General features: G+C 45.6%; 51 protein-coding genes and 3 tRNA genes (2 of these 54 cut by a window edge). 20 read left to right on the top strand and 34 right to left on the bottom strand.

From position 1 onward, the window contains the following. Nucleotides 1-129, bottom strand: partial view of an amino-acid racemase gene (locus HC752_RS06890; protein WP_190334394.1) — the start only. It extends 519 nt beyond the left edge of the window; the window shows 129 of its 648 coding nt (coding positions 1-129); it begins with the start codon at nucleotides 127-129; its stop codon lies beyond the left edge, outside the window. Nucleotides 130-329: 200 nt separating this feature from the next. On the opposite strand from HC752_RS06890, the gene HC752_RS06895 reads away from it, so the two are divergent. The 4 genes from HC752_RS06895 to HC752_RS06910 all read left to right on the top strand — a co-directional run bounded on the left by HC752_RS06895 (nucleotide 330) and on the right by HC752_RS06910 (nucleotide 2,676). Beyond that, complete coding sequence (locus tag HC752_RS06895) at nucleotides 330-782, top strand: methyltransferase family protein (protein WP_190334395.1); 453 nt, start codon at nucleotides 330-332, stop codon at nucleotides 780-782. Between the two features lie 19 nt (nucleotides 783-801). Continuing rightward, a complete protein-coding gene (locus HC752_RS06900) occupies nucleotides 802-1,194 on the top strand; it encodes a DUF6713 family protein (protein ID WP_342029455.1) in 393 nt (130 codons plus the stop codon). 66 nt (nucleotides 1,195-1,260) lie between these two features. Continuing rightward, entirely contained in the window at nucleotides 1,261-1,656 is a 396-nt protein-coding gene (locus HC752_RS06905; RefSeq protein WP_342029456.1) for a nuclear transport factor 2 family protein, read from the top strand. Between the two features lie 186 nt (nucleotides 1,657-1,842). Beyond that, entirely contained in the window at nucleotides 1,843-2,676 is an 834-nt protein-coding gene (locus tag HC752_RS06910) for an alpha/beta fold hydrolase (protein WP_342029457.1), read from the top strand. A 148-nt stretch (nucleotides 2,677-2,824) separates the two neighbouring features. Here HC752_RS06910 and HC752_RS06915 read toward each other — a convergent pair whose 3' ends face one another. The 7 genes from HC752_RS06915 to HC752_RS06945 all read right to left on the bottom strand — a co-directional run bounded on the left by HC752_RS06915 (nucleotide 2,825) and on the right by HC752_RS06945 (nucleotide 11,147). Beyond that, nucleotides 2,825-4,084, bottom strand: coding sequence for a dicarboxylate/amino acid:cation symporter (locus tag HC752_RS06915; RefSeq protein WP_190334398.1), 1,260 nt, complete (start codon nucleotides 4,082-4,084; stop codon nucleotides 2,825-2,827). A gap of 351 nt (nucleotides 4,085-4,435) precedes the next feature. Then, the gene (gene trpA, locus HC752_RS06920; protein ID WP_190334399.1) at nucleotides 4,436-5,242 is read right to left on the bottom strand and encodes a tryptophan synthase subunit alpha; all 807 of its coding nucleotides are present in this window, start codon (nucleotides 5,240-5,242) and stop codon (nucleotides 4,436-4,438) included. Next, the gene (gene trpB, locus HC752_RS06925) at nucleotides 5,242-6,432 is read right to left on the bottom strand and encodes a tryptophan synthase subunit beta (protein ID WP_190334400.1); all 1,191 of its coding nucleotides are present in this window, start codon (nucleotides 6,430-6,432) and stop codon (nucleotides 5,242-5,244) included. The genes trpA and trpB overlap by 1 nt, the downstream gene beginning before the upstream one ends. Nucleotides 6,433-6,470: 38 nt before the next feature. Then, nucleotides 6,471-7,868, bottom strand: a complete 1,398-nt coding sequence (trpCF, locus tag HC752_RS06930; protein ID WP_202987888.1) for a bifunctional indole-3-glycerol-phosphate synthase TrpC/phosphoribosylanthranilate isomerase TrpF — start codon at nucleotides 7,866-7,868, stop codon at nucleotides 6,471-6,473. Between the two features lie 5 nt (nucleotides 7,869-7,873). After that, nucleotides 7,874-8,872: an anthranilate phosphoribosyltransferase gene (gene trpD, locus HC752_RS06935; RefSeq protein WP_190334401.1), complete on the bottom strand. Its 999-nt coding sequence runs from the start codon at nucleotides 8,870-8,872 to the stop codon at nucleotides 7,874-7,876. A 125-nt stretch (nucleotides 8,873-8,997) separates the two neighbouring features. Continuing rightward, nucleotides 8,998-9,576 (bottom strand): aminodeoxychorismate/anthranilate synthase component II, encoded by a 579-nt coding sequence (locus HC752_RS06940; protein ID WP_190334402.1) that lies wholly within the window; start codon nucleotides 9,574-9,576, stop codon nucleotides 8,998-9,000. 5 nt (nucleotides 9,577-9,581) lie between these two features. Further along, entirely contained in the window at nucleotides 9,582-11,147 is a 1,566-nt protein-coding gene (locus HC752_RS06945; RefSeq protein ID WP_190334403.1) for an anthranilate synthase component 1, read from the bottom strand. A gap of 360 nt (nucleotides 11,148-11,507) precedes the next feature. On the opposite strand from HC752_RS06945, the gene rnm reads away from it, so the two are divergent. The 3 genes from rnm (at nucleotide 11,508) to rluB (ending at nucleotide 14,058) form a co-directional block, all read left to right on the top strand. After that, nucleotides 11,508-12,383, top strand: coding sequence for an RNase RNM (gene rnm, locus HC752_RS06950; protein WP_190334404.1), 876 nt, complete (start codon nucleotides 11,508-11,510; stop codon nucleotides 12,381-12,383). Next, entirely contained in the window at nucleotides 12,383-13,003 is a 621-nt protein-coding gene (locus HC752_RS06955) for an L-threonylcarbamoyladenylate synthase (RefSeq protein ID WP_190334405.1), read from the top strand. Before rnm ends, HC752_RS06955 begins: the two co-directional genes overlap by 1 nt. 128 nt (nucleotides 13,004-13,131) lie before the next feature. Further along, a complete protein-coding gene (rluB, locus tag HC752_RS06960; RefSeq protein WP_190334406.1) occupies nucleotides 13,132-14,058 on the top strand; it encodes a 23S rRNA pseudouridine(2605) synthase RluB in 927 nt (308 codons plus the stop codon). A gap of 88 nt (nucleotides 14,059-14,146) precedes the next feature. Here the strand turns inward: rluB and HC752_RS06965 are convergent, their stop codons facing one another. From HC752_RS06965 to HC752_RS07000, 8 genes are read right to left on the bottom strand one after another with little or no spacing between them, the layout of a single operon-like run. Beyond that, a complete protein-coding gene (locus HC752_RS06965; protein WP_190334407.1) occupies nucleotides 14,147-14,863 on the bottom strand; it encodes a FadR/GntR family transcriptional regulator in 717 nt (238 codons plus the stop codon). Nucleotides 14,864-14,875: 12 nt separating this feature from the next. Next, nucleotides 14,876-15,619 carry an SDR family NAD(P)-dependent oxidoreductase gene (locus HC752_RS06970; protein ID WP_190334408.1) on the bottom strand — a complete coding sequence of 248 codons (744 nt, stop codon included), beginning with the start codon at nucleotides 15,617-15,619 and terminating at the stop codon, nucleotides 14,876-14,878. Further along, on the bottom strand, nucleotides 15,616-17,226 hold the full coding sequence (locus tag HC752_RS25255) for a GMC family oxidoreductase N-terminal domain-containing protein (protein WP_202987889.1): 1,611 nt from the start codon (nucleotides 17,224-17,226) through the stop codon (nucleotides 15,616-15,618). The genes HC752_RS06970 and HC752_RS25255 overlap by 4 nt, the downstream gene beginning before the upstream one ends. Nucleotides 17,227-17,272: 46 nt before the next feature. Further along, nucleotides 17,273-18,985 carry an IlvD/Edd family dehydratase gene (locus HC752_RS06980; protein WP_190334409.1) on the bottom strand — a complete coding sequence of 571 codons (1,713 nt, stop codon included), beginning with the start codon at nucleotides 18,983-18,985 and terminating at the stop codon, nucleotides 17,273-17,275. Then, nucleotides 18,982-20,067 carry an ABC transporter ATP-binding protein gene (locus HC752_RS06985; protein WP_190334410.1) on the bottom strand — a complete coding sequence of 362 codons (1,086 nt, stop codon included), beginning with the start codon at nucleotides 20,065-20,067 and terminating at the stop codon, nucleotides 18,982-18,984. The genes HC752_RS06980 and HC752_RS06985 overlap by 4 nt, the downstream gene beginning before the upstream one ends. Before the next feature lie 17 nt (nucleotides 20,068-20,084). After that, nucleotides 20,085-20,939, bottom strand: a complete 855-nt coding sequence (locus HC752_RS06990) for a carbohydrate ABC transporter permease (RefSeq protein ID WP_190334411.1) — start codon at nucleotides 20,937-20,939, stop codon at nucleotides 20,085-20,087. Continuing rightward, entirely contained in the window at nucleotides 20,936-21,889 is a 954-nt protein-coding gene (locus HC752_RS06995) for a carbohydrate ABC transporter permease (RefSeq protein ID WP_238930437.1), read from the bottom strand. Before HC752_RS06995 ends, HC752_RS06990 begins: the two co-directional genes overlap by 4 nt. A gap of 56 nt (nucleotides 21,890-21,945) precedes the next feature. Continuing rightward, nucleotides 21,946-23,325, bottom strand: a complete 1,380-nt coding sequence (locus tag HC752_RS07000; protein WP_190334463.1) for an ABC transporter substrate-binding protein — start codon at nucleotides 23,323-23,325, stop codon at nucleotides 21,946-21,948. A gap of 884 nt (nucleotides 23,326-24,209) precedes the next feature. Between HC752_RS07000 and HC752_RS07005 the strand changes: the two genes are divergently transcribed. Next, nucleotides 24,210-26,519, top strand: a complete 2,310-nt coding sequence (locus HC752_RS07005; RefSeq protein WP_190334413.1) for an immune inhibitor A domain-containing protein — start codon at nucleotides 24,210-24,212, stop codon at nucleotides 26,517-26,519. 155 nt (nucleotides 26,520-26,674) lie between these two features. Here HC752_RS07005 and HC752_RS07010 read toward each other — a convergent pair whose 3' ends face one another. Continuing rightward, nucleotides 26,675-26,995: an HI1450 family dsDNA-mimic protein gene (locus tag HC752_RS07010; protein ID WP_190334414.1), complete on the bottom strand. Its 321-nt coding sequence runs from the start codon at nucleotides 26,993-26,995 to the stop codon at nucleotides 26,675-26,677. 4 nt (nucleotides 26,996-26,999) lie between these two features. Then, nucleotides 27,000-27,566: an elongation factor P-like protein EfpL gene (efpL, locus tag HC752_RS07015; protein ID WP_190334415.1), complete on the bottom strand. Its 567-nt coding sequence runs from the start codon at nucleotides 27,564-27,566 to the stop codon at nucleotides 27,000-27,002. Between the two features lie 195 nt (nucleotides 27,567-27,761). Here efpL and HC752_RS07020 point away from each other — a divergent pair, with 195 nt between their 5' ends. Further along, entirely contained in the window at nucleotides 27,762-28,559 is a 798-nt protein-coding gene (locus HC752_RS07020) for a nucleotidyltransferase domain-containing protein (RefSeq protein ID WP_190334464.1), read from the top strand. Nucleotides 28,560-28,699: 140 nt separating this feature from the next. Here the strand turns inward: HC752_RS07020 and HC752_RS07025 are convergent, their stop codons facing one another. The 4 genes from HC752_RS07025 to HC752_RS07040 all read right to left on the bottom strand — a co-directional run bounded on the left by HC752_RS07025 (nucleotide 28,700) and on the right by HC752_RS07040 (nucleotide 32,728). Further along, a complete protein-coding gene (locus tag HC752_RS07025; protein WP_190334416.1) occupies nucleotides 28,700-30,070 on the bottom strand; it encodes an L-serine ammonia-lyase in 1,371 nt (456 codons plus the stop codon). Between the two features lie 267 nt (nucleotides 30,071-30,337). Then, entirely contained in the window at nucleotides 30,338-31,396 is a 1,059-nt protein-coding gene (locus HC752_RS07030) for a succinylglutamate desuccinylase/aspartoacylase family protein (protein ID WP_342029458.1), read from the bottom strand. After that, nucleotides 31,383-32,288, bottom strand: a complete 906-nt coding sequence (rimK, locus tag HC752_RS07035) for a 30S ribosomal protein S6--L-glutamate ligase (RefSeq protein WP_190334418.1) — start codon at nucleotides 32,286-32,288, stop codon at nucleotides 31,383-31,385. The genes HC752_RS07030 and rimK overlap by 14 nt, the downstream gene beginning before the upstream one ends. Continuing rightward, nucleotides 32,288-32,728, bottom strand: coding sequence for an ATP-dependent zinc protease family protein (locus tag HC752_RS07040; RefSeq protein WP_190334419.1), 441 nt, complete (start codon nucleotides 32,726-32,728; stop codon nucleotides 32,288-32,290). Before HC752_RS07040 ends, rimK begins: the two co-directional genes overlap by 1 nt. Before the next feature lie 470 nt (nucleotides 32,729-33,198). On the opposite strand from HC752_RS07040, the gene HC752_RS07045 reads away from it, so the two are divergent. Beyond that, entirely contained in the window at nucleotides 33,199-35,796 is a 2,598-nt protein-coding gene (locus tag HC752_RS07045; protein WP_190334420.1) for a CHASE3 domain-containing protein, read from the top strand. 122 nt (nucleotides 35,797-35,918) lie between these two features. On the opposite strand, the gene HC752_RS07050 is transcribed toward HC752_RS07045, so the two are convergent. Then, nucleotides 35,919-38,282 carry a DNA polymerase II gene (locus tag HC752_RS07050; RefSeq protein ID WP_190334421.1) on the bottom strand — a complete coding sequence of 788 codons (2,364 nt, stop codon included), beginning with the start codon at nucleotides 38,280-38,282 and terminating at the stop codon, nucleotides 35,919-35,921. Between the two features lie 506 nt (nucleotides 38,283-38,788). Between HC752_RS07050 and uvrY the strand changes: the two genes are divergently transcribed. Genes uvrY through pgsA form a run of 3 tightly spaced genes read left to right on the top strand, consistent with a single transcriptional unit; the run spans nucleotide 38,789 to nucleotide 41,873 of the window. Further along, nucleotides 38,789-39,433, top strand: a complete 645-nt coding sequence (gene uvrY, locus HC752_RS07055) for a UvrY/SirA/GacA family response regulator transcription factor (protein WP_190334422.1) — start codon at nucleotides 38,789-38,791, stop codon at nucleotides 39,431-39,433. After that, nucleotides 39,433-41,265, top strand: a complete 1,833-nt coding sequence (gene uvrC / locus HC752_RS07060; RefSeq protein ID WP_190334423.1) for an excinuclease ABC subunit UvrC — start codon at nucleotides 39,433-39,435, stop codon at nucleotides 41,263-41,265. The genes uvrY and uvrC overlap by 1 nt, the downstream gene beginning before the upstream one ends. Nucleotides 41,266-41,315: 50 nt before the next feature. Further along, the gene (gene pgsA, locus HC752_RS07065; protein WP_104402545.1) at nucleotides 41,316-41,873 is read left to right on the top strand and encodes a CDP-diacylglycerol--glycerol-3-phosphate 3-phosphatidyltransferase; all 558 of its coding nucleotides are present in this window, start codon (nucleotides 41,316-41,318) and stop codon (nucleotides 41,871-41,873) included. 65 nt (nucleotides 41,874-41,938) lie between these two features. Here the strand turns inward: pgsA and HC752_RS07070 are convergent, their stop codons facing one another. Beyond that, on the bottom strand, nucleotides 41,939-44,002 hold the full coding sequence (locus HC752_RS07070; RefSeq protein WP_190334424.1) for a tetratricopeptide repeat-containing diguanylate cyclase: 2,064 nt from the start codon (nucleotides 44,000-44,002) through the stop codon (nucleotides 41,939-41,941). A gap of 499 nt (nucleotides 44,003-44,501) precedes the next feature. On the opposite strand from HC752_RS07070, the gene HC752_RS07075 reads away from it, so the two are divergent. The 3 genes from HC752_RS07075 (at nucleotide 44,502) to HC752_RS07085 (ending at nucleotide 44,806) form a co-directional block, all read left to right on the top strand. Continuing rightward, nucleotides 44,502-44,575: transfer RNA gene (locus tag HC752_RS07075), tRNA-Cys, on the top strand. 3 nt (nucleotides 44,576-44,578) lie between these two features. Continuing rightward, nucleotides 44,579-44,654: transfer RNA gene (locus tag HC752_RS07080), tRNA-Gly, on the top strand. A 65-nt stretch (nucleotides 44,655-44,719) separates the two neighbouring features. Continuing rightward, nucleotides 44,720-44,806, top strand: a tRNA-Leu gene (locus tag HC752_RS07085). Between the two features lie 324 nt (nucleotides 44,807-45,130). Here the strand turns inward: HC752_RS07085 and HC752_RS07090 are convergent. From HC752_RS07090 to HC752_RS07135, 10 genes are all read right to left on the bottom strand, one after another. Continuing rightward, nucleotides 45,131-45,979 carry a mechanosensitive ion channel family protein gene (locus tag HC752_RS07090; RefSeq protein WP_190334425.1) on the bottom strand — a complete coding sequence of 283 codons (849 nt, stop codon included), beginning with the start codon at nucleotides 45,977-45,979 and terminating at the stop codon, nucleotides 45,131-45,133. Between the two features lie 89 nt (nucleotides 45,980-46,068). Next, nucleotides 46,069-46,707: a YdcF family protein gene (locus HC752_RS07095; protein ID WP_190334426.1), complete on the bottom strand. Its 639-nt coding sequence runs from the start codon at nucleotides 46,705-46,707 to the stop codon at nucleotides 46,069-46,071. Nucleotides 46,708-46,715: 8 nt separating this feature from the next. Beyond that, on the bottom strand, nucleotides 46,716-47,555 hold the full coding sequence (locus tag HC752_RS07100; protein ID WP_190334427.1) for an NAD(P)H-binding protein: 840 nt from the start codon (nucleotides 47,553-47,555) through the stop codon (nucleotides 46,716-46,718). A 2-nt stretch (nucleotides 47,556-47,557) separates the two neighbouring features. Next, nucleotides 47,558-47,797, bottom strand: a complete 240-nt coding sequence (locus HC752_RS07105; protein ID WP_190334428.1) for a TIGR02647 family protein — start codon at nucleotides 47,795-47,797, stop codon at nucleotides 47,558-47,560. Nucleotides 47,798-48,116: 319 nt separating this feature from the next. Continuing rightward, nucleotides 48,117-48,335, bottom strand: coding sequence for a hypothetical protein (locus tag HC752_RS07110; RefSeq protein WP_190334429.1), 219 nt, complete (start codon nucleotides 48,333-48,335; stop codon nucleotides 48,117-48,119). Between the two features lie 657 nt (nucleotides 48,336-48,992). Then, complete coding sequence (locus HC752_RS07115; protein ID WP_190334430.1) at nucleotides 48,993-49,418, bottom strand: hypothetical protein; 426 nt, start codon at nucleotides 49,416-49,418, stop codon at nucleotides 48,993-48,995. Nucleotides 49,419-49,453: 35 nt separating this feature from the next. Further along, the gene (locus HC752_RS07120; RefSeq protein WP_190334431.1) at nucleotides 49,454-50,230 is read right to left on the bottom strand and encodes an ABC transporter permease; all 777 of its coding nucleotides are present in this window, start codon (nucleotides 50,228-50,230) and stop codon (nucleotides 49,454-49,456) included. Then, complete coding sequence (locus HC752_RS07125) at nucleotides 50,227-50,958, bottom strand: ATP-binding cassette domain-containing protein (RefSeq protein WP_190334432.1); 732 nt, start codon at nucleotides 50,956-50,958, stop codon at nucleotides 50,227-50,229. The genes HC752_RS07120 and HC752_RS07125 overlap by 4 nt, the downstream gene beginning before the upstream one ends. Beyond that, entirely contained in the window at nucleotides 50,955-51,941 is a 987-nt protein-coding gene (locus HC752_RS07130; RefSeq protein WP_190334433.1) for a YVTN family beta-propeller repeat protein, read from the bottom strand. Before HC752_RS07130 ends, HC752_RS07125 begins: the two co-directional genes overlap by 4 nt. Nucleotides 51,942-52,051: 110 nt before the next feature. Further along, the gene (locus tag HC752_RS07135; RefSeq protein WP_238930438.1) at nucleotides 52,052-53,308 is read right to left on the bottom strand and encodes an ABC transporter substrate-binding protein; all 1,257 of its coding nucleotides are present in this window, start codon (nucleotides 53,306-53,308) and stop codon (nucleotides 52,052-52,054) included. A gap of 244 nt (nucleotides 53,309-53,552) precedes the next feature. On the opposite strand from HC752_RS07135, the gene pedF reads away from it, so the two are divergent. From pedF to exaC, 4 genes are all read left to right on the top strand, one after another. Then, the gene (gene pedF / locus HC752_RS07140; RefSeq protein WP_190334434.1) at nucleotides 53,553-53,981 is read left to right on the top strand and encodes a cytochrome c-550 PedF; all 429 of its coding nucleotides are present in this window, start codon (nucleotides 53,553-53,555) and stop codon (nucleotides 53,979-53,981) included. Further along, nucleotides 53,956-54,885, top strand: coding sequence for a substrate-binding periplasmic protein (locus HC752_RS07145; RefSeq protein ID WP_238930439.1), 930 nt, complete (start codon nucleotides 53,956-53,958; stop codon nucleotides 54,883-54,885). The genes pedF and HC752_RS07145 overlap by 26 nt, the downstream gene beginning before the upstream one ends. A 337-nt stretch (nucleotides 54,886-55,222) precedes the next feature. Next, complete coding sequence (locus tag HC752_RS07150) at nucleotides 55,223-56,965, top strand: PQQ-dependent methanol/ethanol family dehydrogenase (protein ID WP_274602113.1); 1,743 nt, start codon at nucleotides 55,223-55,225, stop codon at nucleotides 56,963-56,965. Nucleotides 56,966-57,235: 270 nt separating this feature from the next. Beyond that, on the top strand, nucleotides 57,236-57,671 hold the beginning of the coding sequence (gene exaC / locus HC752_RS07155) for an acetaldehyde dehydrogenase ExaC (RefSeq protein ID WP_190334436.1). The gene runs 1,073 nt beyond the window's last position; the window shows 436 of its 1,509 coding nt (coding positions 1-436); it begins with the start codon at nucleotides 57,236-57,238; its stop codon lies off the right edge, out of view.

Consider the following 57,671-nt stretch of genomic DNA (forward strand, 5'->3'; position numbering starts at 1 on the left):
TTCTTTGAGAATATCTTGACGGACAGAGTGCGTGATTTTTAGATCGGGAGCGTGCGTCTTTATTAATGTGCTAAAGGTATCAATGTGGACGGAAGAGGTATGCAAGAAAGCGATATCAAAATTTTTCACATTGAAATCCATTAGTTGTTTAGATAGAACTGATTTAAATCGTACTTGTTACCGCTCTAATGCTTGTAACACAGTTTGTCCAAAATATCATAATGGGTATGCGAAATGCCAAAAAATCCATTAGGGCTATACCCAAGACTTTTCAGGATTCATTAGTCTTGGTGGGTTTACGATCATCTGAAAATAGGATAAGGAAGTCGATGAAGGCACTAGAACTGAAATTACCTCCTCCGTTCGTAGCCGCCATTTGTGGACTCGGTATGTGGGGCTTACCTACCGTTCCAATCAATGACTCGTTCCTTCTTGACCTATTGGCATTATTGCTGGCGATTTCAGGTGTCGCAACTGCCATTCTGGGGCTGATTTCATTTCGAATGGCTCACACAACTTTCCATCCAACGTTGACAGAGAAAACAACGACACTGGTGACTTCTGGCGTGTATAGATTGACGCGTAACCCAATGTATCTCGGTATGTTACAGGGACTGATAGGTTTTGGGTTCTACTTAAATAATGGGTTGGCTTTCCTATTTTGCATGGTGTTTGTCGGCTACATGACTCGTTTTCAAATTCAGCCTGAAGAAGCGTTCTTGGCTGAACGCTTTCCACAGACATACCCTGAATATAAAACTCAGGTACGTCGGTGGATTTAACGTGATAGCGAAATAAAGCATGAAGAATGCCTGCTTTTTTATCGGAATACTTTGTTTCGTGGCACATGAAATTGATGCCACGATGCATCATACTTGGTTGGTTTTACCCCTGACGGTGTGGATACCTTCGGAATATGCTCAGACTGTGTTTGCCTTTGCTCATGTCCCTCTCTTTCTCATTATGATGTTTATGCTGCCCACTTATTTTCTGAGTAAGATCGAAAAAATACAAACAGCCATAGTCACCTTCATCATTATTCATGGCATATTGCATTCCGCTTTCATGACTCACGAACATTACGAATTCGATTCGTTTTTGTCTAATTTATGGATATTTGGCAGCACGATTTGCAGTGCAGTCTTCCTTATTTTTCAGACGGGGCAAAAACAGGGAACGGTGGTACACAAATAACAACCTGTTGGCTTGTGAGTGATATGTGATGACGTATACCCTATAACGATGAAAAAGGACACCTACGTGAAAAGAACCTCGTACCTCAGACCTAAGCAGGTGGTCGCAAACTATTGGAAGGCCATGGCAGGTAACGATTTTCATGCCGTAGCGCAACAATGGTTAAGTAAAGACTTTGAATGCACTTGGCCGCAATCCAATGAGTTGATTGCTGGTCGTGAGAATTTCGCATTAATCAACTCTGAATACCCATCTGATGGAGACTGGTCGTTTACGGTTAACACCCTAGTTGAGGATGGAACGCAAGTGGTGAGTGATGTGACGGTGACGGATGGAAAAGTCGTGGCGAAAGCCGTAACGTTTCACACGGTTTTTAATGGCAAAATCACGAAGCAAACTGAATATTGGCCAGAAGATTACGACGCGCCAGAATGGCGGAAAAAATGGGTGAAAAAGCGTTAGCCTTCGTTCAACTTTCGCGTTCATATTTCATGCTCCAGTTGCTTTACGAAGAACGAGCTCACGTAAAATGAAATAAACGGACGTGAATAGCGTTCTTCTATCCAGTTGCACGAAAAAACAAGTAGTGTGGTCGTAGTGGCACACTGCTTGGTTATACTTTTTAATTAAGTCGGCTGGTGGAGTGATGTGAAGAGAAAAATGAAAACCCGAGGTTGTTTACTCAGTATTGTGTTTATCGCAGCGGTCGTGTTGATTACCGTGATTGCGTTTATTACATTTGGTCAGCTTCGCACAACGACCACTCCCAGCGATATGCCCAGTACGTTAGGTGTGATTAAGCGTCTTAATGCCGATTCCAGTACGCAAGTATTGTTTATACACGGCTCTCCCGGCTCCAAAGAGGGCTATTTAGATTACTTAGATCTCCCTGCTTTACAATCCATAGCCGATTTGGTTTCGATTGATCGGTTAGGTTATGGTGCATCGAGCCCCGTCCCCGAACCGTCAATTTTTCGCCAAGCCCAAGCCATTCTACCTCACCTCTCGAACGAGAAAGCGAACATACTCGTTGGTCATTCACTAGGCGGCCCCATTGCGTTGCAACTGGCGTTAATCGCACCAGAAAAGGTGCAAGGAATGGTGTTGGTTGCCCCCGCGTTCGATCCGGAATTGGAGCGCCCCAAATGGTATAACTACATCGCAGATACCATGCTGGCAAAATTTTTGTTACCGGCAGAATGGAACCAATCCAATATTGAAATGATGTCGCTGTCTGAAGAACTGAACACGTTAGCCAGCCAAAATTGGGAAACGCTCACGATGCCGATTCACATTGTGCATGGTGAAGAAGACAATATTGCCGATCCTGGCAACGCATCGTTTGCGATAGAAAAGCTCCCGTCGGAAACGTCAAAACTCGTCTGGGCACAAAATGAGGGGCATTTTGTCCTTTGGCAAAACATTCCTTTCATCGCCAAACACATACAGACCGTTTCAAAAGAAGCTCAGAAAACGTATTAGAGGCTCAATAGAGGTGGGCGTGCGGGGCTTATATTTGGCTCTGAATCCTACATCTGAGGCCATTTGGGTAATGCACCCAATCATTAAAAAGAAGGAAGCCAAGCGGCTTCCTTCTTTCTACTTTCAATGAGACGTTGTGATTTTTCAATTAGGCGTCTTGCATTTTCTGTTGAGCATGGTTTTCGCTTTCGTCGATCAGCGCATCGACGATCACAGCACACGCTGCATCGCCTGTGATGTTTAGAGCCGTTCGAATCATATCGAAGATGCGGTCTAAGGCAAATAACAATGGCAAGCCTTCAATAGGGATACCGGCAGCCAGTAAAACCGCAACAACAAGGAAAGAAGGGCCAGGTACGCCCGCTTGACCTACCGCGCCCAACGTTGCCGTTACGATGATGGCAACATACGCAACAAAGCTAAGTTCAACATTAAATAGTTGAGCAAAGAAAATGGCGACGAGACCGTAGTAAATCGCGTTACCACTCATGTTGATTGTGGCACCTAACGGCAGTGTGAACGAAGCGGTTGAGTTACGTACTTTCAGTTCGTGCTCAACAGTATCAAGTGTCACGGGCAAGGTCGCCATAGAAGATGCTGTAGAAAGTGCAACAGCCTGAGGTTTTTTCATCGCGGAGATAAACGTTCTCGCAGAGGTTTTCGTAAAGACATGGACCAACGCTGGGTATACCACAAAGCCAAAAATCAGAATGGCAGCAACGTAAACAAAGAAAAGTTTAATCACAACGGTTAAAGCACTGAACCCGAATGTACCGACCGCATCGGCCATTAAGCCAAACACGCCGATAGGAGCAACTTTCATCACGCAGTTGATCATCCACACCATGGCATCAACAATGGCGTTTACGCCATGAATCAGTGGTGTGCGTTTTTCTTGTTCTAATTTTGAAACTGCGATCCCGAAGAAAAGGCAAAAGACCAATATCTGAAGAATGTTCGCTTCATTCAGAGATTGGAAAATGTTGGTTGGGATCATGCCGATAATGGTTGCCCAGAAAGCGGGAAGCTCTCCCTTGGAGGCGTACTGGTTTGAAAACATGCTTTCGACACCAGACACATCAACCCCCACACCCGCTTGAAAAATGCTGCCCATCACTAAGGCAAGTGCGACGGCTAACGCTGAGGTCACGGCAAAAAAGCCTAAAGTGAACACGCCCACTTTCCCTGCTGAATGGCTATCGCCTAGCCCGGCAGCACCTGAAATCAGCGCAACCGCTACCAATGGGATCACGAGCATCTTAATAAGTGAAATAAAGATGGCACCCAACGGTGCAAACATTGATGCCGAGCCACCCATATAGGCGCCGACAATGGTGCCTAAAATCATAGCAATCATAACCTGAATGCCGATATTGCTCATTAAACCCTTGTCTTTTAACACTGCCATAACCTCTGTGCTGTGAATGTTGTCAATATCAGATTTTGAATCTGTCTTTATGAATAAAAACAGATAAAAATGTTGATGGGCTTTTTACACTGAATTGGAAATGCGATCAATATAACGGGGGTGAATAAGATAGGAAAAATACGAGTCCAGCGACTTTTGAACCCATCTCAAAAGCAAACGATTGCCTTGAATGTGAGAGAGGTTGTTTATCTGGGTTTAAGCGAGTGTAAGAAAAACCATTATAGATGGCGCAAAAGAAACGCAACATTCAGAACAAATGTTGCGTTTTTGTTTTATGAAGAGGGAGCTGCCGCCAGAGTGAGTCGAATTGCTCTGTATTGTCTCGTTTGACTATTTTTGCGTTGCTGCTTTCATTGGTTCAATAAAGTGAGCAAGAGCCGACAACATGGCCGATTCGTCACTTAGGTTTGCCTCAATGATCTTCACGACGGCAGAACCGGAAATGGCACCTGCCGCCCCTGCTTTCAGCGCCTCTTTCACTTGCGCAGGCTCAGAAATACCAAAGCCAAGTAGTGCTGGCGGAGCGTTAAAATGAGACAGTTTGCTTATCATGTCTCCCACGGGCATATTTGCTTTGGTTTCAGCTCCTGTTACACCGGCACGAGAAAGCAAATAGGTGTAGCCGCCGCCCAGTTCAGACACTTGCTGAAGCGTTTCATCGGATGCGGTTGGCGGTGCGATGAAAATAGGGTGAATGCCATGTTTGTGCGCGGCTTCTACAAACTCTTTGCTTTCATTGGTTGGTACGTCGGCGATCAGCACAGAGTCAATTCCAGCATCTGAGCAACGTTTGTAGAAACTCTCGATGCCGTTGGCGTACACCAAGTTGGCGTACATTAACAAACCAATGGGTAAGTCTGGGTACTGCTTGCGAATTGCCGCAATGCTTTCAAAACAGATATCGGGTGTGGTTCCTGAATCCAAAGCGCGGATATTCGCTCCTTGAATCGTTGGACCATCCGCCAGCGGATCGGAGAACGGGAAGCCCAATTCAAGGGCATCTGCGCCTGCTTCAACCAGCGTTTCCATGATGTTCAGAGATTGCTTTGGGTTTGGATCGCCAACAGTGACAAAAGGAACCAATGCGCCTTGGTTTTTTTCAGCCAAGCGGGCGAACATAGCTTGATAACGATCCATTACAGCGCTCCTTTTTTCTCTAGAATATCGTGAACAGTGAAGATATCTTTATCACCACGACCGGATAAGTTCACAACCAAAAGTTGTTCTTTTTCTGGGTTGTCGTGCGCCATTTTCAGAGCATAAGCCAGTGCGTGGGAGGACTCTAACGCAGGAATAATCCCCTCATTTCGAGCTAGAATCTGGAAGGCTTCTAATGCTTCATCGTCGCTGATTGCAACATATTCAGCTCTGCCTGTCGCATTAAGGTGCGCGTGCTGAGGACCGACTGATGGGAAATCCAAACCTGCCGAGACAGAATAAGATTCTTCCACTTGCCCGTGTTCATCTTGCATGAGAGGGGCTTTCATACCGAAGAAGATCCCCGTTTTGCCGTGTTTCAGTGGTGCGCCGTGTTGATCGGTATCAATGCCTAACCCTGCCGGTTCAACACCAATAAGACCCACATCAGTGTCTTCGATGAAATCCGCAAACATGCCAATGGCGTTCGAACCGCCACCCACACAAGCAATCACCGCGTCTGGTAAGCGACCTTCGCGAGCAAGGATCTGATTTTTGGTCTCTTCACCAATCATTCGTTGGAACTCACGAACAATGGTTGGGAATGGGTGAGGACCCGCTGCCGTTCCTAACAAGTAATGCGCGGTTTCGTAAGAAGCCGACCAGTCACGTAACGCTTCGTTACACGCGTCTTTCAGTGTGGCGCTCCCCGAATGCACAGGAATCACTTCTGCCCCCATGAGTTTCATGCGGAACACATTAGGGCTTTGACGTTCTACGTCTTTTGCACCCATGTATACGCGACACTTCAAACCGAGTAGCGCACACGCTAATGCGGTTGCCACACCGTGCTGACCCGCACCCGTTTCCGCAATGATTTCGTTTTTACCCATACGCTTGGCAAGCAATGCCTGGCCCAGCACTTGGTTGGTTTTGTGCGCGCCACCGTGAAGTAGGTCTTCACGTTTAAGGTACAGTCTGGTTTTTGTTCCCTTAGTTAGGTTACGAGTGAGCGTTAAAGCGGTTGGGCGGCCAGCGTATTCCTGCAACAACCCCATAAATTCGGCATGAAAATCGGGGTCTTCTTGTGAATCGATAAACGCTTGTTCTAATTGCTCAAGCGCAGGCACCAAGATTTGTGGTACATACTGACCACCATATTCTCCAAAGTAGGCATCAAGTTTTGCCATGATAATTCCTTAACTTTAAACGAGTTTTTCGTTTGTGATCAGTAGTGTCTAATTTCTTTAAATGCTTGGGTTAGTTTGGTTTGATCTTTATAACCTGGAGCACTTTCTACACCAGAATTCAGATCCAATCCAAGACAACCAAGATTCGCGGCGTCTCTTACGTTTTCTGGCGAAAGCCCGCCAGCGAGCAAAATGTTCTTTTCTTTACCAATGAGCGACCAATCGAATGTGACCCCTGTACCGCCAGATTGATTGCCCACCTTGGAGTCCAAAAGGTGTCGGTCGACGTGTTGGGTTAAAAGCTGAGGCGCTTCATCGGTTACACCGTATGCCTTCCAGATTTGGCATTGATCAGAGAGGGTCGTTCTCAGTGTATCCACAAATGTTTGGTCTTCGTTGCCATGAAGCTGGACAGCTGCCAGCCCCAAGTCATTGGCAAGGGAGGCGATATTCTCTACGGAATGATTCTGAAAAACACCCACATAATGAAGCGGTGCACCACTCATGACTCTGCGAGCTTTGTCTGCATCGACGTATCGCTTGGATTTTTTAACGAAGATCAGACCGCCGTAAACCGCGCCAGCTTGGTAAGCTTTTGCTGCATCGTCTACCTGAGTCAGCCCACATACTTTGTTTTCGCCCAGTAAAACTCGACGAACAGCCAGTTCAAGATTGTCTTCGGACATCAATGAACTGCCGATCAAGAAACCGTTCGCGTATTGTGCAAGATCACGGACTTGCTGATTGTTATAAATGCCGGATTCAGAAATCACAATGGTGCCTTCAGGTAGCTTGGGTGCCAGCTCCTTTGTGCGGTTCAAGTCGATGGATAAATCCCGCAAGTTACGGTTGTTGATCCCAACCACTTTCGCCTTTAAGGCAATGGCTCTTTCAAGTTCTTCATCGTTGCTGACTTCGGTCAGAATACCGAGGTTCAAACTGTCCGCGACCTCGGCAAGCGCTTTGTATTGGTTGTCGTCTAACACTGAAAGCATCAGTAAAATCGCGTCTGCTTGATAGTGGCGAGCCAGATACACCTGATAGGCGTCTATCATGAAGTCTTTGCACAATACGGGCTGAGATACTTGCTTTTTGACTTGAGGTAAGAAATCAAAGCTGCCTTGAAAGTACTTCTCATCGGTCAAAACGGAGACGGCGCTGGCGTGGTTGTTATACACTGAGGCAATGTAGTCTAAATCGAAATCCGCTCGAATAAGCCCTTTGGAAGGGGATGCCTTTTTGCATTCCAAAATGAACGCGGATGTATCTTGCGATAAGGCGTCGTAGAAGCTTCTATCAGAGGGTTCTAACGTAGATTGAAAAGTCTCTAGAGGCTGAGATTTCTTACGTTCGGCCACCCAAATATGCTTGTCATCAACAATTTTTGCTAGCACTTGAGCCATGTCTCGATTGTGCTTGGTAATGTGCTCAGACATTGTGTTTAGCCTCTCTCTGCCAATTGTTTTACTAATTCATACGCTTTGCCAGAATTCATCGCCTCGATGGCTTTTTGAGTGTTGGCTTTCAGATCGTCATTCCCAAACAGCTTCAATAGTAAAGAAACGTTAACCGCAACAGCCGACACTTGAGCTTCTGTACCTTTGCCCGTCAAAATATCGGTGATAATGGCGCGATTCTCAGCAGGCTCACCACCTTTAATGGCCTCCAATGGGTGCGTATTTACACCAAAATCAGCAGGGGAAAGAGTATATTCTTCAATCTGACCGTCTTTGATTTCGGCGACCAATGTGTCACCGTGAATTGCCACTTCATCTAAGCCGCTGCCATGAACCACGGCAGCACGTTTCATGCCCATTTGCACCATTGTTTCCGCGATAGGGCGAACCAGTGCGGCATCGTATACCCCCATTAATTCGATGTTTGGACGAGCTGGGTTAATCAGAGGGCCAAGAATATTGAAGATGGTACGAGTTTTCATGGTTTGACGAACAGGCATCGCGTGGCGAACACCACCGTGATATTGGGGTGCGAATAAGAACGCCACACCCAAATCATCCACCGCTTTGCGCGTGTCTTCAGCGCTCATGGCGAGATTAATGCCAAAGGAGTCCAGTAAGTCAGACGAGCCAGATTTGCTGGAAACGCCTCGGTTACCGTGTTTCGCGACTTTTACCCCACACGCGGCAGCCACAAACGCTGCGGTTGTTGAAATATTTATGGTGTTAGAACCGTCGCCGCCAGTACCAACAATATCAGCGAAATCATAATCTGGGCGTGGGAAAGGATTGGCATTGTCGAGCAATGCTGACGCTGCCCCCGCGATCTCGTCTGGCGTTTCCCCTTTAATTTTCAGAGCAGTAAGAACAGCCGCCAACAGGATAGGATCCATTTCGCCTTTGATAATGACATCAAAAAGCTGCTGACTTTCGTCTTTCGTCAGTGATTGCTGGTCGTAGAGCTTGTTTATAATGTGTTCCATAAATTCTTCCTTCATGTTGCCCTGACTTTGACTGCAAGGCTGAATATCCGTAATTTTCTTTTGTTCTCGCTACGTGCTGTTTTCTCGCCACGGGCTTTTGTTCTTACTATGTTCTTTTGTTTTTACTACGCCAGCGCCCAGTGAATGGTGTTGGCTAACAAGTTTGCGCCCTGAGTGGTCATGATCGATTCAGGGTGGAACTGAAAGCCAATGACTTTATCTTCTTCATTTACCACGGACATGACAAGCCCGTCGACTTCCGCTGTGATTTCCAGCGAATCGGGTACCGATGTTGCGACTAAAGAGTGGTATCTTGCGATTGCGATAGGCGACGGCAACCCATGGTAAGCGGCATGATTGTGATGTGCCATCATGGAAACCTTTCCGTGCACGATGTTACCCGCCCCAGCGACTGTGCCGCCATAAGCCTCAACAATGGCTTGATGGCCCAAGCAGATACCAATCATGGGTACTTTACCTTTTAGGCGTTGGATTAATTCTGGCATGCTGCCCGCTTCAGAAGGTGCGCCTGGCCCTGGTGATAACACGACAACGGGCTTGTCTAATTTGCTAATGGCGTCTTCAATGACAGAAGCGGCAATGTGATTGCGATAAATCGTTACGTGGTGACCAAGTGATCGAAATTGATCCACCAAGTTGTAGGTAAAGGAGTCAAAGTTGTCTACAAATACTAAGTTCGCCATGTTCCTTACTCCTTATGCGCCGTTTGAATGGCTGAAATAACCGCTTGTGCTTTACCACGAGTTTCATCGGCTTCGGCCTGAGGGTTAGAGTCGTAGACGACGCCAGCGCCAGCCTGTACTTGCGCAATGCCATTTTCGATGTAAGCGGAACGAATAACGATACACGTATCCAAATCCCCTTCACCAGTCAGGTATCCAACGGCACCTCCGTAGCTACCGCGACGTGCTTTTTCCACATCACGGATCAGTTGCATGGCACGAATTTTAGGTGCGCCCGTCAACGTACCCATGTTCATGCAAGCTTGATAGGCGTGCAGGGCGTCTAAATCTTCACGCAATTGACCGACGACCCGAGACACCAAATGCATCACGTGACTGTAACGGTCAACTTTCAGTAAATCGGCGACGTGCCTTGTGCCAGCTTCAGAGATGCGGGCGACGTCATTCCGCGCTAAATCGACCAGCATCATATGTTCGGCGTTTTCTTTCATATCTGTACGCAGTTCAAGTTCTATACGGCTATCAAGATCGAAGTCGATGCCGCCATCCGGTCTTTTTCCTCGCGGACGTGTTCCTGCAATTGGGTAAATTTCGACTTGGTTGGTGGTGGTTTCGTATTTCAGAGCGCTTTCTGGAGAGGCACCAAATAGAGTGAAAAGCGCATCGTGCATGTAGAACATATACGGGCTTGGATTACTGCGCTTCAGTTCTTTGTATGCCGCCAATGGTGAAGGGCAAGGCAGTGTAAAGCGTCTCGATGGAACCACTTGGAAGACATCACCTTTTACGACGTATTCTTTTAAGTTGGTCACGGTTTGGCAGAACTCTTCATCAGAGATGCTAGGTACAGCGCTGACGTCTGTCAGTTTTTGGGATTCTTTTAACGGCGCAGGCTCGTGACTTTTTTCGGCAATATCCGCTAAACGTGCTTTTAACGTCTGTTCTGTTGAGCGGTCGCCATCAAATTGCGTTGCTTGAACGGTGCATTGGCGAGTTTGGTGATCCACCACCATAAGGGTTTCTGCCACGTAGAATACGTAGTCTGGACAGGCATTGGTGGCTTCCGCGTGACCGAGTGGTTCGAAGTTGGCTACATGATCGTAGGCAAACAACCCACCCATAAATATCGTGTGCTTATCTTTGTTTTTAAGGTCGTAGCTGTGTTGAACAAGACGAAGCGCGTCAAAGCTGGACGCTTCGCGTAAGCGGCTATCCTCGTCCAAATTGGTATCGGGCTCTTCGAAATCTAAAACCAAGCTATCATTGTTTAAGGTAAATTCGACATCAGGGTGTAAATTGGTTGAAAGGCGTTTAATCAAATGGCGACCGTTTTCCGTGAGGGCTTCATACACCACTTGATGACCACGGCAAACAATGCGAGCAGCGGCGTCCACTAGCAACCAACTGCTTAGGTTTTCTTTGGAATCGATCTCCGCAGACTCAAGTAAGAGGCTGTTGGTTTTTTCTGAGCAAAGCACCTGAAAAAGGCGCGTAGGATCTTCGCTGTAAGGCACGGACATTGGATGGAGTGTGACTTGCCCTTTCTCTTTTATCATTATGGCCTTATTCACAAGACCTCCTTTTGATTAAACACGTTTCTCAAAATACATACTCGCACATTCAACTCTGCGCCCCAATCTTGGAAAGCGTTGTTTTGCTGCATTATTGTTCGGTTGAATGTGAGTCAGTCGACAAAACGAAAAAGCCCGCTCAGTGAGCGGGCTATTTCTTTAAGATTCTATAAATCAGGTTAACGCAATAGCCCGCGTAGGTTTTAACCACACACGCCACCACGAAGCAACGGCAACATTGTCTGCTGTTACTTTGTCGTTATGTTGTGAGTTAATTTCCTGTAACATGAGCAACCTTAATGCGTAATCCATCATAGTGTACTAGTTAACTAGTGCAAGGGAAAAAAGTCAAGCACAAATATGAAAATAGATCTTCATAGCCATACCACCGCATCGGATGGAAGGCTGTCACCTTCACAATTGGTAGACAGAGCCATCGAATTTGGACTGCATACCCTTGCAATCACCGATCACGATACGGTTGACGGTTTGCCTATTGCACATGAGTACATTCGAGAAAATGCTTTACCACTCACGTTGATTGACGGGATTGAAATATCAACGGTTTGGCAAAACAAAGACATTCATATTGTCGGCTTAGGTGTAAACAGAGAACACGCCGCTCTCCAAACATTGATCGACGAGCAAAAGCAGAGAAGGGTTGAACGCTCTGAATTGATGGCACAAAGACTGGAAAAAGTTACCCAAGAAGGGGTGTTAGCAGGCGTAAGAGCCATCGCTGGAGACGCACCACTAACGCGAGCTCATTTTGCGAAATGGTTAGTGGATAACGGCTACGCGAAAAACATGCAGCAAGTATTCAAAAAATACCTTACACGCAACAATCCGGGGTATGTCCCGCCTGTTTGGTGCTCAATTTCCGAAGCGGTTGATGTTATTCATCAAGCCGGCGGGCAAGCGGTTCTGGCACATCCAGGACGATACCAGTTGACGGCGAAATGGATAAAGCGCTTAATTACCGCGTTTTGCGAAGTAGGCGGTGACGCCATGGAAGTGGCTCAACCGCGACAGGCGCAACAAGAGCGACGCAATCTTGCAGATTATGCTATACAATACAAACTATTAGCTTCCCAAGGATCTGACTTCCATTACCCCTCACCGTGGATGGAGCTGGGAAGAAATTTATGGCTGCCCGCTGGCGTTGAGCCAGTATGGAAAGACTGGGGACTCACCCCACACTCAAGAGCCGAAGAGCTCGTAAGCGAGGAAAATTAATGAGCCAATTTTTTTACATTCATCCTGACAACCCGCAAGCACGTTTAATTACTCAAACGGTTGCCATCATTCGCAATGGCGGTGTTGTCGTGTACCCAACCGATTCTGGCTATGCCCTTGGGTGCCAGCTTGAAAATAAGCAAGCGCTGGATCGTATCTGTCGAATCCGAAAACTGGACGACAAACATAATTTTACGTTGTTGTGCCGTGACCTGTCAGAGCTATCACTTTACGCCAGAGTTGATAATACGGCCTTTCGACTTTTGAAAAGCAATACTCCTGGTCCTTTCACGTTTATTTTCAAGGGCACCAAAGAAGTACCTCGCCGCTTGATGAATTCAAAGAAAAAAACCATTGGTATCCGTGTTCCAGACAATGTGATTGCATTAGAGCTGTTAGAAGCGCTAGGGGAACCTTTAATGTCGACAACATTGATTTTGCCGGGAAGCGACGTGGCAGAATCGGATCCTGAAGACATCCGCGATAAGCTAGAACACGTTGTAGATGTAATTCTCAGTGGTGGCTATCTGGGCGAGCAACCCACGACGGTGATTGATTTTAGCGACGGCGACCCTGTTATTGCTCGTATTGGTGCGGGCGATCCGACGGCATTTGAGTAAGAAACCATTTCGTAAGGGAAACGGCCTCTAGATTTTTATGGTGGATTTCTGCGATAATACGCGCCCACCAAATCGGTGGCATCAAATTTTGCACTCGACGTCTGTGAAGGCGACACATAGGTAGATAAATGAGCGAAAAGTTACAGAAAATTTTAGCGCGTGCTGGGCATGGTTCACGTCGTGAGATCGAAGCGTTAATCAAAGCTGGGCGTGTTAGCGTGAACGGTATCGTTGCTAAACTTGGCGAACGCTTGGAAGATGAAAATGCGGTAGTGCGCATTGACGGACATAACGTATCCGTAAAAGCATCGGAAGAAGTGGTTTGTCGTGTACTAGCCTACTACAAACCGGAAGGTGAGCTTTGTACTCGCCACGACCCTGAAGGTCGCCGTACGGTATTTGACCGTTTACCTAAAATTCAAGGTGCTCGCTGGGTGTCGGTTGGTCGTCTTGATGCCAATACCTCTGGTTTGTTGTTATTTACTACAGATGGTGAGTTAGCCAATCGATTGATGCACCCCTCTCGTCAGGTTGATCGTGAATACCTTGTTCGCGTATTTGGTGAAGTCACCGAAAAAATGATTCAGAACTTGGTGCGTGGCGTAAAGCTTGATGACGGTATGGCTCGCTTTGAAGATGTCGTATACGCTGGCGGTGAAGGTATGAACCACACTTTCTACGTCGTCATCAATGAAGGTCGTAACCGTGAAGTTCGTCGTTTATGGGAATCTCAAGGACCAACCGTTAGCCGACTTAAGCGTGTTCGTTACGGTGATATTTTCTTAGATAAGAAATTGCCTCGTGGCGGTTGGATGGAGTTAGAGCTGAAAGAAGTCAACTACTTGAGAGAAATGGTAGAGCTTCAACCAGAGAAAACCTCCTTGATTGATCCACATAACTCATCTCGTAACCGTGATCGCTCACGTAGTCAGAAAATTCGACGTGCGGTGAAGCGTCACGAAGAGCGTGTGAGTAAGCCCGCAGGCAGAAGCAACCAGCGACGTAAGCCTGGAAAGCCAGTGAAGCCAACAAAATCGACTCACCGCCAAGGTTAAGCCTCGGTTGCAATGAATGTTTAGCCTCGCCACTGTGCGAGGCTTTTCTTTGTCTTGTCTAAAAGGGAGATTTTGATAAAACAGGTCGTCATAATTTTGGGGAAGCGTCTAAGGTCGTGCGCGTCGCTTGTTTTAGATCATTTAAGGCATTTTCCAGCAGAGACGACATTAAATCACTCGCCAGTGGACCATTGCCAGCCACAATCGCGTCGTACACCTTTTTGTGTTCCTCTACCCACGATTCGTCATCCAGATCTTGTTGAGCAAGTCGAAAGGTATGCTGTAGCACCACGGATATCATGTCACCAAGAGAACGATAAAACCGATTTCCGGTTGCATCGAGAATGGCGCAATGAAAGGCTAGGTCATGTCTTACTCTGTCTTCGTCATCCAAATATAACGTCATGCCTTGTAATGTACGACGCATCGCAATGTCGTCGTCTTTTGAAAATCGGCTCGCGGCTAAGTAAGCGGCTCTAGGCTCAAAGGCCAATCTCAAATCGTAAAGTTCAACGATTAAATCGCTATTCAACGAGCTTTTCACCACCCAAGAGAGCACTTCACTGTCGAGCATGTGCCATTCTGAGGTAGGGCGAACCCTTAACCCCAACCTTGGCACAGACTCCACCATGCCTTTGCCATTCAATACCTTAATGGCTTCTCGGACGGCGGTTCTTGAAACTTTGAACTCTTCAATAAGATCTTGCTCATTTCCAAACATTACGCCCGGAGGGTAACGACCACTTACAACACGTTGGCCAATTTCGGTCGCGACGTGCTCATGTAAAAACTGCTTTTTGGTCAATGTCTTGTTATCCTAAGTTCGTCCACCATCGATTACCAGAGACTGCCCTGTTATCATTGCTGAGGTGGTTGATGCTAAAAACAAAGCGGCATTGGCAATGTCTTGTGGTGTCACCATTTGCTTTATGCATTGGTTTTTCAGCCACTCTTTTTCCAACTCTTCGGTGAGCCAGAGTCGCTTTTGTTTGTTTGTCGCTACCCAGCCGAGGGTGAGGGTATTGACTCGTATGTTCCATTCTCCAAGTTCACGTGCAAGGGATTTTGTGAGTCCGTGAATCGCTGCCTTGGCGGTAGAATAGGCAGGATACCCCGAAATCCCAAGCAAGTGGCTGATTGACGACAGGTTAATGATGCTGCCTCCGGTTATTTTCATTCTTTCTTGTACATGCTGTGCACTGTAAAAGTAAGATCGAAGGTTAACGTTCATGAGGTTGTCCCAATCGGAAACGGTTAAGTTAGACAATAAGTGTCGTTGGTCATTGGCAACATTGTTGATCAGCACATTTACCGGTCCAAACGAGGTTTCCAGTTTGGAAATGGCTTCTTTCATCGCGGATACGTCGCCAATATCGACGCAAGCAAATCGACCCTGTTTGAGTTCGTGCTGAAGCGCATTACCCGCTTCCATATTAATGTCTAAGTAGCTGACTTTGCAGCGTTGCTGGTCAAAAGCCAACGTTAATGCACGTCCGATCCCTGTTGCTCCTCCGGTGATCAAAACGTGTTTGCCTTTTAAATCAGGGTAGTCAACCGTCATGATGAACTCCTTGCTGATCCGCCCATCATTCGGTCAATCGCGTAATCCGCTATCATCATGGCAGGGGCATTCGTATTCGCGCTAATGATTATTGGCATAATTGATACGTCGATCACTCGCAAGTTTTTTACACCGAACACGCGAAGGTGGCTGTCTACTACGGCTGCTTCATCCGTTTCCACCCCCATTTTGCATGTGCCGACTGGGTGATAGTTCGTTTTAACGGTTCGTTTACAGTGCGCGATGATGTCCTCATCCGACACACAGTTTGGACCGGGGAAAATTTCCTCTTTCACAGCGTCACAAAGAGGTGGTCTTTTGAGTAACTCCCGTGAATATTTAAAGCCAGCGACTTGCACAGCCATATCATCAGGATGGCTGAGGTAATTGGAATGGACGATGGGTTTGTCATGCGGGTGTTTAGAAGCGAGTTGAACCCTACCACGAGACTTAGGACGAATGACGCACGCATTAAAAGTAGCGCCGTGCGTGGGTTCGACATCCATCACATCTCTGTCTAAATATACGGTTGGTACACAATAGTGTTGAATGGTGGGTCTGGCTTCAGGAGTGATGGGGTTGATGAAGGAACAAGCTTCGCACCCATTGCTGGCAACGGGTCCATTGCCCAGCAGCAAAAACTGCAGACCATTTTTGAGCATCTTTAGCCCTGTATCTTCACCAAAATACCCCAGCTTTTCTTTGGTTGAGACAACAACGGGAACTTCATGGTGATCTTGCAGATTTTGTCCAACCCCAGGAAGATGGTGCACCACATCAATATCGTGTTCGGTTAGGTGCTGTTTGTCTCCCACACCCGATAGCATTAATAGCTGTGGCGTCACTATGGCCCCTGCGGCCAACAACACCTCTTTCTTGGCTTTGACTGTGTAGGTTTGCCCTTTATATTGATACTCCACTCCAATGGCTGTTTTATCCAAGAAGAGAACTCGCGTCACCTTAGCACCAAGTCGTAATTCAAATTTTTTCTCGTGTTTAATGTCAGAAAGGAACGCTTTTGATGCGGAGCAACGTTGACCTTTGTACGTTGTGGTTTGCATGAGCCCCGTACCAAATTGATCGCCTTTATTGAAATCCAGTGTCAGGGGAACATCCATGGCTTGCATGGTTTGCAGATACAAAAAGCTCATGTCGCAGACTTGAACAGGATCCGATACCTTCAGTGGCCCATCTATACCGTGTAGGTCGTTATTAAGGCGTTGGTTCCCCTCTTGCTGAATGTAGTAGGGGAGAACGTCTTGATAGCTCCAGCCATCGCCTTCAACAGCCTGATGCCAACATCTGTAGTCCTCTTCACATCCACGCATGTAGACCATTGCGTTCACCGTGCTGCCTCCGCCAAGCACGTTACCTTGTGGGATATCGTGTACGCGTTCGTTAAGTTGTGGCTGCGGTTGGGTATGATGAAAAGTCAGGTATTTGGAACCTGATAACATTTTAATAAAACCAGCAGGCATGCTAAAAAGTGGGTGATGATCTGGGTAGCCTGCTTCTAGCATTAATACGCTTGCACCGTACTTTTTCACCAAGCGATTGGCTGCGACACAAGCCGAGCTGCCTCCGCCAACAATAATGTAATCCGTCACGCTTTCTCTCCTAATGGCTTACTTTCGTATGACCAACATTTCCTAATTAATGGCTTTCCCTTGGCACCTCTGCGCCGCGACATCCCAATAAAAAGTCTAAATCCGCCCCCTGATCCGCTTGCAAAACATGGTCGATATACAATTTTTGATAACCACTGGTTATCAGGCTAGGTTCAATAACCTGACGTTCTCGACGCTTTTGCAAATCCTCATCCGACACTTCTAGATGCAGGGTGCGTTGTTCGACATTCAGTTCAATGATGTCTCCGTCTTCCACTAATCCTATAGCGCCACCAGCCGACGATTCTGGCACTACATGCAGTACTACCGTGCCGAACGCTGTGCCACTCATTCTTGCGTCCGAAATTCGAACCATATCTCTTACACCTTGTTCCAGAAGTTTTTTAGGCAAAGGTAAATTGCCCACTTCTGCCATGCCAGGATAGCCTTTTGGTCCGGCGCCTTTTAGCACCAGAATGGCGTCTTTATCGATCTTCAGATCAGGTGAGTCGATTCGATTTTTGAAATCTTCAATACTCGAGAAGGTGACAGCTTTGCCACGGTGATTCATCAATTCTGGTGTGGCAGCAGACGGCTTTAGTACGGCGCCTCCGGGGGCTAAGTTGCCCTTCAAAATGGCGATGCCCCCTTGCTCAACGAGAGGGCGATGTAATGGGCGAATGACCTCATCGTTGTAGCATTGTGCCGATTCAATATTGTGTTTCAATGCCTCGCCCGTTACGGTCATAACCTCTAAATTCAACGAGGTTTCAATGCGTTTCATTACCGCAGGGACACCGCCAGCGTAGCAAAAATCTTCCATAAGAAAGCGACCGCTCGGCAAGCAGTCGACCAAGGTAGGAATGTCGCGACCATATTCGTCCCAGTCTTGGAGAGTCAAGGGAACCTCGGCGCGTCCTGCAATCGCGAGCAAATGTATAACGGCGTTGGTGGAGCCGCCAATGGCACCATTGACTCGAATTGCGTTTAAGAACGCGTCTCGAACTAACACCTGATTTAAGCACAAATTTTCTTCAACCAAGCCGACTATGCGCCTGCCTGAAAGCCGAGCAATTCGAGCTCGGTTGGCATCCACAGCAGGATAAGTGGCGTTGTAAGGCAAAGTGACACCAAGAGCTTCCGCCATGACGGCCATGGTTGACGCTGTGCCGACCGTATTGCAATGCCCAGCGGATCGAGACATGGCAGACTCCGCATCCATAAAGGTGTTCACGTCGATCTTTCCTGCTCTGACGTCTTCTGAAAAACGCCAGACATCGGTGCCTGACCCGAGCGTTTCTCCGTGAAATCGACCATTTAACATTGGCCCACCAGACACCAAAATGGTCGGCAAATTGGCACTGGCTGCGCCCATTAATAGTGCAGGGGTGGTTTTGTCACAGCCCGCCATGAGCACGACACCATCGATTGGGTTACCGCGAATTGATTCTTCGACGTCCATTGAAGCTAAGTTGCGAAACAGCATCGCAGTGGGGCGAAGGTTCGATTCACCACATGAAAATACGGGAAACTCTAATGGATAGCCGCCCGCTTCGAGCACGCCATTTTTTACTTCTTGAACCAGCTCTCGAAAATGCGCGTTACAAGGGGTGAGTTCGGAAAAAGTATTACAGATACCAATAACAGGGCGACCATCAAACATGTCGTCTGGTGCACCACGATTCTTCATCCAACTTCGATGAATGAACCCATCTTTATCCATTGGTCCGAACCAAGCTTGGGATCGTCTCTTTTTCATGTTGTGGCTCCCAAGCTGTTGGTGTTAGCACTGCCACGTAGCCGTAACCCCGTATGGCTATCGAAGTAAAGAATGCGTTCTGGATTGAGCTGAATATGGATATCCGTGTCCAAATCTGGTCGGAAATGCTTGTCGGCTTTTAAGGTGATGGATTGCTCATCCACTTTACACACTACGAGTGTGGAATCTCCGGTGGGTTCTACAGCGTAGACGTTTCCTGTTAGATGACAGGGCTCGGTGGATAGGGTGCAATCTTCCGGTCTTATGCCTAACACCACGGCGGTGTTGTCTTCTATGCCATGCGCGGGCAGGTTTCCGGCGTTGGTTTGGAAAGATTGGTTTTGAATCCGACCTTGAATTTGATTCATTGAAGGAGAACCTAAAAAGCCGGCGACAAACAGGTTAGCAGGGTTGTCGTAGACTTCATCAGGTGTACCAATTTGCTGAATTTCACCAGAAGACATAATGACCACTCGATCTGCCAAGGTCATGGCTTCAATTTGATCGTGGGTTACGTAGATCATGGTGACGGCCATTTCACGCTGTAACCGCTTGATCTCGGCTCGCATATCGACACGTAGCCGCGCGTCTAAGTTAGACAACGGTTCGTCCATCAAAAATACCGATGGGTTACGAACAATGGCTCGGGCAAGTGCAACCCGCTGACGCTGGCCTCCCGATAGGGCTTTAGGTTTGCGGTCTAGGTATTCCAGCAACCCCACTTTTTCTGCTGCGTAGAGAGATTTTTGATAGCGAGTTGACTTATCCATGCCTGCGATTTTATGGGGATAGGCGATGTTATCTCTTACCGTCATGTGGGGGTAAAGCGCATAATTCTGAAACACCATGGCGATGTTCCTGTCTCGTGGTAGACGATCGGTCATATCAGTATCATCAAAGAGGATTTCACCGGATGTCGGCGTTTCCAGACCGGCGATCATTCTCATGGTTGTCGTTTTACCGCACCCAGAAGGACCCAGCAGAACAATGAATTCCCCTTCCGCAATGTCTAAGTCGAACTGATTGACAGCCTTGACTCCAGACCACTCTTTTTTGACGGCATTTAACGAAACTTGTGTCATCAGTAGCTCCTAAAACATTAACGATATGACCCCATCGTCAGACCTATTAATAGGTGACGCTGGAAAATGACGATGAAAACAATGATTGGAACAATCATCAGTGCCGCAGACGCAGACAATTCTGCCCAGCGGATGGTTTGGTACCCAATAAAGCCGTAGAGACCAATTGGCACGGTTCGTACTTCGCTGTCCCCAAGCACGAGGGCAAAAAGAAACTCATTCCATGACAGTAAGAAAATTAAAATACCAACGGAAGCCAGCCCTGGTAGGGCAAGGGGTAACGTGATCCGAAAAAATGCACTGAAATACGTGTCTCCATCTAGGTAGGCGGCTTCCTCCAGCTCTACAGGTAATTCGGAAAAGAACCCCCGGAGTAACCACACGACAATCGCCAAATTGAGCACGACATGCGCGATGATCAAACCGATGTGAGTATCCAAAAGTCCGAGTTGATAAAACAGAACAAAGAAAGGGATCAGCATGGCGACGGGAGGGGTCATTCGAGTACTCAATATCCAAAAGCCAAAATCCCCACGCCCTTTGAAATGGAAACGTGCAAGGATGTAAGCCGTTGGTGCGCCGATCAGCAAGCTCAGCACGGTTGAACCTGCGGCAACGATGGCGCTGTCGATGAAGAAACCCAAAATGGCCGGATTACTCAGTACTTTTTCAAAATTTTGCAGTGTGGGTTCAAACCAAAAACTTGGTGGGCGAGACATGGCTTGAATTGGGGTTTTCAACGAAGTTAAAAAAATCCAATACAGCGGAAATAGGCACCAAAGAGCAAACAAATACAACAAAACACGACGCGCCCATAGGGAGCCAAAAAGGCGAACAATCATAGAACTGAGGATCATTTTGCGTTCTTTCATGATGTGCTCCCTGTTTTCAAGTCGAACAGCCCCAGCTTTCTGAGAAAAACCTGACTGACGAGTAAGGTGAAGAGCAGCATGACAATGGCAATAGCCGATGCGTACCCCATTTCAAGAAATTCGATGCCTTGTTTATAGGCCAGAATATTCAATGTACGAGTGGTGATCCCCGGTCCACCTCCAGTTAGAACGAAGATAATGTCGAACGTTTTGAAGGCGTCGATCACTCGGAATAATAAAGCGAGCGCAATGTAGGGTTTCAATTGAGGTAAGGTGACATAAAAGAACGTTTGCCAGCCATTGGCTCCGTCTACTTCGCTTGCCTCTTCAGGTTCCGAGGGCAAAGAGGCTAGTCCTCCAGCGGTGATCAGTAAAATGAACGGCGTCCACTGCCAGGTGTCGACCAATATTAGAGAAAGCAGTGCGGATTCAGGTGCCGCCGTCCAAGCGCTGGGTTCGAGTCCGATCGATGTAAGCATGTAGTTCAATACGCCTAAAGAAGGATTAAACATCAATCGAAAGGTAAAAGTGGCTGCTACGGGCGTAATCGCGATGGGAAGCAAAAACAGCAGCCGGAGCCAAGGCGCTTGTTTGGATTCGTGGTGCAGAAGGGCAGCCATGCCTACACCCAAAACGGTTTGCAAAGAGACTGCCACTATGGTGAAAACCAAGGTGACCTTGGTGGCGAACCAGAACTCATCGGATTGGAACAACTTACTGTAGTTGCCGAACCCAATAAAACTCTTTTCACCCGCATTCAATAGTGAGTAGTCGGTAAAGGATAAGTACAAGCTGAGTAAGAAAGGAAACAATGTTGTTAAAAGCAAAACCGCAGTAGCGGGCAAAAGCATCGCCAAAATGAAGCGTCTTCGATGCTTTTTGGCTGAGCGTGGCGGCTTTTGAGCCTTGGGCAGCGCCATTTCCTTTGACAACATTGCCTTCATTTCCATACCTTCCTTATCCTATATTCCAGTGTTTCATACCCAATTGAAGCGACTTATGCGCATTACAAAATATCGTTGATCTTATTGGTGGCAAGCGTCATAGCGGACTTTGAGGTTTTTGCCCCTGTTGCAACTTCATTGATGGCGATGCCCCACGCATCAAGAATTTGGGCGGCTTTAGGGTGGAACCAGCAGGCTTTGAAGATTTCGGCATCACCAGAGTTGAGGTTTGCTAACGCTGCTTTTGCGGCATCGGCACCAAAACGATCTTTAAACGCTTTGGAATCCCAAGCGGAGTTACGGATGGTCGCCAATCCGTTGGCTGAGGTCAGTGCGCACCCCGGTTTGGAGTTCAAGAACATGAGCAGTAAGAATGCTGCTTGTTTTTTCTTGGAATGTCGGTTGATGCCTGCTTGCCATGTCCAAATGTTAGCTTTTGCTGGATTATTTAAATGCGTAGGCATGGACGCGTAGGTGGTGGAATCGTGTACCAGACTTTTTTCTGGGTTTTGGAAGTCGGTAGCGAAATTGGATGAGTCCATGGCAATGGCGGCAGCGCCTGCCGAGAAATCATTCAACACTTCATACCAATGGTAATTTCCTACGCCCAGTGGTCCGGCATCTTTGAGTAGTCGCCCGTACATATCAATGGCGGCAATGGCTTCGTCGCTGTCGAGTACGCAGCGACCATCTTTGATGACTTCACCGCCATAAGAAAACAAGAAACCACCACAGGGCCACGTGCCCGCTGTGCCATCAGATTTGGAACGAAGGACAATGCCCGCCATTTGATTGGACTTGAGTTTTATCGCAGCGTTATACAATTGGTCGTACGTGCTAGGTATTTCTATCCCCGCTTTTGCGAAGGCGCTGGTGTTACAGAATAGGGTCTGTGCTTCAGCTGTAACGGCCATACTATAACGAACTTTATCAGACCAAACTGGGAATTCGTTTGCCATGGAGAAGATATCCCCCGCGTCATACCAACTGGCATCAAATAGCGCGGTATTTGCGTAGTAGTCTTCAAGTGGCTCCAACCAACCAGAGCTGATGAATTGCCCCAAAGCATGCACCATCATGACATCTGGTTCCGGCGATCCTGCTCCGAGTTTCACAGGCATTTCACCCACGTATTCTGTTTCGGATTGTTTTTGAAGTTTGACTTTAATGCCTGTGAGTTTTTCGAAGAGAGGGAGTATCGGGGCAATGGCTTGTGCCCAAGGATGTTCCATTGCACCCAGAACAATGGTTTGTCCGGCATGAGCCTTCCAATCCACATCCGCGGCTAGGAAAGCCGAAAGCATACGATCTTGGGCATCTGCCCACGTCATTCCGGGTAATCCAAATGCCAAAGCGACACTTGCCGCTGTAGAGGTTTTTAAAAAAGTTCTGCGGTTCATACCTTTCAGGTAAGAAGTCGACTTGTTGCTTGAACGGTCCATTTCAAATTTCCTTTTGTTAACGAGCTTTCCTTACATCCGCTAAATCACAAAACGCATATTGATGCATATCAATAAGTAATACTTAACAATAAATAAGTATTACTGTTAACGATATATTAATCATTTGTACAAAAAATGATCAACTGACTTTTTTATACAAATTGGAGATAAATCGAAGATTTTTAGAAATGAGACAAAAAAGCGAACGAGTGCTTTTCAGGGGCAGCATTTCACTGCAACGAAGTCATTCAATATTAAATGTTATGTAATAACATATCTATTTTAGGGGGTGCTAAATAGCTTTGACAGTAAGAACTCCTGTCTTATTAATTTGGAATTACTATTTTATTAATTTCAATTGAGTGGGATCACTATTGAATATTTAATAATCTGATCTTTTTCATGCATTTCGTAAAAAGTGAATAAAAAAATAGTAGTTCAGTATTTAATTTTCCATTTCTTATATTTAAATTTGTCATTATAAAAGGATTTTTTACTTCAAAACTATGATTTAAATCGATATTTAACTCGCCGTGAATATAGCCAGCCTTTTTATAAAAAATAGCTTAATCTAAAAATTCATCATTTCTCAATTATAAATCCTGATATTTATAATTACATTTGAATTAATAGTGTGATTATATTGAAAATGATTGAAATATTTAAAGTGGACAGCTTTCTTCCTTTGTATTAATTAATGAAATCAGATCCTGGTTGTAATATTTCTATATTTATATTTTAGGATTTAGATATATAGGACTTTCAATAATCTATAAATTTAATGGTATGGATTTGTTGGCCATATATCGCCTTTTTAATAAATGGAATTTTGACCAAATTAATTGGCAAATATGTTTTAAATAATTAGGGAAAAAAGGCTTGTAATGAGTTCACATGTATTACCAATAAAAAGAAAGGTAGTAGCAGGTATTTTATGCTCGCTGCTTGGTTTTTCTGCCAACACGCATAGCGCACCTTCATCTCACGGTATTGATTTTGGCGTGGTTAATCAGGATAGATTGATCGCAATGTTAAAAAAGACCGGTGTTATTTCAAAAGAAGCCAATGAAACAGAATCTGAAAGGGCACTTTATCAATACCTTTCTTCTATTCATGTTCAAAAAGCTGAAAAAGGGGAATTAGCGTACTACGAGGAAAAAAGAAATAAGCGACTATTGGGGCTGATGTCTTCTGATATTTCACACAATATACCCCCTTCAATTGCGAGAGCATTACCAGAAAATGAATGGGCGGGATCTATTACTCAAGATAAAGTTCTTGCGATTTTAATTGAGTTCCCAGATTACCCAGCCAATATGGTGACCCCAGACGAAACCTCAAATTACTACGAAGATTATACGCCTTCACACTACCAAGATATGTTGTTTGGTCGAGGTGGTTATGTGGGAAGTAATGGCAAAAACCTCCTTTCCATGGTGCAATTTTATGAACAGCAATCTGGGGGTTCATATACACAAATTGGAGGGGTTGCAGGATGGTATAAAGCGCAGCATCCCGCCGCATTTTACGGAGCCCAACAGGGAAGTACGAAAGATGTTAACGCTCGTGATTTGGTTAGGGAAGCACTGATGGCTGCTGCCGCTGATCCCAATGTAAACTTGAGCGATTATGATCTTGAAGACCGTTACGATCTCGATGGCGATGGGAATTACCGCGAAGCCGACGGCTTAGTCGATCACATCATGATTTTCCATTCTGGTGTTGGGCAGGAGGCTGGAGGCGGTCATCTTGGTTCTGATGCCATTTGGTCCCACCGTTGGAATTTGGGTAAAGTCTTTGCCATTAAAGGCACGTCAGCATCCGTTCCTCACTGGGGTGGCTTAATGGCCGCTTACGATTACACCATTCAGCCTATTGATGCGGCTGCAGGTGTTGCGGCGCATGAATATGGGCACGACCTTGGTCTTCCAGATGAGTATGACACGGTTTATGGTCAGGATGAGTGGGGAAGCACACCAGGAGAGCCTGTATCTTACTGGTCTATCATGTCATCTGGTTCTTGGGCGGGATTGATTCCTGGTACTGAACCCACTGGCTTTAGCCCATGGGCAAGACAATTCCTACAAAACGCTTTAGGGGGGAATTGGTTACACGGTAAAACGGTGGAGTTTAACCAGCTTAATACGGTGCCACAATCGGTCACACTTGATCAGGCGAATTCAAAAGGCGCAAATCATGACTACTTGCGCATTAACCTTCCGCCGAAAATCGTGAAATTAATGGATGTTGTGGGGACTCAGTCGTTCTACTCTGAGCGTGGTGACAACCTAAACACCAATGTGCACTTTGATGTGACTATTCCAAATACAGCATCGGCAGCGTTGACGTTTAAGGTGAATTACGACATCGAAGACGAATACGATTTTGGTCGTGTTTTGGTCAATGGAACCCCTATTGCTGGTAACATTACGACCACTTATGATCCGCACGAAATTGGCTATGGTATCGGGTTTACTGGCGTTTCGAACGGCTGGGTAGAGGCTACGTTTGACCTGAGCGCATACGTAGGTCAAACAGTCACCATTTCATTCAACTATCTAACCGATGGTGGGTATGTGAAAAATGGGTATTGGTTTGATGAAGTCACGGTTAGCGCAGATTCTCAAACCTTGGCGTACTACAATGCGGAGTCTAGTGTGCCTGAGCTAATCCTAGATGGCATGACACGGAATGATGGCAGCTTTGAACACGATCATTACTATCTTGCTGAGTGGCGTCAGCATGAAGGGGTGGATAAAGGTCTTGCACACATTAACCGCAATAACCATATCATGACATTTGATCCAGGTTTGGTGCTTTGGTATGTCGATACCTCTCACACAGACAATGGTGTTGCCTCTCACCCTGGTGAAGGATGGTTAGGTGTGGTTGATGCGGATCGTAATCCACAGTTCTGGAGTGATGGTACACCGGCGACATCACGTTACCAAGTGCGGGATGCCGCGTTTAACTCTAAAACAGGGCAGCAAATTCACCTCGTTGATAAGCAAGGACTGACGCTAGACGACCCCTATGTTGTAGCAAACCCAATGTTTGCAGATTGGGAAGACTACTCAAACCCCATTCGTCCAGCGACGGGTAGGTTAACCCCCCACTATGGGATCGTGCTTCAGGTCGTGGATCAAGCGGAAGATGGCAGCACTGCAACGGTCAACTTAATGAAGCTTTGGTAACGGAGGTTTTTGGCCACTGAGGTTTTTAGTCACTGGGCGTTTTGGGTGACAGAGAATTCTAAAGCCAATCGATTATTGACCTAGACGTAATCAAAAAAGCCCACCAACATAGAGTTGGCGGGCTTTTGTGTTAATGCTTACTATCACCGAAACGATCAGTCTCTTTTCCAAAGTATATGGCAGAACTTGTTATCCGGATCGCGGCTTACCAGCATGCGAGCATATACATCGTCTAACTCGTCGCTTTCTTCATTAACCAAGCCAATTCTCACTTCGGCGTAAACTTCTTTATCGACATCGAACCCAACATGGTTAGCCCAGTCATCACCGGTTTCGACGAGCTCCGCGGCACCACGTTCTTCAAATTGAGCCGTAAAAATAATGACATCGGCTGGCTCTAAATTGTCGGGTGCCATTTCAAGGAAGATATCGTATGCGGCATCGATGACATCATCAAAAGAAATTAAGTTGGTCATAGTATTACGCTCGGTTCATGTATTTGCGCTCGGTTGTATGCACAACGATGCGATCGCCTGTGGAAATGTATTCAGGGACTTGTACCGTCAGACCAGTCGCAAAGCGGGCAGGTTTGGTACGAGCAGACGCCGATGCCCCCTTTATAGAAGGATCCGTTTCTTCAATAACCAGTTCAACGGTAGAAGGCAGTTCCAGCCCAACGGGTTGGTTATTAACGACCAAGACTTGTAACCCCTGAGTTTCTTCATTGATAAACAGTAACTCGTCCGCAATGTCATCTCGCTTAAAGTTAAACTGAGTGTAGTCTTCGTTGTCCATGAAGATGTACTCATCACCGTCGATGTAGGAGAATAGAACATTGCGTTTTGCGATGTCGGTTGTATCCACAACATCGTCAGATTTAAAGCGCTCATCAACACGAGAACCATTGGATAGATCAGTACAACGTAACTTGTAGATTTTTGCACCGCCACGCCCACCTGGCGTTGTGACTTCAATGTCTTTGATCAGCAGTGTTTTGCCGTTTGAGATGATGGCAAACCCTTTTTTTAACTCGCTAGCCCTTGGCATATTGGATTCCTAACTATTTCTATAGCCTGAAATTATATACCCAAGTTACCTCAAGGTGCTAGCTTCTGCGTGTATTGCTAGGTTCAGCGCGTCAGTTTAAGGGGATGGGAGTAAGTTGGCATTATTTCCATGAGTAGACTTGATCGAATGCTCATGCTGGGCGAAGATGATTGGGTATATAAACTCCATTCAAAAATGCGGAATACTCTTTTGAACACAACCACTTCACTGCCGGTTATCGACCCTACGCAACCTTTTCAATCCGACTACCAGTCGGTCATTAATGAAGTACTTGCTTTCCTAACCAGAGGGCTCACTTCTAATCTGCACAGTGTTTATATTTTCGGTAGTGTTGCCCGTAAGACGGCAAAAGTAGGGCATTCCAATCTCGATATCGTTATCGTGACTCAAAGACCGCTTTCTGATAAAGAACACACCATAGTAAAAACCATCAAATGGCGATTCTCAAAACAATACAATCATTTGATCACCGGAATTCAATTCCAGTTTGGTATGATGCCAGAAATTCTGAGTTTAGATGGCATCTTCACGTGGGGCTTTATGCTTAGGCACTGCTGTGTGTGTGTTCATGGCGAGGATCTATCACAAAGCTTTGGTGATTTCGAACCTAGCTGGGAAATTGCAAAGCATTGGAACATGGATGTAGGGGACTGGGTAACGCTCTACAGAGAAAAAATTGGAAAAGCGAAAGCAGATATTGAAATACGTTACCTTCAAAAAGTGATTGCAAAGAAACTGCTTAGGGCAAGCTATTCGTTGATTATGTACAAAGATAAGCAATGGCTAGAGAACCCAGTCGAGTGTGGGAAACAATTTCTGCGCTATTACCCAAAGAAAAAAGTCGAAATTCAACGTCTTGTCATTTTGTTGCAAGGTAAGCCAGTGCCTAAACGTTCCATTATTGGAATACTCGATGGCTATGGAAAGTGGCTAGTAAGAGCGTACGAAAAAACAGAATTTCGAATTGGTTAAGAGAGACACGCCTCTCCCCGTATAGAGGGCGTCACCTCATTTTTGATTCTGTTATCGTCTCTGCCAGCTACTCGTCTATTGGAATGATGCGTATGTCTGAACGATAGGCATACTGTTTCTTTTTCTGTTTATGCTTATGGCTATTCACATGGCGGTGCGAGATGAATCATAGCAAGACCACCTAATGATGTTTCCCGGTATTTGCTATTCATATCTTTACCGGTTCGATACATAGTGTCGATCACTTTATCTAATGATATTAAACATTTACTGGTTCTTTTTAGTGCCATTCTCGATGCGTTGATTGCTTTAATCGCCCCCATTGCATTTCTTTCTATACAGGGAACTTGAACAAGCCCTCCGATTGGGTCGCAGGTCATTCCAAGTGAATGTTCCATTGCAATTTCTGCCGCAATGCAAATTTGCTCATTGCTGCCACCTCGTAAAGCGGTTAATCCAGCTGCGGCCATAGAAGAGGAAACGCCTATTTCACCTTGACAGCCGACCTCGGCTCCTGAGATGGAGGCGTTCATTTTATAGAGCATACCAATGGCGCCTGAAACGGCTAGAAAGTCTCGGATCTGTTTATTGTCTAAAGGGCGTAGAAATTGATGGTAATACATCATTACAGCGGGTATAACACCTGCTGCTCCGTTAGTCGGTGAGGTGACGACTTGCCCACCAGCCGCGTTCTCTTCACTGACAGCAAAAGCAAATAAGTTTATCCAATCCATGATTTCCATAGGATCCGTTTCTATTGAGGCATTGGCTTCGAGTTTCTTGAGTAGCGCTGGGGCGCGCCGGGTTACATTCAGCCCACCATCCAAGATGCCTTCGGTTTCAAAACCTTTATCCATGCACTGGCTCATGACTTCCCAGATTTGATCGGCTTTTTTTTCCAAATCGGCTTGAGAACGATACGTCAGCTCATTTTTTTGGATAAGACCGCCAAGGCTCAAGCCATGTTGTTCTGCTTGACCTAAAAGCTCTTCTGCATTGGTAAAAGGGTAGGGGACTTCAAGAGTTTCCTCGCTATTTGGGTTGTTCAGCTGCGCTTCTGTCGCGATGAACCCACCACCGATGGAGTAATACGTTTCCTTGGTACATTCGTTACCTTCAATGTCGTATGCTGTAATCGACATGCCGTTCTCATGTAAAGGCAAAGCGTGTTGATGAAAAAGGAGATCCTTATCTTCTATGAATTCGATTGAACGTTGACCGCATAATAGAAGTTTGTTTTTTTTAGTATGCTCATCAAGCAGTTGGTTTGCTTTTGTAATATTAATGTTGGCGGGTTCGTTGCCCATCAATCCTAGCAATACCGCTTTATCAGTGTGATGCCCAACTCCCGTGAGAGAAAGGGAGCCAAAAAGATCAATTTGTACTCGAGATATCTTGTGTAAATCTGGTATTAGTTTTTGACCAAATTGATAACCCGCAATCATAGGACCGTTTGTATGTGAGCTCGAAGGTCCCACGCCAATTTTGAAGATATCGAATATAGAAAGCATGCATTACTCACTGGAATTGTTATTGGTATGTTAAGTGTAATTTTGAGTTTAGCTATATTCAAAGTTAGAGATAAAACATTGAGTTGGATCGAGAGCTAGAGCCAATAAAAATACCCAGCCATATTAGCTGGGTATCATATTTACGCCTCAAAGAGTTTGTGTTACCCCTAGCTCGCGTTTCTTCTTAAGTAATGCACGCATTCTAAGTGAATACACTAATTTCTATGTGAATACGCTAACTTCTAAGTGAATACGCTAATTTCTAAGTTAATACGCTAATTGACCCGTTGTAATGATATCGCTCTCGACGTCGCTTATTTCGTCTATATAACTTTCAACAGCTTGCTCCACCAGTTCTGTATCTTGAGTAAAGAACGCGAGGTGGAATACGGCGTCGCCTTCATTCACTAGCGGCAAGGTTTGTTGCCCGATCACGATGCCTTCCTTGGGGGCGACGATGCACGTTTCAGTATCGCCAAGTGGTGAGCTTATATACGCCAACACCTGAAGCTTTGATACTTTTTCTCCTAAAGTAACAACAGTGCGCAACATGCCATCGTTATTGGCTCGAATCCAGTTCGTCGATTTCGCTATGACCGGCTCCGAATACTTCTTACGGCTTTCCCTTAACATGCCTGCGGCTTGCATTACTCGCTTGATACCCAGTAATCCAGCGTTGATCGAGATCGGTTCAAAACGTAGCGCCTCGCCCGCCTCGTAGGTTAGCGTTGGAATACCGAGTCGCTCCGCTTCACTGCGAAGCGAGCCATCACGCAGAGCCGCATCCACAACAACGGGGGTATTGAATGCTTTGGCAAGCCTCAGTGTTTCTTTGTTTTCCAAATTTGCTCTGATTTGGGGCAAATTGGTTTTGTGGATTGCACCAGTGTGAAGATCCAAAATAATATTGCAGCGAGTCGCCACCTTATTGAAGAAGGAATACGCCATTCGAGAGGCAAGTGATCCATTTTCTGAACCGGGAAAACAGCGGTTCAAGTCTCTTCGGTCGGGCAAGTATCGCGACTTATGAATAAACCCGAACACGTTCACAATGGGGACGGCAATAACCGTACCTTTGAGCTTCGCTGGATCGATGGTTTTTGATAATTGACGCACCATTTCAACACCATTCAGCTCATCCCCATGAATGGCGGCATTCACCATCATAACAGGACCAGCGTATTTACCATTGATCACTTCTATTTGAATAGAAAGGGGCGAATGGGTATACAACTTCGCTGCTTCCAGTTCAAACGTCGAGCGCTTGCCTGGCTCTATGATGTGGTTTAGCAGTTCAAAGTTTTGATTTCTTTTAGCCTTTGCCACGAGTTTTAGTTCCTTTGGTGGACGCATTTTTTTCAATGAAGTCAATGATCATCCCGGCGACGTCTTTACCTGTTGCTTTTTCTATTCCTTCAAGACCAGGAGACGAGTTAACTTCCATGATTAGGGGGCCGCGTTCAGAGCGTAGCAAGTCTACCCCAGCAATATTTAAACCCATTGCTTTAGCAGCTGCGACTGCTGTTTTACGCTCTTCTGGGGTGATCTTAATTAAAGACGCGGTCCCTCCACGATGCAAATTAGAGCGGAACTCACCTTCTGCGCCCTGTCGCTTCATTGCTGCAATGACTTTATCACCGATAACAAAACAACGAATATCGGCACCGCCAGCTTCCTTTACAAATTCTTGAACCATGATGTTGGCTTTCAAACCCATAAACGCTTCGATAACACTTTCGGCTGCTTTTTTCGTTTCGGCTAGAACCACACCAATACCTTGAGTGCCCTCAAGAAGCTTGATCACAACAGGTGCTCCACCCACCATATCTAATAAGTCTTTTACGTCATCTGGTTTGCTCGCAAATCCTGTTACGGGCATACCAATGCCTTTTCTTGAAAGCAGTTGTAGAGAGCGTAGTTTGTCACGTGAACGAGTAATGGCAACCGATTCATTAATAGGGAATACACCCATCATTTCAAATTGACGTAATACCGCTGTGCCGTAAAACGTTACGGAAGCGCCAATTCTTGGAATAATAGCGTCAAGCCCAGTGAGCTCCTCACCTTTATAGTGCACTTCAGGCTTATCTGAGTTGATATTCATGTAACAACGCAGGGCATCAATAACCTTAACTTCATGACCGCGAATCTCTGCCGCCTCAATTAAACGACGAGTAGAGTACAAAGACGCGTTACGAGAAAGGATGGCAATTTTCACTATTTTTTCTCCTCAAGTGGCACTAAAAATGATTCGGTTGGGTCAACAATGATTCGGTTTCGCATGGCGGTTCTGCCGAGCAACATTCTGAATCTCATGTTTTCTCTGTTTGTTAATGTAATTTCGATCGGCCACTGCTCCCCACCTAGTGAAAGGAGTGTTTCCACGACGTATCGCTCTTCTTCATGACCACCAGAATCTCGCACTACTCGTTTGTTAATGACTTTGGCTTCGCAAATCTGGCTCAGCTCAGTGTTGTTTTGCTCTGGGTGCATCCAAAATCGTACCCAGAGCGTGTTGTTCCGAGTAAATGTTTCTAATTTATATGCGTGTAGGCATGAAGTTCGCGCACCTGTATCTATTTTCGCTTTGATACGATCTAAGCGAAGTTCAGGTAGGCTTAGCACTTCTCGCCACCCTACGATGATCTTCTTATTCATTTCAATTACTTAAGGTAAAGGCTAGGAACAGCCATGAAGCGATGTACTTAGTCGATAGAGCTTTTCAGTACAGTTAACAGTGTTGAGTAGAGGGGAGTGATTGCCCTCTTAGATACTCAGTGTCATTGATTGTATCAGGTCGTATTCTGTGTGTCATACAAACATTTTAATCTTGAAGATTAAAATGTGATGACTAAATAGAGAGATTTCAACGCTATTACATAGGGCTCATCTTATCAGTCGATGAAGCGGTGTTAGGTGGTTTTATTCCCTATAAATGATATAAATTTAGGGCTGTCTAAATCATGGTTCTTAGGCTATATCTTTATTGGTAAGCTCACTTATCCACCAAAAGTGCATGGATTAACTTAACGTTTATAAGCCAGCTTAGAGCCGTTACCACATCACTTAATGGATTAAATCACATCCACAGAGTGCGACGCACTCAAAGGTAAGGCGAAGGTTTAGATATGTTCAAGAACTTACCACTCACGTTGAAAGTATCATTGGGCACTGGTATCCCACTTTTGTTGCTGATCACCCTTTCCGCCGTTGCGCTGAATAGCACACATAACCACGGTAAATCCGGTTACATGGTAGACCAAACACATAAGGTCATCCAGCAAGCCATGAAAGTTGAAGGGGCGGCGGTGGATATGGAGACCGGAATGCGTGGTTTTCTGCTGGCTGGTCAGGAAGGTTTTCTAGAACCTTATATCAATGGGCGAACTCGATTTAGTCATTTGATTTCAGAATTGCAACAGACCGTTAGTGATAACCCTGCCCAAGTAAAACGTTTGTCGGACATGCAAAGCAATATTAATGCTTGGGTAGCCAATGTCACGGAACCCGCCATTTCACTACGCCGAGACATTGTTCCTACCCAAACGATGGATGACTTGGCAGATTTGGTCGGAGAAGCGAGAGGTAAGGTGTTTTTCGATAAATTTAGAGAACAAATGGCTACTTTTATCTCTCGGGAAAACACATTTCTCCAAGCTAGACGCGCGTCAAGTATCGAGCCCTCGGCTAATGCTAGTGAAATGACTTCCGCTTTAGAAACAAATAACTTATGGGTTAATCGTGCTCATGATGTTATTCGACTTTCCTTGGAGATCACATCTGCGGCGGTGGATATGAAAACGGGGATGAGAGGGTTCTTGCTGACTGGTCAATCTGAGTTTTTGGAGCCTTATACCAATGGTAAAACGCGCTTCTTTGAAATCAGTAAAGCATTGAAGGAAAAAGTAAGTGATAACCCCATTCAAGTCTCCAGAATCAATGCGATTGAAAATAACATCATAAACTGGAACAAAAATGTGACGGAGCCTGCTATAGCAGATAGAAAGCAAGTGGTCTCTGGATCGCTCTCGGTGGATGACATGGCAAGTTTGATTGGTCAGGGGCAAGGCATACAATATTTTGATAGGTTTCGAACGCAAATAGCTGAAATCCTCACTGAGGAAGAAAAGCTTATTGCTCAAAGAGGCGAAGAATCCGCTCAAAGTGTTGCGCAGATAACCACGGTGATTAATGAAGTGAGCGAATCAGCTCAATGGGCGGAACACACGCAAAAGGTCATATCACAAGTACTCGATATTCAAGTGGCGGCGATGGAGATGGAGATTGGCATGCGCGGCTATTTATTGGCGGGAGAAGTGGCCTTTTTGGCGCCTTATGAACAGGGCTTTAAGAATTTCAATAAAGCCATTGACTCCCAGAAAGAGACGGTGAGTGATAACCCAGAGCAAGTTGCGTTGCTTGAAGAAACACGAACAACCATTTCAGAATGGCGATTGAGTGTGATGGAGCCGGCCATCGCACTTCGTTCTCGAATTGGTCGTGCCCAAACCATGACCGACGTAACCAACTTGGTTAGGGAGGCTCGTGGTAAGGTCTACTTTGATAAGTTTAGAGAACAAATTGCTGAGTTTATTGAAATAGAACAAAAACTGATAACGCAACAACAGGCCGCTGCTGAAACGGCGACTGACAATACCGCTTACACCATTATTATCGGCACGTTGGTTTCTGTGTTGATCGGCGGGGTGGTTTTTTTGGGGGTTTTGAGAAGTATTGTTCAACCTGTAGAAGAAGTGGCGAATGGGCTACGCAAACTAGCGGAAGGGGATTTAACGGTCAAGATTGCTGTGGATTCCAAAGATGAGCTGGGCAAAATGTCGGAAAACTTCAATCAAGCGGTTTACAAAACGAAACAAGCGATGCGAGAAGTGCTTTCAACGACGGATCAAGTTGCGGAAGGAACGCATGACATCGCGCAGACAAGTGAGCAAATGGCACGAGACTTGGATCTTCAAGCCGAACGAGTGGAACATATTTTTACGTCGATTGATGACATGATGCAAAGTGTTGCCGAGGTAGCTAAGCAATCGACAGATGCTACAAGCAGCGCAAAAGAAGCAGGGGTTACGGCAAATTCTGGTGGTGATATTGTTCGAAACACCATACAGGGTATGAGCTCCATTAACGAAGCGGTAATGGCTTCTTCCAAGAGTGTGGCTGAATTGGGTAAACGAGGTTCTGAAATTGGCGATATTCTTAACGTCATTAATGACATTGCTGAGCAAACCAATTTACTTGCATTGAATGCTGCCATTGAGTCTGCGCGTGCAGGTGAAGCAGGACGAGGCTTTGCTGTGGTGGCGGATGAAGTGAGAACATTGGCAGACAGAACCACAACGGCGACAGAAGAAATTGCTGGTTCAATCCAAGCGATTCAAAGTGAAACTAAGCTGGCTGTAGATAGAATGAGTGTCGGCACTAGCCATGTGGCAGAAGGGGTCGAACTTGTAGGTAAAGCCGGAATGAGTTTAGAGAATATTGTTGCCGGAGCAGAAGCGGTGGCTACTATGATAGACAGTATCGCGGCGGCGTCGAAAGAACAGGCAAATGCAAGTATTGCAGTGCGTGAAAGCGTTGAGACGGTTTCAGAAGTTTCGAAAAATGCAAACACCCAAGCAAATCAAGCGGCGTCTTCGGCGAGAGACTTGTCTTATCAAGCGGAGAAGCTGAAAACGCTGGTGGCACAGTTTAATGTGGGCACATAGCAGCCCACGTATTCAAACTGAATGAAAATGATTCACAATGATATAAAGAGCCAGACAATGTTTGGCTCTTTTGGATTTTTTGACTCTGAACTCATACAGCTCAGTTCTTTAGAGGTAGAGCGTTAGAAAAGCCCAAGCTGTGGCGCATTCAAGCTTTCAAAGTCTAAGCCAATAAATGGGAGAATGGCGTCTGCGACAGGCTTTAACTGTTTATCTATGTAATGCTGGTAATCGATGGCGCTTTGTAAATACTCGTTTGGTTCGGGGCCATTTAACGTTATCACGTATTCTATTCGGCCTTTGTTTTGATATTGCAGCGGTCGACCAAGGGCGGCATTTCTTTCATCGGCTAACCGAGCCGCTCGAACCTGCGGAGGAATATTTTTTTGATAATCGGCCAATTTTCGACGCAGTCTTTTTTGGTAAACCAGTTGGTGGTCGAACGATCCATCTTTGGTTTTTTCAACATAGTCACGAATGTAGTCCTCTGGATCCTTGTCATGGAACACCATATCGTACAATGTTTGCTGAAATGTCTGAGAAAGTGGTGTCCAGTCTGTTCTTGCACTTTCTAACCCTTTGAAGATGATTTTTTCTTCGCTTCCTTCGCCAACCAACCCCGCATAACGCTTTTTAGAACCGGCTTCAGAGCCTCTGATCGTGGGCATCAAGAATTTTCGATAGTGCGTTTCGTATTCCAGCTCCAAATGAGAGGTTACACCGAATTCTGAGTTGAGATGAGACGTCCACCACTCATTGATATGGTTAGCGAGAGTTCGCCCAATGGCATCGGCATCTTTTTGAGAGTGTGGTTTGTTTAAGGCCACAAATGTGGAGTCTGTGTCACCATAGATAACTTGATAACCTTTTTCTTCAATGAGCGTGCGGGTTTGTTTCATGATCTCATGACCACGCATGGTGATAGAGGAGGCAAGTCGGGTATCAAAGAAACGACAACCGGAGGAACCGAGCACTCCATAAAAAGAGTTCATAATAATTTTAATGGCTTGGGAGAATGCTTTTTCATTATTCTTTTTGGCTACGTCTCTTGCCGCCCAGAGCTGTTCGATCATCTTAGGTAAAAAGTGTTTTTCACGGTGAAACTGCCCACCACGAAACCCTGCAACGGCAGAATCTTGCGTATTGCCAATATCGAGCTTTAACCCTTCAATTAACCCTAACGGGTCGATAAGAAAACTGCGAATAATGGAGGGGTATAGGCTTTTGAAATCGAGAACTAACACCGAATCGTAAAGTCCTGGAACGGAATCCATCACATAGCCCCCAGGGCTTGCGAGCCAATTTTCTGGCTGGAGGTTGGGGGCGACGTAATGAGCACGATGAAGCTGGGGTAGGTAAAGGTTAGTAAAGGCGGCCACCGAGCCACCAACTCGATCCAGTTCGACTCCAGTTAGCTTTGAACGTTCTATCGCAAACTCTAGTAAATGGGTATGTTTAAAAATTCGATTCACCAGTTTGCAGTCTTGTAAATTGTATTTGGCCAACGATGGCTTGTCTTCTCTAAACATTCTGTTGATCTCATCCATACGGTCATGGACGTTATGGATGTCTTTCCCTTCACCAAGCAGTTCTTGGGATACCGATTCGAGAGACCAAGAGCGAAAGTGATACGTTGCCGTTTTTAGTGTATCGATTCCATCCAGTACAACGCGACCAGGAATTCGAATAAAACTTTGGTTTGTGGCGCTCGATTGTCGGAAATGTGCCGTTTGACCACCTCGCCCAATTTTTAATGGCAGGTTGTGCCATTCACAGCGTTTATGCAGCAGTTGAAAGTCAAAATCGATCACGTTCCAGCCAACAATTATGTCTGGGTCAAATTGGGTAAACCAGTCGCACATAGCGTGCAGAAGCTGAAACTCATTTTCTACCCATTGAACCGCCGTGTCACAGGGTTCAGGCGTTCCAATCATAATGACGCGGCTATCCATAGCACTGTCCAATCCAATGGAATAGAGAATGCCTTTTTCGCTGCATTCCAGATCGAGTGACACTTGAGTGAGATTAGGGTGATAGGTTCCGCTCTTACACTGGGCATTTAAGTATTGGTGATGATCTCGCTTCGATACCCATTTTCCTTGAAATTGAATACTGCCTTGGATGAAACGCTCCATAAGGTATCGGTCGGCAAGCCGAACATCCGATTCGTACGTCATCAGCTCATTACTCGCAAGAATTTGAGAAGCAGCATTGGCGCTTTTGATGGATGAAAAGTAAACCCCAGAGGTGGGTATGTGATCGAATGTTTTAAGCGGTAATGGCTTAACGTCGTGTTCAATTTCGGCGTCGCTCAGAAGATCAGAAGCCACGGCACCATGCTCCGTCTCAATAAAAAAGACGGGCTTTTGGTTTGGAATGACAACATGAACGGGGCCATTGTTTGTACTTAGCCATAAATCGACCTGCGCCCTTCCAGACACATCACGTGCTTGTCTTGTTAAAACAAATCCATCTTGAATGGTCAAACCTTACGCCTTTGTAAATGGCTATACAGATACCGAAGGAGTATACCTGAGTCCACTAACGGTATACCACCCATCAGCATTTTGCAGGAGAAGCTCGCTATTATCATAGTTGCATTGACTTAGAAAAATCACATCAGAAGTATTGGGTGTTGGCGGTTTGATTATCGGTAAGAATGTTTACTTATGAGGTCTACGTCGAATAATTTAATGGAATTTAAGACGTTAAGTTGGTATTACTGAAATATCAATACAGTGTTAATTCGCGCTCTCTTTATATAGGTGACTAAAATTCCTACAACAAACGGTGGAATTTGGTTCAAACGGTGGGCGACTTAACGACTCTGATTATAAGTTATGATTAAAGTTTGCGTTAGGACGCATAATCGTTGTAATTTTTAAGTCAGAATTGAGATATGATGAGTTCATCTGATATTTATGTGAATGATTCGCTGGATAGTGAATTAAAAACATAGTTAGAACCAAAAAATGAGTGTGGAGATACAAGTTTGATTAATGTTTTCCTTGTAGATGATCACGAGCTGGTTCGCACAGGGATACGACGTATTATTGAAGACGTCCGTGGTATGAACGTAGCAGGGGAAGCTGACAGCGGTGAAGAAGCCGTCAAGTGGTGCAGAAGCAGTCATGCTGACGTTATTTTAATGGATATGAACATGCCAGGCATTGGTGGTTTAGAGGCAACGAAAAAAGTGCTTCGATTTAACCCTGATGTAAAAATCATTGTACTAACAGTGCATACAGAGAACCCTTTCCCAACAAAAGTGATGCAGGCGGGAGCAGCAGGTTATCTGACAAAAGGAGCAGGACCAGACGAAATGGTGAATGCCATTCGAATGGTGCATTCTGGGCAGCGTTATATTTCCCCTGAAATTGCGCAGCAAATGGCGTTAAGCCAGTTCTCTTCCGCATCTGAAAATCCTTTTAAAGACCTTTCGGAACGAGAGCTTCAAATCATGATGATGATTACTAAGGGGCAAAAAGTAACTGACATTTCTGAGCAATTAAGCCTGAGCCCTAAAACGGTGAACAGTTACCGATATCGTCTTTTCAGCAAGCTGGATATTAATGGCGATGTTGAATTGACCCACTTAGCCATTCGTCACGGAATGATCGACACTGAGACGTTGTAGTGTCTCAGCCGTTCGATTCCGTTTCCTTTCTTAATACCGTTACCAGTCAGCCCGGCGTATACAGAATGTATAACGCCGAGTCGACGGTAATTTATGTCGGTAAAGCCAAAGATCTTAAAAAGCGCCTCTCAAGCTATTTTCGTAAAAAGGTCGATAACGAAAAGACGCGTGCGTTGGTCAGCCACATTAACAAAATAGACGTCACGGTTACTCACACTGAGACTGAAGCGCTTATTTTAGAGCACAACTACATCAAGCAATATCTTCCCAAGTACAATGTATTGCTGAGGGATGATAAGTCGTACCCATACATCTTTTTAAGTGGTCATAAGCACCCTCGTATATCGATGCACAGAGGGTCGAAAAAGCGCAAAGGCGAGTATTTTGGTCCTTACCCAGATTCTGGTGCCGTTCGAGAAACGTTGCACCTGATTCAAAAGATTTTCCCAGTTAGGCAATGTGAAGACACGGTTTACAGCAACCGCACAAGGCCGTGCCTGATGTACCAAATCGGTCGTTGTGCTGCCCCTTGCGTGTCTAGCATCATTTCCGATGAAGAATATGCAGAGATCGTGAATTACGTGCGCCTATTTTTGCATGGAAAAGACAAGCTGGTCGTTGAAACCTTGGTTTCTAAAATGGAAAAAGCCAGCATGGAGCTGAGGTTTGAAGATGCGGCCTCACTTCGCGATCAGATTCAAGCTATTCGGCGCGTACAAGAGCAACAATTCGTGTCTGAAGATTCGATGGATGACTTAGATGTACTTGGTTTTGCACAAGAAAATGGTGTGGCGTGCATTCATATTCTCATGATTCGTCAAGGAAAGGTATTGGGGAGCCGCAGTCATTTCCCCAAAATTCCCAATAATACCGACAGGCATGAAGTCTTTCACAGCTTTTTGAGTCAATATTATTTGAGCCATAACGAGGCGAGAACCATTCCTTCGCGGCTTATCTTGGAGCAAGACTTGTTTGAGGATGCCGAACCGTTTCAGGACATACTCTCCGAGATTGCAGGTAGAAAGATTACCATCCAAACCAACCCAAAAGGGACGAGATCTCGCTATCTTAAGTTGGCCAATACCAACGCCCTGACGGCTATTACGACCAAAATTAACCATAAGATGACCATTAACCAGCGCGTTAAGGCACTGCAAGAGCATCTGGGTATGGATTCGATCCAACGTATGGAGTGTTTTGATATTAGCCACACAATGGGCGAGAGCACCATTGCATCCTGTGTCGTATTCAACCGAGAAGGGCCTGTTAAGCAAGAATACCGACGTTATAACATCGAAGGAATAACTGGCGGGGACGACTATGCAGCAATGGGGCAAGTGCTTGATCGGCGTTATTCAAAACAACTGGATGTAGAAAAAATCCCCGATATTGTTTTTATCGATGGCGGTAAAGGGCAGCTCAATCGTGCGCATGAGATAATTGCGCGGCATTGGGATGATTGGCCTAAGCGTCCAAGACTGATTGGTATTGCAAAGGGGACAACTCGTAAACCCGGTTTAGAGACAATGATTACGACCGATGGTGATGAATTTAACATGGCGACGGATGAACCAGCGTTGCATCTTATCCAGCACATACGTGACGAAAGCCACAATCATGCAATAGCTGGGCACAGAGCCAAACGCGGAAAGACAAGAAGGACCAGCGCACTAGAAGGAATTGAAGGCGTTGGCCCAAAACGACGCCAAGCTTTGCTTAAATACATGGGGGGATTACAAGAGCTGAGACGTGCAAGTGTCGAAGAAATCGCCAAAGTTCCCGGTATTAGCCTTTCTTTGGCAGAAAACATTCATCAAGCATTGAAACAATAAGCGTTTTGACGCACCATTAAGCGCGCAATGTCTAAGAGCCTAAAATATCTATGCGTTTTACCATACCAAACATTCTAACCTTACTTCGATTAGTACTGATTCCTGTATTTGTCATTGTGTTTTATATCCCTGCATCTTGGGCCCCTTTTGCTGCGGCAATGGTTTTTTGGGTCGCAGGATTCACCGATTGGCTTGATGGCATGCTGGCACGCAAATTAGGTCAGACCTCTCGTTTTGGCGCGTTCTTAGATCCAGTGGCTGACAAGGTTATGGTGGCAACAGCGCTTATTCTCATCACAGAGCATTACGCGACATGGTGGATCACCATTCCGGCTATTACCATGATTGCTCGCGAAATCATCATTTCCGCGCTACGTGAATGGATGGCGGAAATAGGTAAACGTTCAAGTGTTGCCGTTTCTTGGGTCGGTAAAGTGAAAACATTAGCGCAAATGTTTGCGTTATGGGTGCTTATTTGGCGTTATGATGACTGGATGGTATGGCTAGGCTATGCGGCTCTGTATTTCGCAACGATCCTGACATACTGGTCAATGATGCAATATTTAGTCGCGGCAAAAGATGACTTGTTGGATGAGAAACACCAGTAGAGTTCCGGTTACATAAGCCGCCACGGTAGGTTTTGCCTGATTAAGGTGTCATAAAAAACGGATGGTTAATCCGTTTTTTTTAATTGTGTTACGGCAAATTGATTTCTTCCGCTTCGTTTTGCTTGGTAAAGCGCGGTATCAGCATGATGCAAAGAATCAGATAGAGTCAGGTCAGACGCGCAATGTGAAAAGTGTGCCACCCCAATAGAAAGAGAAACACGATCCGCGCAGTAGGAACGTTTATTCGGTATTTTCAATTCGTATAAAGCGTGCTGTATGTTCTGAACGGTTTGAGTCAAAGAGGTTACGTCGTGATTTGGCACCACAACAACAAACTCATCACCACCATAGCGATAACATTTGGCATCTAGTCGCTCAAAATTTTCCTTTATCAATTGTGTGAGCGTCACCAGAACTTTATCTCCTTCCACGTGACCATAGTAATCGTTTAACTGTTTGTAGCAATCAATGTCGATCATCACGATGCTGTATTCAGAGACTCTTTGCTTTTGCAGATCAAGATAGTGGGCATCAAGTGATTGGCGATTCCAGAGCCTCGTTAAGTGATCTGTCTGAGAAAGTAATGTGAGCTTTTTGCGGTTTATCTGATTCTCAAGCGCGATAGAAAGGTAATTGGTTAATTGCAAAAAAAGTTCATACTGATAGGTTTGATACGCATAACAATCAGTAGCTTGGATGGTAAATATTGCGTTTACCTCACTATTTATAGTGATGGGGGCGAACAGCAGCGAGTTTTGGTTTTCGTGTTCTGCGGATCTGCCTAACATGGCTTTCTTTTTGTCTATTGTCATGTCGTTGAAGTAGAGAGGGCACTTGTTTTTTCCGCAGTATTCGAAAAACGTTGCCTGCTCAGAAAAGTCGATGTAAAGCGCATCTTTAATTTCGTTGTCGTCGTAGTAATGTTCTATGAAAATACGATTGTGCTGTGGTTGGTAAAAGCCGATGGCGAGAGTATCGACTTTAAACAAACCTTTTAGGTCTTCGACTAACTGAAAGATAACATCCTTAAAATTGTCGCATGTACTGAGGTATTGACCAATTTTATTGATCAAACGGAGATTTTTATTGATGTCTTGTGCGGATTCTAATGCCAGCCTATCCATATTTAACTGATATATCTGGCTTAAATAGTCGTGTTCTCGTGTGATTGCAGATTCGCGAGATTTTTGAAGCGAAACAAACATCAATTGATAGTGTCTATCGCGCTCCTCACCAGTTGGCATTTGCTCTATTCGAGATAACAAGATCTGATTGAATTTATCAATCAGATTATTGGCTCCAGTTTTTCTTGCCAATGACAGCCCACTCTCCAAGCGATTATCCAGTTCATCCCACTTGGATTGTACAAGCAAAAGTTCACAATAATCTAAAGCTATCTCAGACAAATAGTAATCATTTTTGCATTGGTTAATGGCTTTTAATGCAAGGTCTAGCTGCTTTTCTGCTAGTGAAATCTCTTTAACTGCGAGGTAGTACTTTGCTTTTTTTTGATGATAGAAACTGAGGTATCGCATATTTCCGAAAGCATGAACTTCGAGAATATCGAAGATGGCTTTGGCTTCCTCGTACTGTTTCAATTCGATATGAGAACCCGCCAAATTCATGTAGGAAATCAGTGCAAATTGAAATTCGTCCTCTTCTAGACCTTTAATCGCGTCAGTGAAGTAGTCTATTGCGTTTCGGTGTTGTCCTACCGCAGCAAAAAGATCACCAATATTATTTTTGATAAGCGATACGAGACGTTTGTCACCATATTTGTGAATTCTTTCCGCTTTTGTTAGGAATTCGCTAGCATGAGAGTGATCGCCTAATAACCCGAATATGGTCCCAATATTGAAGTAGGCGATAAGAAGGAGATAATGCTGCTGGTGGGTTTGGCACAAGGATACACAATCAAAAAACTCCCTAAGTGCGGGGATTAATTTACCACCTCTATAAAGGGTGTAAGCACTAAAGAAAGAGTGAAATTCTACAGGAATAGAATGACCGTGCTTTTCTGATAGCTCGCGAATTTTTTGTTGCCGTTCTACGACTTCTTCGGCGGAAGCAGAAGTGAAAATATTGCGTACATGTTGCAGTAGATCCGTTTGCCATTGCGAGCTATTCATTGGCGACCCCTATAATAATAAGGCGCAGATTATAGCACCTCATACTTTAAAAAATATAAGATCGGTCGAAAAACTCATAATTTATCTTGCCTATTGAATTTAAAGATGAATCAGAGAGGGTTAGCTTCGGAAAGGTTTTTACTATCAATACTAATTGATGATGCAAAGGAAAGGGTTCGCATTTTGGGTGTAAGCTGACCAGATTTTTATACCGTGTAATCGTTTGTTGCATTTGTGCGAGTTAACCGATTAATACATACCGAGTATACAATTTGACCTGTACTGCGTTTAAGGTCTCGGAAACTGTTGGATCAACCACCATTAAAGATCAACAGCCCCTACCATGCAGCAATGAAAACGACCATTTTGTGTCTTTTGATCGGAAAATAGCCAAACGAATCAAAAAACTAAAAAATACAGTTGACGCTCTCGCGGGAATGCGTAGAATGCCTCCCCGTACTCAAGAGGAACTGAATTAGGGTTTTTCGAAAGAGTCTAAGGCGTGTTGGCAGAGTGGCTATGCAGCGGATTGCAAATCCGTGGACCTCGGTTCGACTCCGGGACGCGCCTCCATTTGCGACACTAGCTCAGCTGGTAGAGCGCAACCTTGCCAAGGTTGAGGTCACGAGTTCGAACCTCGTGTGTCGCTCCAAATTAAGATGATATAGCTTTTACAGCGGTATCAAGATGGTGTCTCCATCACAATGAATATTGTGTGCCCTGGTGGTGGAATTGGTAGACACAAGGGATTTAAAATCCCTCGGCGTTCGCGCTGTGCCGGTTCAAGTCCGGCCCGGGGCACCATCTCACATATCTTCGACACTCTCTCAACCATAGAGCACAACCTATTCCAAGGTGAACGCCATATCTTCCCAAGTTAATGTTATACCTTCCCAAGTTAATGCTATCCCTCAAGCTAATGTTGTACCTCAGCTTTGGATATTGGGCATTGAGTGTATTGCTTAAGAATTAAGAAACCTCGACATAAATGCCGAGGTTTTTCGTTTTTACCCATCCAATCATTTATTCATCATTCAATAACTTAAACGTCATTGTTATTAAAAAAACCCAGCTAATCGCTTGGTTTGTTATATGTAGCACAAGGCATACGGTGTGCAGTGTGGCTAGTTATATCGTATTTTTCTGACCGAAGTGGCGTTGGTACATCGCCATGAAATCTTCCCTAACCAGTTGCTCAATTTCAAACGCTCGGTCTGTTGGACAAAAAAGCATGAAATGAACGATTTGCTCACCAGTGCTTGTGCTCGATATCGAGATATGAGGCTCTGCACCGGGTAAATCCACGCCCGCATGACGTTCAATGACAACATTGTATCGTTTGGCGACATCAATGAAATCTTCGCAGTGGTCATCAATTTTTGCCAACAGGCTAGGAAACATAGGGTAAAGGTTGTGAAATTCGACAACCACAATATTAAAGCTGTGGTAAACGTAACGTTTCATGAAGTTCAGATTTTTCACGGGTACACTAAAAAACATGCTGTTTGGCAGCGTTGCTGTTTTTCCTGTGTAGTTGTAGTTACCGTTGTGTAAACCAATTTCTTGAATGACGGTTGCCATTAAATTATGTTCAATCACTTCCCCGCAAAGGTTGCCGACTTCAATCCAATCTCCAATTCTAAAGGAACGAGAGCTCGCTCTTTGTATCGATCCTGTGAAGCACAGAATAATTTCCTTAGACGCAACAACAACCGCAACCGCTATAGCCGTAAGTGACAGCGCAAATTCACTGATTTCAGATTGCCATAGTATAAACAGCGTAATAATAGTGACTGAAAAAACACCGTTTTTGGTGCGAGAGATCCACTTTCTTTGGTTTCCGGTGAGAAAGTTGGCGTCACCTCGGATCAGTGAAATGACGCCTTTTCTAATAACCACAAAAAGCAGAATCAGCAGTGCACTTGAGATGAATTTGTTTTCCGCAAGAAAGCCGACAACTTGATCCAAGACTTCCATTAAATTACTCCTACTGTATGCGCTTTTTTTCGATTGGTTTTTCTGAATGATACCCAAACCCCAAATGAGGTTGGACATTGTATTTTGTACTAAGAAAAAGAAGGTTGCGATTTTATGTTTTTATACGCAAGTATCACTTCTTTTGGGATCTCTTGCTCAATCTGAAACCCTTTTTCAGGATAGGTCTGCAAACGCTCAAAATCTCCGAGCATGGTTTCAATAACCAAACTGGAGGGTATGGTATCTGTAAAGTAGTCTGAAAACTTGCCTCCAGGTGAGGTGACCATCACCTTTTTGTATGGCAAGCTCCATTGCTGTTTGAACGTTGCGTATGCGCGCCTTTCCATGTAAGGCTTTTGAACCAACAGAATCCGGTTAGGGGAAAAATTGATTTCTCTAAACAAGTTAGCAGTAAAGACAACATTTTCACCTGAGTTGGTCGCTTGGGTTTCCATTAATATATGTTCTGAGGGAACGCCCATTTGTTTGGCGATTTCGGCAAAATGTTCTGCTTCACTCAGATCAAATAAGCCCTCTGTTAGACGACCTTGCGCACCGGAAAACACCAATTTCGGGGCAATGCCATCCAAATAGAGGCTAGCGGTGTATTCTGCCACTCTTTCATCATTACTACACATACAAAATAGGCAATCTGCATTTTTTATGCGTTGGTGCATTTGCATGTAATGCCAAACTGTTTCAATGTCTTGAAATAGCCGAGTTGCCATAATTTCTCCTATAGCGCGTCCAAAGTACTTGGATACAGGTACTGATAGCCCAAAGAAATCAGCTTGTCTGTCACGATCCTTTTACCAGGTTGATCAACCACGGGTGGCAATGAAAGGGCACTATCTGAACTCACGGCTTCAATGGCCCGCTGATAGTATTCCGCTTTACTTACCGTTGACGGGCTGGTTGCGTTGACAACGGTATTTTGGAGATGAGTCACAGCGAAGGCGACGACGCCAACCGCATCATCTTGGTGCAGCATGTTTGCGGGAGCAGAAGAACTGACCGATTTTAGCCTAGCGGCAAAACGGGATGGATGCCTGTCTGGACCCACCAATCCGCTGCACCGAACCACAACGTAGTCCAAGCCAGAATCAATAATGGCTTGTTCCGCTTTCAACATGATGACCGCTTTTTCAGAAAACGCGGTATTTTTGAGTGCGATAGAAAGCGACGCGCACGTTTCGTTCATGTCGCTCGCTTGTTCAGGGTAAACGGTAGTGGAGCTAACTTGTATTATTTTTTTAATATTGGCATTGGTAGCGGCACTAACCATGGCTTGCCAGTTATTCAAATAATGTTGCCCGCCTTCTTTGCGAAAGCCGGGTGGAAAAGCACCAATCAATACATCAATGGCATGGTGAGTTAATTGGTGAGCGAGTTGGTTGGCACATTCCTGTTCATTTTCTGATAACTGGAACAGAAAAGGGTCGATGCCTTCCTGTTTAAGTTGATCACAACCTTCGAGGGTTGTTTTACTTGCAATGACCGTGTGACCCGCTTCTTTCAGCAATTTGGCTAGGGGAAGACCTAGCCAACCTGCGCCTACGATGGCGATTTTCTTCATACTTAAGCGCCTGCGCTTAAAACTCGAAGGACTTTGTCGGCGTGTTCAGCAACTTCGATGCCTTCATCTGTTAAATAGCCGCCGTCGGCTTGTGTGCACAGACCTTTGTTAAACAGTCGTTTGACCGATTTTTGTGCTGATTCTGATGCGTCTTGATGGACTTTAATACCAGTGGCTGCGCTACTGATATCGAATTGAAGAAGAAGGTTCAATTCGTCGAGATGATCTTGCGTGTATTTCATGGAACTGCCTCTTAGCGATTAATCTGCTCTCACCTTAAAACGCTGTTTAGGCATGTACAACCATGAGAATAAAGATCTGTTAGGTTGAATCAAATTGGTCGCAATGTAGCCATATTCATGGTGCTTATTTTGCCAGTCAGACTGCGTATTTCGGCGGGTTTGAATAGTGAGGTAGGGCGGAATATCTGATCGATAAGACAACACCAGAGCGATAAGACAACACCAGAGCCCTTTGCTGAGTTAAGGGGGCAACGACAAACCATCGATAACACACGTCAGATAGCACATTTTCTTTAGCGAACGTTTATATTGCGAGGGTTTAGTACCAGACCATACAATCTGGCGTCATGACACCTACACTTCTCTCCATTGCGTTACTAACAACGCCTACGGATATTCCCTCTTCAGGGTTGACGTGCAAAGCGGGTTTCATCATCGCTTTTACGGGTTCTTTCAGCCAATTCTTATTGTCACCGCAGGGTTCAGCCCCCAAGTTGCTTTTTACTGATGCTTTAGCCAGACCTTTTTGGATTTCCATGTGGCAAGTTCAATCCTTGTATCTTATGTACAGTTGTGGAATATGACTCATATAGTTTTCACTGTAATGACAGTAGTGAAAAATTCAAAAGTTGTGCTTTTTTATTACCGTTTTGTGATCTAGCTTCGTATTAAAAATGTTATCCACATTTTCTGTGGATAACTCAGTTAACACTCCTTAGCAGTGTATGATATTCCTATGGTTTTCTTTTTCATGAGCTCGAATAGGCACAAAAAGGTTAGCTAAATGCATTTCATTTGCATAATTGTACTGGGGAAATGAACAATGGAATCCGTATAGAATCGCACGCAATATAAGTCGGTTATTTTTACTTTACTTATTGATTATATAGGTGAAATCCTTGTGTTTTCAGGTTTGTTTGTATCTTGATTTTTTGTTGTTTACCATTCGCCATGTTGCACTGGGACTACATTAAAAATAGGCTCTGTTCCAAGAGGGTTAGCTGTTGGTTATATTTGGTAATTAAGTGATGCAGAAATAACCAAATCGGTGAGATAGTCTCGTTTGAACGAGGTCCGCGGTTTTTAGGTTTGTGGAAAACCTTCAATAAAATACGTCGTAGCACGTCTTTTTCCACAAGGCTATCGACAGGAGTGGGATCGTCCGTGGGTCAGAAGGCACATCATTACTGTGAAATCATCGTATGCATTCCCACACCCAATGATAAAACTCCTTACAGAGATCGGGCGCAAAAAGTTCAATTAAGCAGAAAATCCCAGCCAGTAATGCAGTCGGGATTGATATCGGTGATCGGCCGATTTGGGTTTTCTGCGCCGATAAATAATTCACCCAATGCGACACCCCAATCCGCAAACCCAGCATAACCACTTGTTCGTCATTGCCACGACGAGTCTCTGCAATCAAATTATGTGTTTTAACGGTTCGGTTCATGACCGTAACATTCAACGAGGCATTGATCGCGGCATGAGCCAGCTCATCAAACCATTGTTTAGCTCGGTCGTAACACAAACCAAATGTCGGTATTGTAACCGTGCTGCGGCTTAGGATGCCGAGCACCACATCTTTACGTCCTTCGCAAGTTCTAATTGGAGTGGGGTTCATATTCCTATAATGGGTGTGCTATACCCTAACGATGATTAGTGGCTGCTGCTTTTTAAATTAAATTGAGAGGCGGCAAATAAAGAAAATAATAGAGCTAGCATCACCACAATTATTGTTCCCGTAGAATTAAATTGAGAATAAAGAGCATATCGAATCAGCTCGACACTATAGGTAAATGGGTTTAAACGACAGATTTGATATAGCCATTCGCTGGATTCCTGCATTTTCCACAGCGGATAAAGGGCAGATGACATAAAGAACATCGGAAAAATGACAAAATTCATCACTCCGGCGAAGTTTTCTAATTGATGAATATAAGACGCGATCACAATACCTAAGCCTGAAAGCATCATCGCCGTAATAAAGCATGCGGGCAGTGCATAGAGAAACCCCATCGGTGGGGGTTCTATCCCGTATAAATAGGCGATGCCTAGGAAGGCATAGACCTGAAGCAATGAAACCAATGAACTGGCAATTTGCTTAGATAAAATAAGAAACCAGCGAGGTAGAGGACTGGTCAGAAGCAGTTTTATTGACCCCATTTCTCGGTCATAGACGATGGACAGTGCACTTTGCATGCTATTAAAAAGTAAGACCATCGCACACAGCCCCGGCAATATGTACTCTTCATAATTAATGTACGTGGCGTACGGCTCAATGATCGATATCCCTAATGCCGCTCTAAATCCGGCCGCAAATACCACTAACCAGAGCAGGGGGCGAACCAAGCTGCTGGCGAAGCGCGTTTTTTGCTGAGTAAACTTTAAGAACTCTCGGTATACAATGCTAGAAAACCCATACCAATAGTTCATATTGCGTCCTTACCCAGACACTTGTTATACAATTCTTGAGAAGATTCACAGCCATGTTTTTGGCATAGTTGACTGACGTTGCCTTGCTCTATCAAGTTTCCCTCTAAAAGCATTAACATGTTATCGCTGGTTTCCACTTCATCAATCAGGTGCGTTGCCCATAGTACGCATGTCCCATTTCGTGTTGCGGTTTTGCGAATCAGCCTTGTAAGCACGTTTCTTACTTCTGGGTCTAACCCTGAGCTTGGTTCGTCTAAAAGCAGCAAGCGCGGCGAGTGCAACATAGCTCGAACAATCTCCAGCCGCCGTCGGTGCCCTCCATTCAATTCCCTTACCTTGTTCTTTAAGGTGTTTTCTAAGTCAAATTCTTGGGCTAAAGGCACAAAGGCAGCGTACGTTTCTGCTCTACTCAACCCATGCAGCCCACCGTAGTAATAGAGATTTTGCTCGCCGGTTAAATCCAAATCCAACGCACTTTGCTGAAAAACTACGCCGGTGTGTTTTACGCTTTGTTGAGGGTGAAGGTTCAAAGGTAGACCAAACATGACAATCTCGCCCTGCTGCGGAGGAAGCAGGCGGGTAAGTAAAGAGAATAGGGTGGTTTTCCCTGAACCATTGGGGCCAAGTAATATTGTGATGCCGTTAGAAAGTTCGAATGAGACATTGTTAAGCGTGAGTCTATTCCCACGCTGAAACGTGAGACTCTTAACACTGACGGCAATCATCATGGTGCCTCTTTGATGACGGCACCCCAAGGGTAACGACCAACCTTGATGGATTTCAGTACCTTAAGGGTAGGAACATCAATGACAGAGACATCGCCGCTGACTCCATTTGTCGTGAGCAATTTATCTTCAGCACCATTGAATGCCATATGCCAAACCCGTCTTCCGACCAGAAGATAATCGATGATTTCCAAAGATTGTTGATCGACAACGGCGATATGATTTGCAGGACCAAGCGCGACAAAGGCCAGTTTTCCGTCGCTCGACAGTTGTATACCGACAGGTTGAATTTTATGAGAATGGATGCCTTTCGGCTTAAAGTTCAAGGTTTTAATAATTTCTCGCGATTGAGTATCAACCACTTTGACCGTGCCGCCTATCTCGGAACTGATCCACAGCCTTTTGCCATTTTTGGTAAATTCAGCATGCCTTGGGCGTTCATCCACCAACGTATTGTGAACGACTTGATTGGTGTTTGAATCTATCCAGTGCGCCATATTGGACGTTTCTGAAGTCACGATCACCATTGAGCCATCTGGGCTTACTGCGACACCTTCGGGTTCTACGCCAACGTCAATTTGGGTAACGACGCTTTTAGAGGGGATATCGATGACCGTTAAAAGGGCGTCATCTTCATTGGCGACATACAACGTTTTCCCATTGGGGTGCAACGCAAATTGTTCTGGATCCTCCCCTGAAGGCAGTTCCCCCACAATTTCTTGTGTGGCGAGATCCAGTATCTGAACGGTATCCGATTCACTGGCGCAGATATAAAGCTGGGTTTTGTCTTTGCTCAGTAAAATTCCGCGTGGGCGATCACCGACAGAGAGAGTGGTGATTACGTCTAAACTGCCCATATCAATCAAACTGATCGAATCGTCTTTTTCATTGGAAACATAGGCAATTTCTGCTGCAAAAGACGCCGCAGTCAACCAAGGTAATGTGCAGAGTAAGCAAAGAGGTAAACGTGTTAAATAGCGATTCATTTTCCTATCCTTTCCTTTTGAGTTTTTGACCTTGTGCGTACGTTAACCTTGCGCGTCTGTTAACCTTGCGCGTTTGTTAACCCTGTGCATTCGTTAACCTTGCGCTCTTTTTAACCTTTTGAATCAGTTAAATCGCATGTTGAATCCTGCTTGTCGGCACCTAAGGTGTCCATATCATTGGTAGGATGAAGGTATCCTTCAAGTGGAGCCGAGGCGACAAGCGCATTTGGGTGAGCCAGCGGAATGGGTTGACGTAGCTGACCATTCCAATATCTGAAGCTGAGTTTTCTGCCTTTGTATGCTCCAAATTCAAATGTGGAGTTGAGTAGGTGCTTAAGAATAAGGTCAGGTTCCACAGAATTGGTCTGAGTGATGGCAGCATTGAGAGCCCGTACCGCCACCCACGCAGAATAGTCCAGGGGGTTCATAAATCGATTGGATTGCTCAATAAATCGATGTTGAAGCTGAATAGCGGCCCATTGTTCGATCGCTGGATGCCAATTGTCTGCTCGCAACCCGTGAGTGCCAACAACGGGTCTTGGAAGCCAAGTGTTGTAAGGTATGTATTGGCCAAATACGTTGTGCATATCCACCACCCAAACGGCGTCGTAGCGTGTGTATTGCGTGAACTGAGGGATTTCTTTGGCCGTGCTGCGTCTTAAGTCGGCGTCAAAGGTCCATGGCTTATCAGCAACAATCTGTAACCCTAAACGTTGAATGCTGGCTCGTGCACTGTCTGCCATCGCCAAATCTTGCTCTGTGGAACCCGTAATCAGCAACACTTTCGTCAGCTTCTTGTACCTTAGCCATTGAGCGATGGCGTCGGATAGCATTCGATAGCTTGGCGCGGTGTGTACTACATTGGAGAGACATTGTTGGGTTCGTAATCCTTGATCTGGCGAGTTCACATTCACTATCAGCGTTGTTTGGGGTAGGGCAGATTGAAGACGTTTCAAGGTTGCGGCATCGCTATCCACCAAATAGAACTTTGTCCCGGATTGATAAAAGGATTCTGCCCGAGATATAAGCGCATCTTGGTTGGTTTCCATTGCGGAAAGCAGCGAGTATTTATGCCCTAAAAACTTGCCCGCGCCATTGCTGTCTTTCATTGACAGTTCGGCGCCAGCCAAACCGCTGTTGGGTGGCGTTCTTAAGTATATTGGGGTAGCTGTTTTTGCGTCTTGCTCCAGCTTCAAATACGCGATATTCACGTCCAAGGCGACGGCATCATACGCACAAACGGACAGAGAAATGCTGATCAAGATTTTCGGCAGCCAACCCCGTATCATTTGATGAGACGCACACATAAAAAAATGTTGTGTGCGCGTAAAAAAATAAAGCATCCCGCCTCCCATGTCGTTCTTCATTGCTCACCACTCTAATCAACAAAGCTTGGTGTTGACCACGCTGTAACCCAGTAAAATGGGCGATTTCCTCCTAAAGGATGACAAAATACGAAGCTTTTGGATGATTTTGTTCAACGCCATGTACCCATACACTGAGGCGAGAAAACAGTGAAGTGAAGGAGTACGAAACGTGACGAATCTTATATGGAAGCCGCGCAAAACCAGGAAACTACGAAATGTTGCTCTAGCAATGTTAGGTGGCGTTATGATGCCGGTTGTGGCTTTGGTGCCTAGCTTGAGTTTCTTAAGTGAGCCAGTGTCAGCACACGGAAATGTTACCCCCCAATCAATCGATACCTCGTCTATCCCTCAGTTAGGAGACGAGTGGAACGACACAAACCCCTATCGAGAATTGCAAGGCAGTGAACGTGCTGAGGTAGAACGAGTTGGTGCCTCTGCCTACAATCAAAATTGTGCTCGATGCCATGGATTAGAAGGCATATCAGGCGGCATCGCCCCAGATCTTCGCTCTTTGGAGCCCAATATAGAGGGCGATGAATGGTACGTATACCGAGTTCAGAATGGCGCAGTAAGAAACGGTGCCGTTTACATGCCAAAAATGACGGAACATCTGAACCAAGAAGCCTTATGGGCGATAAGGACTTGGCTTGAATCTGTCGCCCCCGAAAGTTGATATGAAAGCGGTCGTTTCCCTTTGCTGGTTGGGGGGGCTCTTATGGCTATCCATCATGGTCGCTTCTGCCCGTTCGATGGACGATATTGTAGAAAGTGGCTACATCAAAGTCGCTCTCTATCGCGATTTTCCACCGTATTCATTCGTAGAGAATGGAAAGGAAAAAGGCATTGATGTTGAGCTTGCACGTGCATTTGCGCACGCGCTTGACGTCGAGCTGAGGTTGTTATGGATGACGGCAGATGAAACGGTCGAAGACGACATGCGCAATTACCTATGGAAGGGGCTGAACCTCCATACCAATGATGGCACACGAGTAAAAGCCGATGTCATGATGCGCGTCCCGTATGACAGGAAGTGGCAGCTTAAAAGGGATGATCTTGGCTTGCCAGCTCATGAACGGGTTTACATGTTTGCTCCTTACCAAACCGAGCGATGGCGTGTGGCGTTTGATGCAACCAAAAATACAGAAATTGAAACGGTTGCCATGTTCCAGTACGTCCCTATTGGTGTTGAAATTGATACCGTCCCTCAGGTATATCTCAGCACGGCATTTGGCGGTCGCTTTCGTCAAAACACCAAAACCTATACCAGCTTACAGCAAGCGTTTAATGCACTGAATGCTGGAGAGGTGCACGCCGTCATGGGGTTAGGGGGGCAAGTGCAGTGGTTGAAGAGCCAATCCGGCGAACCCATCAAACTTTCAGATACGCACTTTCCTACCTTAGGCATTCCATATTGGGATATTGGCGTGGCCGTTCAAGCGGATTATCGCCAGCTCTCCTATGCGTTAGAGGAGGTGGTTATTGCCGCACTGTCAGATGGTCGGATGCAAGCTTGGTGCTTAGCCGTGGCCATTGATTGCCCACTCCCTGAGTTATACCAAAGTCAGCTGACTGAATAGCCCTCTCTCTCCGCCCTAGGGTGGAGACTTTCCGTCCAACTAAGGGATGAGAAAACCTCATCCAGAGTCCAATGTCCCCTGTTTTCAAACACGAGCACACTGAAGAAGTTCGATAGGAGTGTGTCTTCTCGAGTGTCGTTGACTGCTGGCAGTGTTATTGACTAATAGTCGTGTCGTTAACTAATAGCCGTGTCGTTGACTGACAGCCGCGTCGTTGACAAATGAAGTCAATGTTCGAGAAGAGACGTGTTCTACATGATCAGCTAAGCAAAGTAAGCAAAGGAGCAATACGATGTTATCGAAAGGGAAGTGGTGCATTTGGTCGCTTGCTGTAGGTATGTCTGGGTTGATCTCCACGAGCAGTACCGCTCAAGGAGTGACCGATGCAGATATCCTAAACGATCAGGAAACGCCTGAAGATGTGGTGAGTTATGGGCTAGGGCTACGTGCTCAGCGATTCAGCTCACTCGATAAAGTCAATAAAGAGACCGTAGAAGAAATCAGACCGGTATGGGCGTTCTCGCTAGGGGGAGAGAAACAACGCGGGCAAGAATCCCAGCCCATGATCAAAGATGGAGTGATGTACATCACAGGTTCATATTCGCGGGTGTTTGCCATCGATGCAAGAACGGGTGATGAAATTTGGCAATATGATGCTCGATTGCCGGACGGTATTATGCCTTGCTGTGACGTGATCAACCGTGGTGTGGCGTTATACAGCGATTTAGTCATCTTCGGAACACTCGATGCCAAGTTAGTGGCGTTAGACGCGAAAACAGGGAAAGTACGTTGGAAGAAAACGGTAGAGGATTATCGCGCAGGCTATTCCATTTCGGCAGCCCCTATTGTTGTGAAAGGAAACGTTATTACAGGCGTATCTGGCGGTGAATTCGGGATCGTAGGAAAAGTAAGAGCATACGATGCAAAAACCGGAGCTATCGTTTGGGAACGTCCTACCGTTGAAGGCAACATGGGGTATATCTGGAAAGATGGCAAGAAAGTCGAAAATGGCATCTCAGGAGGAGAAGCCGGAAAAACATGGCCCGCCGATCTCTGGAAGTCTGGTGGTGCAGCGCCATGGTTAGGCGGCACGTACGATCAAGATACCGACTTACTCTTCTTTGGTACGGGTAACCCCGCGCCTTGGAACTCCCACATGAGACCCGGTGATAATCTCTACTCTTCATCAAGATTGGCGATTGATCCTGATGATGGAAAGATAGTGTGGCACTTTCAAACCACCCCTCACGATGGTTGGGATTTTGATGGGGTTAACGAGCTCATTGCGTTCGATTACCAAAGCAGTGGTAACACAGTAAAAGCTGCCGCGACAGCAGACAGAAACGGATTCTTTTACGTTTTGAATCGCACCAATGGTCAGTTCATTCGGGGCTTTCCCTTTGTCGAGAGCATTTCGTGGGCGAAAGGCTTAGACAAAAATGGTCGCCCAATATACGTCGAAGACAACAGACCGGGTAATCCGCAAGATTCGGCAGACGGAAAACAAGGGAAATCTGTGATGGCAGCTCCTTCCTTCCTTGGCGGTAAAAATTGGATGCCCATGGCGTATAGCCAAAATACGGGGTTGTTCTATGTGCCTGCGAATGAATGGGCAATGGAGCTCTGGAACGAGCCGACGGCTTACAAAAAAGGGGCCGCTTATTTGGGGGCAGGCTTTACGGTTAAAGCGCGTCATGAAGAATACATAGGTGTATTGCGGGCAGTGGATCCTAAATCGGGTGACATCGTATGGGAATTCAAAAACTACGCGCCGCTGTGGGGCGGTGTGCTGACAACGGCGGGTGGGTTGGTCTTTACCGGCAATCCAGAAGGATACTTGATGGCATTTGACGATAAAACAGGTGAACTGTTGTACAAGTTCAACACCGGTTCCGGCATTGTTGGTAGCCCTGTGACTTGGGAAATGGATGGCGAACAATACATCTCTATTCTTTCCGGCTGGGGTGGCGCGGTGCCTTTATGGGGCGGCGATGTGGCCAAGCGAGTGAAAAACTTCAATCAAGGCGGCATGGTATGGACCTTCAAATTGCCTAAATCCATGGAGATTGCCAAAAAGTAGTGGTGTTTGCCAAAAAATAGTGGTATTTGCCAAAAAAGTAGTGGTGTCTGTTAATCCAATCCCACCTACAACCTTGTGCGCGCTGCCTTCTGAGTAGCGCGTTTTTTATTTCATCAGTCCTACTTCATCCCAAAGGATGATCTTTTGCCAACCAACTGCGGATAGAGCCCAAAGTGGTGTCTTGTGACAATGGCTCTCTCTGCCAATTGGTGTGCATTCACAATCAAATGCCCCATTGCAGTTCTAACAAAAACCATTAGAGAGGTGCTTATGATTTACTCAAAACCAGGGACGGAAGGCGCAGTTGTTCATTTCAAACCCCGTTATCAGAATTACATTGGTGGTCAATGGGTTGAGCCAGTGAAAGGTCAGTATTTTACCAATACCTCTCCTTGTACAGGCGATGTGATTGCAGAAATTCCTCGCTCGGATGCGGCGGATATCGATCTCGCACTGGATGCTGCGCATAAGGCAAAAGATGAGTGGGGTGCCACTTCAGCAGCCGAGCGATCTAGCATATTGCTCAAAATTGCGGATCGCATTGAAGCCAACCTCGAAATGCTTGCCGTTGCTGAAACGTGGGAAAACGGGAAAGCCGTTCGCGAGACTTTAAATGCGGACATCCCACTGAGTGTTGATCACTTCCGCTACTTTGCGGGTTGCATTCGAGCACAAGAGGGCACGGCGGCAGAAATCGATTCGACAA

The organism is Vibrio sp. S9_S30 (assembly GCF_014694455.1).
GTDB lineage: Bacteria > Pseudomonadota > Gammaproteobacteria > Enterobacterales > Vibrionaceae > Vibrio.

Coding starts and splice junctions, on each gene's coding strand:
- HC752_RS06940 (WP_190334402.1), bottom strand. CDS start 9,576: ATGGCGAACTTAGTATTTGTAGACAACTTTGACTCCTTTACCTACAAC.
- trpA (WP_190334399.1), bottom strand. CDS start 5,242: ATGGATCGTTATCAAGCTATGTTCGCCCGCTTGGCTGAAAAAAACCAA.
- HC752_RS07120 (WP_190334431.1), bottom strand. CDS start 50,230: ATGAACTATTGGTATGGGTTTTCTAGCATTGTATACCGAGAGTTCTTA.
- HC752_RS07005 (WP_190334413.1), top strand. CDS start 24,210: ATGAGTTCACATGTATTACCAATAAAAAGAAAGGTAGTAGCAGGTATT.
- HC752_RS07020 (WP_190334464.1), top strand. CDS start 27,762: ATGCGGAATACTCTTTTGAACACAACCACTTCACTGCCGGTTATCGAC.
- HC752_RS07150 (WP_274602113.1), top strand. CDS start 55,223: ATGTCTGGGTTGATCTCCACGAGCAGTACCGCTCAAGGAGTGACCGAT.
- HC752_RS06970 (WP_190334408.1), bottom strand. CDS start 15,619: ATGACGGTTGACTACCCTGATTTAAAAGGCAAACACGTTTTGATCACC.
- HC752_RS07100 (WP_190334427.1), bottom strand. CDS start 47,555: ATGAAGAAAATCGCCATCGTAGGCGCAGGTTGGCTAGGTCTTCCCCTA.
- HC752_RS07000 (WP_190334463.1), bottom strand. CDS start 23,325: ATGGACCGTTCAAGCAACAAGTCGACTTCTTACCTGAAAGGTATGAAC.
- HC752_RS06955 (WP_190334405.1), top strand. CDS start 12,383: ATGAGCCAATTTTTTTACATTCATCCTGACAACCCGCAAGCACGTTTA.
- HC752_RS06995 (WP_238930437.1), bottom strand. CDS start 21,889: ATGGAAATGAAGGCAATGTTGTCAAAGGAAATGGCGCTGCCCAAGGCT.
- HC752_RS06895 (WP_190334395.1), top strand. CDS start 330: ATGAAGGCACTAGAACTGAAATTACCTCCTCCGTTCGTAGCCGCCATT.
- HC752_RS07135 (WP_238930438.1), bottom strand. CDS start 53,308: ATGAAGAACGACATGGGAGGCGGGATGCTTTATTTTTTTACGCGCACA.
- HC752_RS07115 (WP_190334430.1), bottom strand. CDS start 49,418: ATGAACCCCACTCCAATTAGAACTTGCGAAGGACGTAAAGATGTGGTG.
- pgsA (WP_104402545.1), top strand. CDS start 41,316: ATGCGTTTTACCATACCAAACATTCTAACCTTACTTCGATTAGTACTG.
- efpL (WP_190334415.1), bottom strand. CDS start 27,566: ATGCCAAGGGCTAGCGAGTTAAAAAAAGGGTTTGCCATCATCTCAAAC.
- HC752_RS06915 (WP_190334398.1), bottom strand. CDS start 4,084: ATGGCAGTGTTAAAAGACAAGGGTTTAATGAGCAATATCGGCATTCAG.
- trpD (WP_190334401.1), bottom strand. CDS start 8,872: ATGGAACACATTATAAACAAGCTCTACGACCAGCAATCACTGACGAAA.
- HC752_RS07110 (WP_190334429.1), bottom strand. CDS start 48,335: ATGGAAATCCAAAAAGGTCTGGCTAAAGCATCAGTAAAAAGCAACTTG.
- HC752_RS07070 (WP_190334424.1), bottom strand. CDS start 44,002: ATGAATAGCTCGCAATGGCAAACGGATCTACTGCAACATGTACGCAAT.
- HC752_RS07095 (WP_190334426.1), bottom strand. CDS start 46,707: ATGGCAACTCGGCTATTTCAAGACATTGAAACAGTTTGGCATTACATG.
- HC752_RS07090 (WP_190334425.1), bottom strand. CDS start 45,979: ATGGAAGTCTTGGATCAAGTTGTCGGCTTTCTTGCGGAAAACAAATTC.
- trpCF (WP_202987888.1), bottom strand. CDS start 7,868: ATGTCTGAGCACATTACCAAGCACAATCGAGACATGGCTCAAGTGCTA.
- HC752_RS07105 (WP_190334428.1), bottom strand. CDS start 47,797: ATGAAATACACGCAAGATCATCTCGACGAATTGAACCTTCTTCTTCAA.
- trpB (WP_190334400.1), bottom strand. CDS start 6,432: ATGGCAAAACTTGATGCCTACTTTGGAGAATATGGTGGTCAGTATGTA.
- HC752_RS06985 (WP_190334410.1), bottom strand. CDS start 20,067: ATGACACAAGTTTCGTTAAATGCCGTCAAAAAAGAGTGGTCTGGAGTC.
- HC752_RS06980 (WP_190334409.1), bottom strand. CDS start 18,985: ATGAAAAAGAGACGATCCCAAGCTTGGTTCGGACCAATGGATAAAGAT.
- HC752_RS07025 (WP_190334416.1), bottom strand. CDS start 30,070: ATGCTTTCTATATTCGATATCTTCAAAATTGGCGTGGGACCTTCGAGC.
- HC752_RS06990 (WP_190334411.1), bottom strand. CDS start 20,939: ATGAAAGAACGCAAAATGATCCTCAGTTCTATGATTGTTCGCCTTTTT.
- pedF (WP_190334434.1), top strand. CDS start 53,553: ATGATGCCGGTTGTGGCTTTGGTGCCTAGCTTGAGTTTCTTAAGTGAG.
- rnm (WP_190334404.1), top strand. CDS start 11,508: ATGAAAATAGATCTTCATAGCCATACCACCGCATCGGATGGAAGGCTG.
- HC752_RS07045 (WP_190334420.1), top strand. CDS start 33,199: ATGTTCAAGAACTTACCACTCACGTTGAAAGTATCATTGGGCACTGGT.
- rluB (WP_190334406.1), top strand. CDS start 13,132: ATGAGCGAAAAGTTACAGAAAATTTTAGCGCGTGCTGGGCATGGTTCA.
- HC752_RS07125 (WP_190334432.1), bottom strand. CDS start 50,958: ATGATGATTGCCGTCAGTGTTAAGAGTCTCACGTTTCAGCGTGGGAAT.
- HC752_RS07130 (WP_190334433.1), bottom strand. CDS start 51,941: ATGAATCGCTATTTAACACGTTTACCTCTTTGCTTACTCTGCACATTA.
- HC752_RS07040 (WP_190334419.1), bottom strand. CDS start 32,728: ATGAATAAGAAGATCATCGTAGGGTGGCGAGAAGTGCTAAGCCTACCT.
- HC752_RS07010 (WP_190334414.1), bottom strand. CDS start 26,995: ATGACCAACTTAATTTCTTTTGATGATGTCATCGATGCCGCATACGAT.
- HC752_RS06900 (WP_342029455.1), top strand. CDS start 802: ATGAAGAATGCCTGCTTTTTTATCGGAATACTTTGTTTCGTGGCACAT.